Source organism: Streptomyces sporangiiformans (assembly GCF_005768555.2).
Taxonomy (GTDB): Bacteria; Actinomycetota; Actinomycetes; order Streptomycetales; family Streptomycetaceae; genus Streptomyces; species Streptomyces sporangiiformans.
This window is the reverse complement of sequence record NZ_VCHX02000351.1, coordinates 1-57,671: the sequence shown is the minus strand read 5'-3', so window position 1 is coordinate 57,671 and position 57,671 is coordinate 1. Positions and strand designations below refer to the sequence as shown.

The window sequence follows — 57,671 nt, the reverse complement described above, 5'->3', positions numbered from 1 at the left end:
ACGACCGGCTCGGCCCCCGCGTTGCCCGAGGGCATGGGGACGCCCCTGCGGGCGACGTTCTCCTTCAGCGTCACGGGCACGCCGTCGATGAGCCCGAGCGGTTCCCCCGCCGCCCATCGCGCCTCGCTGGCCAAGGCTGCTTTGCGGGACTCCTCCGGATCCCTCACCCAGAACGCGTTGAGCACACTCTCGCGCGCCACGATCACCGACTGGACGGCGTCGTGGACCTGGACCGGCGACAACGTGCGGTCAGCGAATCCGGCCACCATCTCGACGGCCGGCATGGCAGCCAGGCCCTGTTCTGAGAGCACCCGCACCCTCCTTCGTTCGCGACTTCTGGGGCATGCGAACCCTTGACAAGAACAGTTTCAGTCGCCACGGTACCTGACAAGTGAGCTTACTGGTCAGGCCAGTTGCAAGCGAAAGGTGACGTCCATGACGCGGGACACCAAGGTCGTGCGGCTCGCCGTCATTCCGGGCGACGGAATCGGTCCTGAGGTCGTGGCGGCGACCGTGCCCGCGCTTCACGCCGCGCTGGAGGCCGACGGCCACCGGCTCGACGTGACCCAGTTCGACTGGGGAGGCGAGCGGTTCCTCCAGCAGGGCGCGGCGATGCCGGCCGATGCGGCCGACCTCGTCAAGAAGAGGGACGCCGTGTTATTCGGTGCCGTCGGACGTCCCGATGTGCCGGAGCATGAACTGGTCTGGGGTCTGATCATCGGCCTCCGGCAGCAACTCGACCTCGCCGTGAACCTCCGCCCGGTGCGCGCGTTCCCCGGCGTTCCCACCAAGGTGCGCGACACCGATGGCGTGGACCTGGTGATCGTTCGCGAGAACACCGAGGGCGAGTACGTCGGCGCCGGCGGGGTGGCGCACGCCGGCAGCGGACACGATCTCGGCATCGAGGTCGCCGTGCACTCCCGTCGCGTCATCGAGCGGGCGGCACACCAGGCCTTCGCCCTGGCCGGTCGGCGTTCGGGGCACCTGTGCCTGGTGACCAAGTCCAACGCGATGCGATACGGCTATCCGCTGTGGGACCGGGTGGTGCGCGAGGTCGGCGAGCACTACCCGGCGGTCCGGCTGGAAACCGTGCTGGTCGACGCCATGGCCGCCCGCATGATCCAGGCTCCGCGATCACTTGACGTCCTGCTCACCAGCAACCTGTTCGGCGACATCCTGTCCGATCTCGCCGCGGTACTCGCCGGCGGTATGGGCATGGCGCCCAGCGCCAACGTCCTTCCGGGCGCGGATGTGCCGGGGATCTACGAACCTGTCCACGGCTCCGCACCCGACATCGCCGGGAAGGGCGTCGCGAATCCGGTGGCATGCATGCTCTCCGGCGCACTGCTGCTCGACGACCTCGGCCACACCAGCGCGGCTCGCCGTATCCGTGACGCGGTGGCGGGCACCTTGCGAGATGCCAGGCACCACACGGCCGACATCGGTGGCAACGCCACCACGGCGGATGTGGCGTCCGCCGTCCTGCACACGATGGAAAGCCAGAGGTAGAGCATATGAGACATGACAAGCAGCTGACGCGGCACACAGGGGCCGTCGCAGCCACACTCGCATCCCTGCTTCTGGCGGCCTGCTCGGCGGGGTCCACGGCAGACGGGAACAGCACCGGCAGCCCCGACAAGAACAGCGACAGCCTGAAGATCGGCCTCAACGCCGAGCCGGCCAACCTCGACATCACCAAGACCGCCGGTGCCGCCATTCCCCAGGCGCTGCTCTACAACGTCTACGAGAACCTGGTGAAGGTCGACGCGTCCGGGAACATACAGCCCCAACTGGCCAAGTCGTGGAGCCTGTCCAAGGACCGCAAGACCTACACGTTCCAGCTGGTGAAAGACGCCAAGTTCAGCAATGGCGCAGCGTTCACGGCCGAGGACGCCAAGTTCTCCATCGAACGCGTCAAATCCGACTGGACGATAGCCCAGAAGGCCCAGATGAACGTCGTCGACACAGTGCAGGCGGCGTCGCCCACCGAACTCAAGGTCACCCTGACAAGGCCGAGCAACGACTGGCTGTACCGGATGACCACCCGCGTCGGCGTGATGTTCAGCCGGACCGGCGTGAGCAAGCTCGCCACCGAGCCGGTGGGCACCGGCCCGTATGTGGTGAAGAACTGGAAACGCGGCGACTCGATCACCCTGGCCCGTCGTGACGGCTACTGGGGGCGCGAACCGCACTTCAAGTCGGTCACCCTCAAGTACTTCAAGGACCCGACGGCCATGAACAACGCGCTGCTCACGGGCACCATCAACGTGATCGGCACGATGCAGACCCCGGATTCTCTGGACCAGTTCCAGAACAACTCGAAGTACAAGGTCATCGAGGGCACGACCAACGGCGAGGTGGTCCTCTCCCTCAACAACGGCTCGGGCCCGATGCGGAATCTGAAGGCACGTCAGGCCGTCCGCTACGCCATCGACCACAAAGCGCTGCTGGACACCTGCTGGGCAGGCCGCGGCAAACTCATCGGCAGCATGGTCCCGCCGACCGACCCGTGGTACCAGAACCTCACGAACCAGTATCCGTACGACCTCGGCAAGGCCAAGAAGCTCCTCAAGGAGTCCGGCGAAGCAGGCCAGACGCTGCGGCTGCGCATTCCGACGCTGCCTTACGCCACCGCGTGCGGCACCGTGGTCAAGAGCCAGCTCGAACAGGCCGGGTTCAAGGTCAAGCTGGACCAGCTGGAGTTCCCCGCCGCGTGGCTGAGCACCGTGTTCAAGAACGCCGACTACGACATGTCCATCATCGCCCATGTGGAACCCCGCGACATGCAGACGGTGTTCGGGGAGAAGACCTACTACACCCGCTACGAAAACCCTGAATTCAGCGCGTTGCTGGAGAAGGCGGACCAGGGCACCCAGCGGGAGCAGATCACCTACATGCGGGACGCTGCCCGGCTTCTGTCCAAGGACGCCGCGGCCGACTGGCTGTTCCTGCTGCCGAACCTGATGGTGGCGGACAAGGGCATCACCGGCCTGCCGGTGAACTCCGTCTCCGAGTCGCTGGACCTCACCGGTCTGGGCCGGTCATGAAAGGCGGCGTCAACCGATGATCGTCCGTCTGGTGCAGCGGATCGCGATCCTCCTGGCCAGCCTTGTCGTGAGCTCTGTGATCGTGTTCGCGTTCATGGCGGTGCTGCCAGGGGATCCGGCCCGCGTCGCCCTCGGCGTCAGCGCGTCGGACACGGCGGTGGCGCAACTGCGCGAGCAGTTCGGGCTCGACCGGCCGCTCGTGGTCCAGTACCTCAACTGGGTACAGGGACTTGTGACCTTCGACCCCGGGAACTCCTACATCTCGCAGACGCCGATCGGCCCGCAGATCGCCGACCGACTCCAGGTCACCCTGTGGCTCGTCGTCACCGGGATGGTGCTCGCCTGCATCCTGGCGATCCCCATGGGCACGCTCATGGCTGTGCGGCACCGCAGGCCGTCCGGGCTCATTCTCTCGGCCCTGTCCCAAGTCGGCGTGGCCGTCCCGGCGTTCCTCGCGGGCATCCTTCTGATCACCGTGTTCGCGGTGGGGCTCGGGTGGCTGCCGGCGAACGGCTGGACACCCCCGGCGCAGGATCCGGTCCTGTTCCTCAAGCAACTGGTGCTGCCCGCGCTGTCCCTCGGAATGGTGCAGGCGGCCATGCTCACCCGCTATGTCCGCAGCGCCGTGCTCGACGTCCTGCGGGAGGACTATCTGCGCACCGCTCGCGCCAAAGGACTTCGCCCGACGCAGGCGCTGCTGCGGCACGGCCTGCGGAACGCGGCGGTGCCCGTGGTCACCGTCCTGGGGTTGCACCTCGCCACGCTGCTGGTGGGCGCCGTCGTCATCGAACGGGTCTTCGTCATCCCCGGGCTCGGCAGCTTGCTGCTGGACAGCGTGTCCAACCGGGACCTCATCATGGTGCAGGACGTGGTCATGATCATCGCAATGGCGGTGCTGCTCGTGAACTTCCTGGTGGACGTCATCTATCTGGTGATCGACCCGCGGCTCAGGGTGGGTGCGTCATGAGTGCTCTGGATACGGAAGCCGCCGTCGCGTCCGCGGTGCCCGACGGCCGTCGGCGGCGCCGCCCGATGGCAGGCAGCCTCCTGGTGGGCGGTCTCATCGTCTCGGTCGTGCTCGGCATGGCACTGCTGTCCTTCGTGTGGACCCCGCACGACCCGACTCTGGTGAATCCCTCGGCGCGGCTGGAGAAGCCGTCGCTGGAGTACTGGTTCGGCACGGACAAATTCGGCCGCGACGTGTTCAGTCAGCTCCTGATGGGCTCGCGCACCACGCTGTTCGTCGGCTTCGTGGCGGTGGGGGTCGCCGCCCTGGTCGGAGTGCCCCTCGGCATCGTCGCCGGAATGGCGCCCCGCTGGTTCGGCGAGCTGCTGATGCGCGGCAACGATCTGCTTCTCGCCTTCCCGGCGCTCCTGTTGGCCATCATGTTCGCCGCCGTGTACGGCGCCGGCACGCTGGTCGCGATGGTCGCCATCGGCATCGCGTCCATCCCCAACTTCGCCCGGCTGATCCGCGGCGGCACGCTGCAGGTCATGAAGACCGAATACGTCATCGCCGCGCGCGCGGCGGGCCGCGGGCCGTTCGCGATCGGCCTGCGGCATGTCCTTCCCAACGTCAGCAGTCTCGTCATCGTGCAGGCGTCGGTCGGTTTCGCCATCGCCGTACTCGCCGAAGCCGCGCTGTCCTTCCTCGGCTTCGGAACGCCGCCCCCCACACCGTCCTGGGGCCGGATGCTGCAGGAGAGTCAGGAGATGCTGTCGTCCGCTCCCCGGCTCGCCGTGTTTCCGGGCATCGCGATCGCGGTGGCGGTGCTCGGATTCAACCTGCTCGGTGACGGCCTGCGCGACCGTTTCGACCCCAAGCTGGAGGACCGCCGATGACCGCGGCACCTGACACGGCACCGGACTCCGGGGCGGGCTCCTCCGGCTCCCCCGACGACGTGTTGGCCGTTCGGAACCTGGACGTAGCGGTGGGCGGCCGCAAGCTCGTCGAAGATGTCGACTTCACCATCCGGGCCGGTGAACGGGTCGGCCTGATCGGTGAGTCGGGGTCGGGCAAGTCGCTGACCGCGCTGAGCGTCATGGGCCTGCTCCCCGAGGGGCTCCGGGCCACTGGATCGGTGCGGCTCGCCGGAGTCGACCACGACCTGGTGGGTGCCGACGAGGCGCGGATGTCCCGGGTGCGGGGCAAGGAGATCGCCATGGTCTTCCAGGAGCCCATGACCGCTCTCAACCCCACGATGAGGGTCGGGCGGCAGATCGCCGAAGTGCTGCTGGTCCACCGGACGAGGCCCGACCGCGCGTCCGCCCGAGCCGCCGCCGTGGAACTGCTCGCCCAGGTGGGTCTTCCCGATCCCGCGGCCGCCGCGCACGCCTACCCGCACCAGTTCTCCGGAGGCCAGCGGCAGCGGGTGGTGCTGGCCATCGCCCTCGCGAACGACCCCGCGCTCCTGGTCTGCGACGAACCCACCACCGCGCTCGACGTCACGGTGCAGGCGCGGGTGCTCGACCTGATCGTGCGAGGCGTCCAGGACCGCAGGTCGGCCATGCTCTTCATCACCCACGACCTGGCCGTGGTCGCCACCGCCTGCGAGCGGGTCATGGTCATGTACGGCGGGCGGGTGGTCGAGTCCGGCCCGGTCCGGGAGGTGTTCACGCGCCCCCGGCACCGCTACACCCAGGGCCTGATCGGCGCGTCGGACCTGACCGTGGTCGACGAGCGCGGTCGGCTGGTCACGATCGGCGGGTCGGTTCCGCCGGCGGGCCAGTTCCCGGCCGGATGCGTCTTCAGAAACAGGTGCGCTTCTGCGACCGAGGTGTGCGCCACCAGGCCGGAATGGGTCCCGACCGGACCGGACTCCGGCTACGCATGCTTCCACCCGGTATCCGAGCCGGTATCCGAGCCGGTATCCGAGAGCGGCGCACGCGGGACCGGCATGACCACGAACAAGGAGGCCGGCCGTGGCTGAGCAGCCGACCAGCGCCACCCTCGCACCCGGGTCGAAGACCGGCCCCGTGGACGCCATCAGCGTCCGCGACGTCACGCGCGACTACCGACGGCCTCGTACCTCGCTGCTCCGCCCGAGCCCACCGGTGCACGCCCTGCGCGGCGTCAGCTTCACCATCCCCCAGGGGCAACGGTTCGGCATCGTGGGCGAGTCGGGGTGCGGCAAGTCGACCCTGCTGCGGATTCTGGCCGGGCTCGACCGCCCCACCAGCGGCAGCGTCGCGATCGACGGCCGGGACATCACCGGGCTCCGGGAGAGACAGCTCCGGTTCGTCCGCGAGCGACTCCAACTCGTGTTCCAGGACCCGATGAGCTCGCTGGACCCGCGCATGCGCGTCGGTGACATCGTGGCGGAGCCGCTCGTCGCGCAGGGGCACCGAAACCGCCGGGAGCGGGTGGCCGAGTTGCTCGAGGCCGTCGGCCTGCAAGCCGACGCGGCGGACCGGTATCCGCACCAGTTCTCCGGCGGCCAGCGGCAGCGCATCTCGATCGCGCGCGCTCTCGCCCCCCGTCCGAAGATCATCGTGGCCGACGAGCCGGTGAGCGCCCTGGACGTGTCCGTACGGGCCCAAGTGCTCAACCTCATCGCCGACCTCGTCGACGAGCTGTCCCTCACCCTGGTCTTCGTCTCACACGACCTGTCCGTGGTGCGTCATGTGTGCGACCGGGTCGCGGTCATGCACGACGGGCAGATCGTGGAGACCGGGTCCACGGAGCAGGTGTACGAGGAACCACAACATTCCTACACACGCAGGCTCATCGCCGCCGTTCCGACTCTGGGCAAGGCACTGTCCGGGGTGTCGGCGGCCGACCTCAACCGGGAGTACCGACCTTGACCACCCATGTCAAACCCGCCAGCGGCGACAGCCCCGTGGGGAGGGAGTTTCCCGAGGGGCTTCCCATCGGCGACGACTGGGTGGAGGCACCCGCCGCCGAGGACGTCCGCTTTCCCTACGACGGGACGCTCGTCGCGCGAGCGCCGGTCGGGGACACCGGCCTCGCACGCCACGCGGTGGACGCGGCCGTCGCTGTCCGCGATCGGGTCGGCAGACTCCCCTCGCACACACGCAGGGCGGCGCTGCTCGCGACGCACGAGGCGGTCGCCTCCCGACGCGCGGACTTCGAGCGGCTCCTGGTCCTGGAGACCGGCAAGCCGCTGGTCGACTGCCGTGTCGAGGTGGATCGCACCCTGCTGACACTGCTGACGGCGGCCGAGGAAGTGGCCCGGCTGCACGGGGAGACGGTGCCGCTGGACCTGCTGCCGTCGGGTGAGGGGCTGCTCGGCTTCTGGACCCGCAAACCGATCGGCGTGGTGGTGGGCATCTCGGGCTTCAACTACCCGCTGCTGCTCGCCGCGCACAAGATCGCGCCGTCGCTGGCCGCCGGCTGCCCGGTCATCGCCAAACCCGCCCCGCAGACGCCGCTGGCCACCCTGTGGCTGGTGCACCTCCTCCGCGAGGCCCTTCGTGACGGCGGCGCGCCGCAAGCCGCGGTGCAGTTGGTGACCGGGGGCCCCGAGGTGGGCGTCGCGCTGACCACCGACCGCCGGATCGGGGCGGTGTCCTTCACCGGTTCGGCCGCCGTGGGCCACCAGATCGCCCGGGACGCGGCACCCACCAAGGTGCTGCTCGAACTCGGCTCCAACGCCGCCTTGGTGGTGGCCGCCGACGCCGACCTCGACGCCGCCGCCGATGCGGTGGTACGCGGCGGGTACTACGCGTCGGGCCAGGCGTGTATCAGCGTGCAGCGGGTCATCGTGGTGGAAGCCGTGCGGAAGGAGTTCGTGGCCCGCTTGACGGAGCGAGTGGCCCAGGTGGTCGTGGGCGATCCCCGCGATCCGGCGACGACAGTCTCGGCACTCATCGACCAGCGGTCGACCGAGCGGGTGTGCGCGTGGCTGGAGGAGGCGGTGGAAGCGGGGGCGGTGCCGGCCGCCGGAGGCCGGGTCACCGACGGGGTGATCGAGCCCACCGTGCTGCTCGACGTGGACCGCGCCCTCGCCGTCTGGGACGAGGAAGTCTTCGGCCCCGTCGTCGCGGTACGGTCCGTCCCCGATCTGGAGACGGCCTTCGACGTGGTCAACGACTCGCGCTACGGACTGCACGCGAGCATCTACACCAGCGCCCTTGACACCGCGTTCGCCGCTCTCGACCGCCTGGAGGTGGGCGGAGTGGTCATCAACGAGGTTCCCGGGTTCCGTTCCGACGTCATGCCGTACGGCGGCGTGAAGGACTCCGGGGCCGGACGGGAGGGCCCGAGGTTCGCCATCGAAGAGCTCACCGTAACCCGTATGGCAGTGATCCGTCCGACGACAACGAAGCCGTGAGGACCATGCAAGCAAAGGACCGCACCGATGCGGTGGACGCGTACTCCCGCATGTTCAGGCTCGACGGCCGCAGGGCTGTCGTGGTGGGCGCCGGCAGCGGAATCGGCCGCGAGAGCGCCCTGGCCCTCTCCGCGCACGGCGCCACGGTGGTGTGCGCCGACCTTGACCTGACGGCGGCCACGGCGTCGGCGTCGATGGGGCCGGGCCTTTCGGCGTACGCCCTCGACGTGCTCGACGCCGAGGCGGTCATGCGCGCAGCCGAGGAGCTCGGACCCGTCGACGTGCTCGTCTTCACCGCCGCGACGAACGTGCGCAAGTCCCTGCTCGACTACACGACGGAGGAATTCGAGCGGGTCGTGGCACTCAATCTGCGCGCATCCTTCGACCTGGTACGGGCGTTCGGCCGTGGCATGGCCGAACGTGGCAGGGGAAGCATCATAGGCTTCAGCTCGATTCGCGCGGTGGCCGTCGAGCCGGGACAGGGGGTGTACGCGGCCACGAAGGCCGGCCTCGTCCAGTTGCTGCGGACCGCGGCGGCCGAGCTCGGCCCGTCGGGCGTGCGGGTGAACACCATCGCCCCGGGCATCGTGGACACACCGCTGACCGCGCAGATCAGGGCTGTGCCGGATTGGTCGGAGGCCTATGCGACCAAGAGCGCCCTGGGCCGCTGGTCCCGAGCCGACGAGCTGGCCGGCGCCGTCGTCTACCTCGCATCGGACGCCTCATCCTTCGTGACGGGCAGCCAGCTCTTCGTGGACGGAGGCTGGACAGCGATCGACGGACGCTATACGCCGCCCAACTGACGGGACGTCGGGCATCCGGAAGGAAGCGGTTGGTGGCCGCTCACCTCATCCAGCCGCTCGTTGCTGGAGGAGGTGAGCGGGAGCAAGTCAGTCGATTCGCTCGAAGGGTTCCTCGCCTTCTTCGTCCGGCGCGACCGTGAAGACGACCTTCTCGAACTTTCCGGTGAACGCGAATTCGCCGTCATAGCTGGGTGAGGAGGGCGACAGGGTGTCCCGGCCGATGTCGAGGCCCTGCCATCCCAGGAAGTGCGGGAGGACCCGCGGAATGTCCCCGTTGCCGACCGGCTTTCCTGACACGTACAGGTTTCCGACGCCCCGCATGTCACCGGTCTTGACGAATTCGAGGGCCAACTCCGCCGGGCCGACCGGGAGTTCTTCTGCCGAGGTCACCGTGTACCGGGTGCCGAGGAAGTTGTACTCGTAGACCAGCCGGTTGTCCTTGACGTACAGGACGTATCCGCTGCTGATGTTGCCCACGGACACCAGCACACCCTCGTCCGACGCGGCGGCCCGGTCGACGAACGCGGTGATGCGGTGGCCGCGGTTCATCACCGGTGGCACCGCGGCGCCGGGCAGATGGGCCATGCCGGGGTAGTAGGTGAAGGTGGTGCGCCTGCGCGGAGAGCCGGGACGCGGAATCTTCGCCCGGTAGGCGAATCCCTGGTCGTCCAGCGGCAGCACATCGTATTTGCCTGCCTCCACCCAGAAGCGAGCGACCATCTTCTGCAGTTGCTCGGGCTGCGCCTGCGCCAGGTCGTTGCATTCCGAGAAGTCGGTGTCGTGATGGTAGAGCTCCCATTGGTCCGCGTCGAAGGACGTTCCGCGTTGGTGGTAGGTGACGGCCTTCCAGCCGTCGTGCCAGATCGCGCGGTGGCCGAACATCTCGAAGTACTGGGCTTCCTTGCGCGTCGGCGCGGTCGGCGAAGCGAAGGTGTAGCCCATGCTGACACCGTGGATCGGCAGTTGCGGGATGCCGTTGTAGACCGAGGGAGCCTGCAGGGAAAGCAGTTCGAAAAGGGTCGGGACGATGTCGGTGACATGGTGGAACTGCTGCCTGACCTCGCCGGTGCGCGGCAGCCCCCGGGGCCAGTTCACGATGAGCGGGCAGCGGACGCCGCCTTCGTGGGTGTTCTGCTTGTAGCGCTTGAACGGTGTGTTGCCCGCCTGAGCCCAGCCCCAGGGGTAGTTGGCATGAGCGCGTGTGGTGCCGATCTCATCGATCCGCGCGACCATCTCCTCGAAGTCCTCTGGGACGCCGTTCTGGAATGCGGTGGGGTTGAGCGAACCCTTCTGCCCGCCTTCCTGGCTGGCCCCGTTGTCCGAGAGCAGGATGGTGATGGTGTTCTCCATCTGGCCTATCCGCTCCAGGAATTCCATGAGCCGGCCGATGTGGTGGTCGGTGTGGTCGACCATCGCCGCGTAGGCCTCCTGGAGGCGTACGGACAGCTTCTTCTCGTCGTCCGACAGCTCGTCGAAGGGAACGACCCCGGGGTTGCGCGGCGCCAGTTCGGTGTCGGGCGGCAGGATGCCCCGTTCGATCTGGCGGGCGTGCCGGGCGGCGCGCTCGGCGTCCCAGCCATGGTCGAACCGGCCACGGTACTTCTCCAGGTATTCCTGGGGAGCCTGGTGCGGGGCGTGCGCCGCACCGAACGCCAGATACAGGAAGAAGGGCTTTTCCGGGGTGACCGACGTCTGGTCCCTGACGAATTCGGTCGCCCGGTCGACCAGGTCCTCACTGAGGTGATAGCCCTCTTCCGGGCTCTTCGGCGGATCCACGGCATGGTTGTCGTAGAACAGTTCCGGATAGAAGCTGTCCGTCTCGGCTTCCAGGAATCCGTAGTAGCGCTCGAACCCGCGGCCCAGCGGCCACTGGGTGTACGGCCCGGACGCGGTGGTCTGCTCCATCGGCGCCAGGTGCCACTTGCCCACGGCCATGGTGTTGAAGCCGCTGTCACGCAGCACCTCAGGCAGTGTCGCGGCGGCCTTGGTGATCCGTCCGCGACCGCTCGGGAAGCCGGTGTCGAAGTTGGACAGCATGCGCATGCCGACGGAGTGGTGGTTCCGGCCGGTCAGCAGGCAGGCACGGGTCGGCGAACACAGCGTGGTGGTATGGAAGTTCGCGTAGCGAAGGCCGTCGGCGGCGAGGGCGTCCATGGCCGGGGTGTCGATGTCCGAGCCGAAGCAGCCGAGGTCGGAGAAGCCGACGTCGTCGAGCACGATGACCACGACATTGGGCGTGTCCTCGGGAAGCGCCTGCTGATCGGGCCACCACGGAGTCGATTCCTCGTAGGTCGTGCCGATCTTGCCTTGGAAGGTACCGCTCGCGGACGGCGTATGCGGAGAGGCGTTGGTCATCCAGGACGCTCCTTTTGCATGGACATTCGAACGTGCGCTGCGCCGACAGGCAGCGGGGTCCGCATTCATCACGTCTGCTGGGCGGCGCGGCGGTCGGGCGGGCGGAACCCGAATAGTTGACGCGGTCGGCAGACCCCTGGAGGTTCCGAGGAGGGCTCCCAGTTAACTGGTCTTACCAGTAGCCCGAGTTTGAGTTTGACCGGCCGTCACTCGCGTGTCAACCACGGCTGCCCATGCCCGTACGTCCGTCGTCAGGCGGCGGTTTCCCTGCCGACCGGCCCTCGACGCCGCGACGCTCACCGCGGGGCCGTCCCCCGCGATCCGCCACAGCCACGCCCCCTGAGGCGAGGGCGGAGGCGGTCGCCCGAGCGGTCCGTCAGCGGGTCCCGGGCAGGTCCGCCGCGCAGCGGAACCCCATGTGCCCGGTGCTGCTGTCGGGTGTGTTGGACGTGCGCGCGGCGACGCGGTAGCGGTTGCAGTACGACGCATGGCACAGGTAGGAGCCGCCGCGGATCACCTTCGCCTCCCCCGTGGGAGGTCCGGCCGGGTCCTCGCGGGTCTCCGGGCGGTCGGCCGCGTGCCATGTGGTGCTCCACCAGTCGGAGCACCATTCCCACACATTGCCCGATGTGTTGTACAGGCCGAAGTTGTTGGGCCGGTAGGTCTTGACCGGCGCGGTTCCCAGAAACCCGTCCTCACCCGTGTTGTCCTGCGGGAACTTCCCCTGCCAGATGTTGCAGCGGTGCTGCCCCCGGGGCAGGAGCTCGTCCCCCCAGGGGAAGCGGGAGCGTTCCAGACCGCCACGCGCCGCCATCTCCCACTCCGCCTCCGTGGGCAATCGCTTGCCCGCCCATGCCGCGTAGGCGGACGCGTCGCGCCAGGACACGTGGACGACAGGGTGGTTCGACAGATCGGTCCATGACGACCCCGGTCCGTACGGGGCCCGCCAGCACGCCCCGTCAACCGCGAGCCACCAGGGCGCCTGCGCCACGGTGCCCTCGCGCACCAGATGCCGGGCGTCAGGATGGACGAGTGCGTAGAACACGAAGGACCAGCCGTAGCGCTCGGCATCGGTCCGGTAACCGCTGCTGCGCACGAACGTCGCAAACTGCCTGTTGGTGACGGTGGTCGCGTCGATGAGGAACGGCGACAGCCGCACCGCCCGGACCGGGCCTTCGCCGTCATCGGGAAACGCGTCGGCGTCGTCGCCTCCCATCAAGAACGTTCCTCCGGGGATGCGCAGCATGGCGCGCAGCCCCTGCGCGGGGTCCCGCCCCGAGCCTTGGAGCCGCACGGCAGATGGCTCGGGGATCTCCTGGTCGCCCCCTGACGTGGGGGCGCAACATGCGCCTGACATCGCTCCTCCGACCTCGGCGGCTGTTCCTCACCCGACTGACCGCACATTCGTCCGTGGCGTGGGTTCGAGGGTACGGCCCGCCATGCCTGCCCCGACCGGCTGCCGGGGCGCGCGCCCGCCTTGTCTCCACGAGGCGCTGGGGGACGTGGTCGACGCCGAGAGGCCATGAAAAGCCTCGCGGACCTGCCGTGCCACGCGAATCTCGTTGTTCGGGACGACCTGCGCTCCGGCTCCGCTCAGGCACGGGTCTGCGGCGGCGATGACGGCCGCGTACAGGTTGGCGGGGCCGTCAGGGCAGGGCATGGTGGAGGTGCGCATGGCGTCGGCGACGGTCATCGGCTGGTCGTGGCCGTGGTACAGGTCGAGGAAGAAGGCGGTCTCCTCGATGGTGCCGGTGCCCTGCGTGATGCGTCGCCTCACGCACCGCCTTCCGCTCGTCGAGGCGAACCGCAACGAACTCGCTTCTGGGAAGCACCTGAATCTTGTTGTGAGGTAGTCAGCCCTGGTGGAGCCGGAGCCACTGGTCGAGGGTGGTGAAGTCGGTTCCGTTCCTCTGGCAGGCCGGTGAGTCGGGCCAGCCCCACCCCAGGTCCGGTAGACAGCCGGATGGCCGCCGCTTTCAGTGCCGTTGAGACTTCACAGCATGCGTCTGAGGTCCGAGTTCGCGACAGGTGCCGTGGTGTTGGCTGCGGCGGCAAGCCTGGCCGCGGTTCCGGCCGGGGCGACGCCATCGGGGCAGGAACAGGGGTACGGCAAGAGCTCGCTGCAACGCGACGCCGAGGCGATCGCGGCGTTCGGGGTCTCGGGTGTCCAGGCGTGGAAGACCGGCCTTGGAGGCAGGAACGTGGTCGCGTCCAGCGGTGTGTCCGACATCGAGACCAACCGCCCGGTCCCGCCCTCGGCCTACTTCCGGATCGGCAGCAACAACAAGATGTTCGTCGCCACGGTCGTCCTGCAACTGGTCGGGGAGGGCAAACTCAGGCTGGACGACACCGTGGAACGCTGGCTCCCCGGCGTGGTGCAGGGTAACGGCAACCGCGGCGGCAAGATCACCATCCGGCATCTCCGACGAGAGCTACCCGGGGTTTGACTCCCTTGAGGAGTACTACTCGCACCGCTACGACATCCACACCCCCGAGGAGATCGTGGCCCTGGCCATGCAGCACAAGCCGGTGTTCGAGCCGGGCCAGGGACGGAGCTACTCCAACACCGGTTACGCAGTCCTGGGGTTGGTCATCCAGAAGGTCACCGGCCGACCGTGGTGCGAGGAGGTCAACGACCGGATCATGCGCCCGCTCCACCTCAACCACACCGTTTGGCCCGGCACTTCTCCCTCCTTGCCCCACCCGCACCTGCGTGGCTACCAGCCCTTCGAGTCCGACGGCCCCCTGGTGGACGTCACCGAACTGATCGACGCGGACGCGTCGGGCGGTCTCATCTCCACCACCGCCGACCTCGACCGCTTCTTCCGCGCCCTGCTCGGTGGCAAGCTGTTGCGCCCGGAGCTGCTGAAGCAGATGCAGCGCACGGTCCCGGTGAACGAGGAGACCAACGAGATCTTGCCGGGCGCCCGCTACGGACTCGGCCTCTTCTCCCGCCCGCTGTCCTGCGGCGGCATCTATTGGACCCACGGCGGAGACCAACTCGGCTACCGGACACGAAACGGCGTCACGGATGACGGCCGGCACAGCGTGGTGGTCGCCATGTCCACCCAGTTCAACCAGATGGACAGCATGCTCGGTCAGGAGAAACTCGCGCACACGCTGGTGGAAAACGCCCTGTGCCAAGAGCGCGCGTCTGGCTGAGTAGTTGCTGTCTTCCCGATCTTGAGAGACGCGCGTCGAACGGGAATCCCCTTTGGGTGGTCGCGGGGCGCTTGGCGCATACGGGTGGAGCCTCCTGAACCCCTCGTTGGTGTCGCTGATCACGAACAGGGTCTCCCGCACCGGAAACTTCGACGCAGTGGCCTTCAGCCCCGACGGCCGGACGCTCGCCGCCGGCAACACCTACGGCACGGCCTGGCGATGGGACATCGACAACCCCGTCGCCCAGCCCGGCTGCCCGCCCTCACCGCGCCACCCCGGCCACCGTCTACACCACCCTGCCAAGGCCCTCCCCACGCACAGCCGCGATGCCGACACCCACACCCGCGTCCGCCACGACCGCATCAACCAGTCCGGCTTGGTCACCCTCGGATCATCGACCCCACGGGACTACCAGCCCCAGTACCCCAAGAAGCAGGAAACCCGCCACGGCAGCCGGGCACTTCAGCTAGTCGACAAAGGTTTCTCCGTGGAGTCCCCGGTGCACCCTCGCCGCCTGGATGACTGCGTCCGATGGGCCGTGTGCCGCCCCGCGTCCACCGCCGCGTACAGGTCGCTCCACGCAGCGGCCAGCCGTTTCATGCTCTCCGTTTCCAGCTTTCCGGCGATCTCGTCGCCGTTGATGCCCAGGCGCTCCAGTCGGCTCCACACCTCACGGGCCGCGCAGTGGCGACCCATGAGCGTGTCGCCATACAGGGCGAGGCGACGGGCGGCGGCCTCCAGGGTGGGGAGGGTCATCGTGTTGATCGTGCCCCAGGTGACGAGCCGTTCCACGTATCGGGTGGGGGACGACGACGGGTCCGTCACAGTGGTGGCCGTCCACATCAGCCGTTGCGGATGGCCCCCCGCGGCGGCCAGGGCGCGCCAGTGGGCGCCGCCGAACCAGTCGTCGTACATCTGGTAGATGTGGCGGGCACGTGCCACGGCGGCCTCGCCGCGCAGGGCGAGGGCGTCCGGGGTGCCCAGCTCCTCCAGCCGCGCGTCGACGTCGGCGTCCAGCAGGCCCACGGGCAGTGAGACCACCGAGGAGAGCGCGGAGAGCCGTCGGCCTTCGGCCAGGGCGCGCTGGAGGCCTTCCACATAGGCGTCGAGGGCCTGGCGGTAGCGTGACACGGAGAAGACCGCGGTGACGTGGACCGGGATGCCCTCACCGATGCACTCCCTGATCGCGGCGATCCCCTCGGTAGTGGCCGGCAGCTTGACCATCGCGTTCGGCCGGTTCACCGCGCGCAGCGCCCGTTCCGCCTCGGCGACGGCTGACTCGGCGTCGCACGCGAGGCGCGGGTCCAAATCCATCGACACCATGCCGTCCAGTCCACGCGTGGCCCGGTACACCGACCGGAGTTCGTCGCAGGCCCAGCGGACGTCGTGCGCGGACACCGCTCGCACCGCGTCGGCGGCGCAGATGTCGTCGGAGGCCAGGCCGGCGAGCTGTTCACGGTAGTCGTCGTCGGTCTCGACCGCCGCGGCCAGGGCGGCCGGGTCCGACGTGGCGCCCCGGACTCCCGTGTGCGCGACGAGACGGGTGAGGCATCCGGAGGCCAAGTGGCCGCGGCTGAGTCCGTCCAGCCATGGCGAGACACCCTCCGCGACCAGCTCGTCCAGCTCCCGCACGCCCTGTGACCTCAGCCGGTCCGACATGACGGATCGTTACTCCTTAGTGCATCAGCCGCGAGTTCAAGCGTCAGCATCAAGGTTATTCGCATGTACCCGAGATGAACTACGGGCGGTGTGCCACATTGGCGCAAAATGGTTCACACATCGACTTGATGAAGTACCGGCTATTTGACGAAGTGCGTCGATCGCCATTGGGTAATCCTTCACTCTCGACTCAGGATCGGGGGCGAACAGCTGGCCGGAGGTCCGACACGGCCACACCGCCTACCGAGGGTGCACCACGTGCATGACCCACACCGCCGTCTTCGACGGCCCCTCCACCGGAACTGTCCGCAACCCATCCGCCGAGAGACGTCCGGGGGCGCGCCACCTGGGCGAACGACCAGTTTTTCAAACCCCGCCCGGTCAGGGGGTCACCCAAAACGCCGCTCGAACGGCACCTCGACTCCCCGGCGTAATAGCGCCACGAACGGGCCCTTGACAGTCGTCTCGGTTTCTCTGCCAGCGGCCGGCGCTGGATGAACGGGAAAGCGTCTTACCGGAGCCAGTAACGCATCTTGGACGGGCGCCATTGCGCGCTGCCGCCGACGCCGAAACAGTCCACCTCAAAGCGAGCAATTGTCGCCCGCGGCGTTCCCGCGACGTATCCGGCGACCGGGCCTATTACGTGTGCCGAACAATCCGGCAGTCGTCCCGCTCCGGGCGCGCGGATCGGCACCACCCGCACGGAGCCGCGGCGGCGCCTCTCGCGCGACTTTCCCGGTGGCCGACGGCCCCCAGGTTCACGGCAGTATGCCTGACCCCGCCGGCCCACGTCCGAGACCCGCACGGCTGCGCACGTCACGGGGTTCCCGTGCCCCGGCGATGGCGCACCGCAAAGTCATGCCATTCGCCAAAGGAGACACCAGTGGATAACGCTCTGCTCGACACCCAGGACAAACCGGCCAGGCAGCAGCCCGACTGGGCTGATGCATCACGGGTGCGGCAGGTCAGGGACACGTTGTCCCGCTGTCCGGCGCTCGTCGACGCATGGGACGTCGACACCCTGCGTTCGTTGTTGGCCCGGGTCGCCTCGGGAGAGGCCCTGATCCTCCAGTCCGGCGACTGCGCCGAGGACCCCGCCGAGTGCACGCCCGGTTACGTCGCCCGCAAGACCGCCGTGATGGACCTGCTGGTCGGCGCGCTGAAGATGATCACGCACAAGCCGGTTGTCCGAGTGGGCCGTATCGCGGGTCAGTTCGGCAAGCCCCGCTCCAGCCCCACCGAACTGGTGGGAGGTGTGGAACTGCCGTCCTACCGGGGCCACATGGTCAACGGCCCGGAGCCCGACCCCGAGAGCCGACGGCCGGAGCCCCAGCGCATCCTGGCCTGCTACCAGGCGGCCCGCGAGATCATGACCCACCTCGGCTGGCGGGACGCCGTACGGCGGCAGTGGATGGAGCCGCCCGTGTGGACCAGCCACGAGGCCCTGATCCTGGACTACGAACTGCCCATGGTCCGGCGGGACGAGCGGGGGCGGCTCGTCCTCACCTCCACGCACTGGCCCTGGATCGGCGAGCGCACCCGCCAGCTCGACGGCGCCCACGTCGCCCTGCTGTCCCGGGTCGCCAACCCGGTCGCGTGCAAGATCGGGCCGAAGGTGACGGCCGACGAACTTCTCGGGCTGTGCGAACGGCTCGATCCGCAGCGGGAGAAGGGCCGCCTGACCCTCATCGCCCGCATGGGAGCCGCCACCGTCGGCGACCGGCTGCCGAAGCTCGTCGCCGCGGCACGCGAGGCCGGGCACCCGGTGATCTGGCTGACCGACGCCATGCACGGCAACACCGTCACCCTGCCCAACGGCCTCAAGACGCGCTACCTGGAGACGATCGAGCGGGAGATCCAGGAGTTCCAGGAGGCCGTCCGCTCCGAGGGCGGCATCGTCGGCGGGCTGCACCTGGAGACCACCCCGGACGACGTCACCGAGTGCGTCCCCAACGACACCTGCGTCGACCACGTCGCGGACAAGTACACGTCCTACTGCGATCCGCGCCTCAACCCGAGCCAGGCCGTCGCCGTGGCCTCGGCCTGGCTCGGATGACACCTCGACCCACCCACCCCGATCAGCACACGCACGGCCGGCAGGCAGACACGCAGATGAGGAGGTCCTGAAGATGGACGGGAAGGTCGCACTCGTCACCGGAGCGGCGAGCGGCATCGGCGAGGCGGTGGCCCGCGCCCTCGGCGAACGCGGCGCGGTGGTGGCCGCCGTGGACCGGGACGCCGACCGGTTGCGGCGAGTGGTGGACAAGCTGCGCGCGGACGGCCTGGAGGCGCAGGCCCTCCCCGCCGACGTCACCAGCGGCGCGGACGTCGAAGCAGTGGTCGAGGAGGCCGAGAAGCGCCTCGGCCCGCTGGAGTACCTGGTCAACGGCGCCGGTGTGCTGCGGCTGGGCCACGTGCGCAACCTCACCGACGAGGACTGGACGACGACGTTCGCCGTCAACGCAACCGGTGTCTTCCTGATGTCGCGTGCTGTCGTCAACCGCATGCTGCCGCGCCGGCGCGGCGCGATCGTCACCGTCGCGTCCAACGCCGCCGCCGCCCCTCGGGTGCAGATGGCCGCCTACGCTGCGTCCAAGGCGGCGGCGACGATGTTCACCAAGAGCCTGGGCCTGGAGGTCGCCCGGGACGGCATCCGCTGCAACGTCGTGGCACCGGGCTCCACCAGCACCCCGATGCTCACGTCCATGTGGCACGACGAGTCCGGCCCGAAGCACACGGTCGAAGGACGGCTGGACGCCTTCCGGGTGGGCATCCCGCTGGGCAAGCTGGCCCGCCCCTCGGACGTCGCAGGCGCCGTCGTCTTCCTGCTGTCCGACGAGGCCTCCCACATCACCCTGCACGAACTCACCGTCGACGGCGGGGCCGCCCTCGGCGCCTAGGCCCATAAGCCCCCACAGACGTCAGCCGACCAGGAGAAGAAGTCCATGGCAGGCATACCCGAGATCTCCCCCTACCCGATGCCGACGGCGGGCGATCTGCCCGGCAACGTCGCCCATTGGTCGATCGACCCGGGCCGCGCGGTCCTGCTGCTCCACGACATGCAGCGCTACTTCCTGCGGCCTCTCGCCGAGGACTTGCGCGAGCAACTCGTACGCAACACCCGGCTGGTCCGCGAACACTGCGCCAGGCTCGGCATGCCGGTGGCGTACACGGCGCAGCCCGGCGGCATGACCGACGAGCAGCGGGGCCTGCTGAAGGACTTCTGGGGCCCGGGCATGCGCACCGCCCCCGCCGACCGGCAGGTGGTCGACGAACTGGCCCCGGCCCCCGGCGACTGGCAGCTCACCAAGTGGCGCTACAGCGCCTTCTTCCGCTCCGACCTGCTGGAGCGGATGCGCGCCGCCGGCCGCGACCAGCTCGTGCTGGGCGGGGTGTACGCCCACGTGGGCGTACTGATGACCGCCGTCGAGGCGTTCACCCACGACATCCAGCCGTTCCTGGTGGCCGACGCGGTGGCCGACTTCTCCCGGTATCACCACCGGCTGGCCCTGGAGTACGCGGCGCAGCGCTGCGCCGTCCTCGTCACCACCAAGGAGGTCCTGGCATGACCGGCACCCCGAGCGACGACCTGCTCGGCCGAATCCTGGGCGAACGGCCCCCGGCCGCGTACGCCCTGCTGCACCGCCCCGAGACGACGGGCCCGGGAGTCCTGGACGTCGTCGTCGGCGAGGCGACCGAGCTGCGCACCCTCGCCGAACTGCCCCTGCCCGACGCCCCGGACACGGGTGACGGCCCCCGCCACGAGGTCCTGGCGCTCGTGCCCTACCGGCAGATCGCCGAGCGCGGTTTCGCCTCCCCCGACGACGGCACGCCGCTGCTCGCGATGACCGTCACCGGTCAGGCCACCGTGCCCGTCGCCGAGGTGCTGGCCCGGATCCCCGACCTGCCCGTCAAGCTGTCCGGCGGCCGCTTCGACGTCCTGGACGAGGAGTACGCCGACACCGTCCGCCGGGTCGTCACGGACGAGATCGGCACCGGGGAGGGCTCCAACTTCGTCATCAAGCGCAACTACACCGCCGACATCACCGGCTACACGCCACACCACGCCCTGGCCGTCTTCCGGCGCCTGCTGCAACGCGAAAGCGGCGCCCACTGGACGTTCCTGGTGCACACCGGCTCCCGCACCCTCGTCGGCGCCACCCCCGAGCGGCACGTCAGCCTGCGCGAGGGCACGGCGGTGATGAACCCCATCAGCGGCACCTACCGTTATCCGTCCACTGGCCCGACCCTGCCGCAGGTGCTGGACTTCCTCGCCGACCGCAAGGAGGCCGACGAGCTGTACATGGTCGTCGATGAGGAACTGAAGATGATGGCCCGGATCTGCGAGTCGGGCGGCCGGGTGGTCGGGCCGTACCTCAAGGAGATGGCCCGCCTCGCGCACACCGAGTACTTCATCGAGGGACGCAGCACGCGGGACCCCCGCGACATCCTGCGCGAGACGCTCTTCGCCCCGACCGTCACCGGCAGCCCGCTGGAGAACGCCTGCCGTGTCATCAGCCGTTACGAACCCGAGGGCCGCGGCTACTACAGCGGCGCCGTCGCGCTGATCGGCCGTGACGAGCGCGGTGACCGGGCCCTGGATTCCTCCATCCTGATCCGCACCGCCGACATCGACGACGCCGGTCGGCTGCGGATCGGAGTGGGCGCCACGCTCGTGCGGCACTCCGACCCGGCGGGCGAGGTCGCCGAGACCAAGGCGAAGGCGGCGGGGCTGCTCGCGGCCATCGAGTCCGACGGGCCCTCCCGCTTCGCGGACCACTCGCGGGTCCGCGCCGCCCTGGAAGAGCGCAACGCCACCCTCGCCGGCTTCTGGCTGGCCGGGAACGGCCAGGGATCGCAGCCCGATCCGGCGCTGATCGGCCGCCGGGTGCTGGTCGTGGACGCCGAGGACACGTTCACGTCGATGCTCGATCACCAACTTCGGTCGATGGGGCTGCGGGTGACGGTCCGTCGGTTCGACGAGCCGTACTCGCTGGACGGTCACGACCTCGTCGTGCTGGGGCCCGGTCCGGGCGACCCCAGCGACACCGGCCATCCCAAGATCGCCCACCTGCGGACCGCCGTGCACACCCTGCTCGACGAGCGGCGCCCCTTCCTCGCCGTCTGTCTGAGCCACCAGACGCTCTGCACGCTGCTCGGCTTCCCGCTGGTCCGCCGGGTGGTCCCCAACCAGGGTGTACAGAAGGAGATCGACCTGTTCGGCGCCCGGGAGCGGGTCGGCTTCTACAACACGTTCGCCGCCCGCAGCCAGGAGGAGAAGGTCTACTGCGAGGGGGTGGGCGGCGTCGTCGAGGTCAGCCGCGACCCCGACACCGGCGAGGTGCACGCGCTGCGCGGCCCGCACTTCGCGTCGATGCAGTTCCACGCCGAGTCGGTGCTCACCCAGGACGGCGTCCGCATCGTCGGCGACCTGATCAAGGAGGTTCTCGCCGGCGCGATGGGAAAGGAGCACGGCACCGTTGAGCATGTTGCGCTGGCTGACCGCGGGTGAGTCCCACGGTCCCGCACTCGTCGCGACGCTGGAGGGTCTTCCCGCCGGCGTGCCGATCGCCACGGACATGGTGGCGGACCATCTCGCGAGGCGGCGGCTGGGCTATGGGCGTGGTGCCCGGATGAAGTTCGAGCGGGACGAGGTCACCTTCCTCGGTGGCGTCCGGCACGGCCTCACGCTCGGCTCCCCGGTCGCGATCATGGTGGGCAACACCGAGTGGCCGAAGTGGGAGCAGATCATGGCGGCCGACCCGGTCGACGCCGAGATCCTCGACGGGCTCGCCCGCAACGCGCCATTGACCCGCCCCCGCCCCGGCCACGCCGACCTCGCGGGAATGCAGAAGTACGGCTTCGACGAGGCCCGCCCCGTACTGGAGCGGGCCTCCGCCCGGGAGACCGCGGCGCGGGTGGCCCTGGGGGCGGTGGCACGGTCGTACCTGAAGGAGGCGACCGGCATCCAGATCGTGTCGCACGTCGTGGAGCTGGCGGGGGCGAAGGCGCCGTACGGGGTGTATCCGACGCCGACCGAGGTGGAGAAGCTGGACGCCGATCCCGCGCGGTGCCTGGACGCGGACGCGTCGAAGGCGATGGTCGCGGAGATCGACCAGGCCCACAAGGACGGTGACACCCTCGGTGGCGTCGTCGAGGTGCTGGCGTACGGCGTGCCGGTCGGTCTCGGCTCGCACGTGCACTGGGACCGGCGGCTGGACTCCCGCCTCGCCGCCGCGCTCATGGGCATCCAGGCGGTCAAGGGCGTCGAGGTCGGCGACGGCTTCGGCCTGGCGCGGGTGCCGGGCTCCCAGGCCCACGACGAGATCGTGTCCTCGCCGGAGGGCATCAGGCGTGCCTCCGGTCGGTCGGGCGGTACGGAGGGCGGATTGACGACGGGCGAGTTGCTGCGGGTGCGGGCCGCGATGAAGCCCATCGCAACCGTGCCGCGAGCGCTGCGGACCGTGGACGTGACCACGGGCGAGCCCGCCCAGGCGCATCATCAGCGGTCCGACGTGTGCGCGGTTCCGGCGGCCGGCATCGTCGCCGAGGCGATGGTCGCGCTGGTGCTGGCGGACGCGGTGGCGGAGAAGTTCGGCGGCGACTCGGTGACCGAGACCCGCCGCAACGTCCAGTCGTACCTCGATCACCTGGCCATCCGATGAGCACACCGTTGATCGTCCTGGTCGGCCCGATGGGCGTGGGCAAGTCCACCGTCGGCCGACTGCTGGCGGAGCGGCTCGGCGTCGGCTACCGGGACACCGACGACGACATCGTCGCCGAGCAGGGCCGCAGCATCGCGGACATCTTCGTCGACGAGGGCGAACCCGCCTTCCGGGCCATCGAGCAGCGGGCGGTGGCCCGCGCGCTCGCCGAGCACGACGGCGTTCTCGCGCTGGGCGGTGGGGCGGTCCTCGCTCCGCGGACGCGGGCGTTGCTGTCCGGGCTGCCGGTGGTCTTCCTCGACGTAGACGTCGCCGAGGCGATCCGGCGGGTCGGGCGGGACACGGGCCGGCCGCTGCTGGCCGGCGATCCGCACCGGGAGTGGCGCACGCTGACGGAGGCGCGTCGTCCGCTCTACACGGAGGTCGCCCGCGCGGTGGTCGACACCAGCGGGCTCACCCCGGAAGGCGTCGTGAGGGCCGTCGTGGTGGCGCTGGCCCTGCACGAGGCGAGGGCCTGAACGGACGGAAAGCGGAACTCCCCGCCTCGCGCGAACACCGTGCGGGGCGGGGAGTTCTCGTGCGGCGGTCCGGCCGTCACTGCCGGGCGGCGAGGAAGTCACGCAACAGGCGGGTCTCCTCGGCGGTGAGCGGGAGCCCGAAGGTGGTCCGCACGACATCCACGGCCTCGTCGGGGGCGAGGACGCGCAGGCGCTGCTCGCCGCTGCGGTACTCGGTCATGAGCTCGTTGTTCTTGAGCCGGTACCGCTCGTCGTCGGTGGCCCGCTGGACGACGAGCTGTCCGACGAAGGGCGAGCCGGGGCGGGTGGAGCTGACGAAGTGTGCGGCCTCGAAGTCGACGGCGTACTGGGGTTCCGTGCGGAAGGCGTAGATGTCGAACCAGCCCTCGGGCCGCCGGTACTGGAGCATCCAGTGGCCGTCCTCGACGGCCAGCCGCCACGACCAGCCGGCGACGGTGCTCTCCGCTCCGGGCTGGAGAGTCAGGGGTTCGATGAGCGCGGCGTAGCCGTAGCCGGGGTCGGCCAGCCACACGGTGTCGTCCGCCCGGACCAGCAGGGCCGTGTGGGAGCGGAACCGGCGCTTGCTGCTGCCCTCGCGGATGCGGACCAGGAGCCGGGTGACCGGAAAGCCGAAGCAGTCCAGCGCGGCCGCGAACAGCAGGTTGGTCTCGTAGCAGTATCCGCCGCGGCCGGCCTGGACGATCTTGCGCTGGACGGAGTCGATGTCGATGGAGACCTTGCGGCCCAGGGCGATGTCGACGTTCTCGAAGCAGACGGAGTCCCGGTGGGCGCGGTGGAGCCCGCGGAGCGCCTCGAGCGAAGTGTCGCGGGGGCCCCGGTAGCCGATGCGGGCGAGGTAGGCGTCGAGGTCGAGCCGTTTGCTGCCCCATTCCGGGGAGTCGTCGACCACGAGCGGCAGACCTGAGGTGTCCATGAGCGTCCTTCTCGCGGGTGTGAGATGAGGGGGAGGATCCAATGCCGGTGCGGCGCGCGGCACCGGACGGGCCCACGCGCCGCACCTGCGGGAGTGTCACCACTCCACGCGGACGTCGTACTCCTTCACCCACGCGTCGAACTCGACCAGGCGCTCCATGACGGCCCTCATGCCCCACAGGCCGCCCAGCCCGGCGTAGGACTCGACGGGCTTGTCCAGCAGCTTGCGGATGCCCTCGGCCGGCACGAGGTCGAGCACGGGGGAACCGACGAGCAGGGCCTCGACCTTGGCGCGCAAGGCCCGCACATACTCCACGTCCTGGGTGGAGGGGTAGGGGCTCTTCTTGCGCTCCAGCACCGACTCGGGCAGGACGTGGCTCGCGGCGGCGCGCAGCAGGCTCTTCTCACGGCCGTCGAAGGTCTTCATGGCCCAGGGGACGTTGAAGACGTACTCCACGAGCCGGTGGTCGGTGAACGGCACCCGGACCTCCAGGCTCGCGGCCATGCTGATGCGGTCCTTGCGGTCCAGCAGGAAGTTCTCCCAGCGGCTGATGTTGAGATACGACAGCCCCCGCATCCGTGCCTCGTGGGCGGACTCGCCCGCCAGTCGCGGCACTTCGGCCAGCGCCTCGGCGTACCGCTTGGCGACGTACTCGTCGAGGCCGAGCCGGTCCCAGAGGCCGATCTCCTTCATGGTGTCCAGGCCGCCGAGCCGGCGCCAGGCGTCGTACCAGGGGAAGGTGTCGCCCTCCACGGCCTCCTTGTCGAAGAACCAGTTGTAGCCGCCGAAGAGTTCGTCCGCGGTCTCGCCGGACAGGGCGACAGTCACCTGCTCCTTGAGCGCCTTGCACAGGTGGTAGAGGGAGTGCTCCATGTCGCCGGTGGAGATGGGCAGGTCCTGGGCGCGCAGCACCCGCATGCGCACGTCCTCGTCGAGGACGTGGTGGTTCTCCAGCTCGACGATGACGTGCTCGGCCCCGGATTGCCGGGCGACGTCGATCGCGTGCGGCGTGTCGGGGTCCATCCAGATGCCGTTGCCGCGGAAGGTCTCCTCGCTGTTCTTGAAGTCCACGGAGAAGGCCGTGATGCGTTCCTGCTTGCCCTGGTCGCGGAAGACCTTGGCGGCGAGCGCGGTGATGGCGCTGGAGTCGAGGCCGCCGGACAGCAGGGTGCCCACCTTGACGTCGGCGATGAGCTGGCGTTCGACGATGTCCTCGAGGAGTTCGCGGATGCGGGTGATGGTGGTGTCGAGGTCGTCGGTGTGCGGGCGGGCCTCCAGCTGCCAGTAGGTGCGGGTGGTGCGGCCACCGCGGTGGAAGCGGACGACGGTGCCGGGCACGACCTCGTGCATGCCCTTGAAGACGGCGTGGCCGGGCGTGTTGATGATGGCGAAGATCTCCGCCAGGCCCTCGGAGTCGACGACCGCCTCGGCGTCGGGGTGGGCCAGGATGGCCTTGGCCTCGGAGCCGAACAGCACGCCGTCGGGCGTCGGGTAGTAGAAGAGGGGCTTGACGCCCATGCGGTCGCGGACCAGCAGCAGTTCCTCGCTGCGCGGGTCCCACACCGCGAGGGCGTACATGCCGTTGAGGCGTTCGGCGAAGTGCTCGCCCCACTCCAGGTAGGCGTGCAGGACCACCTCGGTGTCGCTGGATGTGCGGAAGGTGTGGCCGAGACCGGCTAGTTCCTCCTTCAGCTCACGGTAGTTGTACACCTCGCCGGTGTAGACGATGACGGGGAGGCCGTCGTCCTCGCCGGTGACATGCATGGGCTGGCGGCCGCCCTCCAGGTCGATGATGGAGAGCCGGCGGTGCCCGAGGATCGCGTGCGGCGAGATCCACACGCCGCGGTCGTCGGGTCCCCGGCACGCCAGCGTCTCCGTCATGACCGACGCCGTCCCGCCGTGCGCCGACAGATCGTGGTCGTAGGCGACCCAGCCTGCGAGTCCGCACATCGAATTCCCAGTCCTTTCGTTCCTGTGGTGATGAATGGCCCAGGGATGGAGTGGTGTTCAGGGCCGCGGCGCCCAGCCGGCACGGTCCCAGTACGACAGGTGGAGTTGAGCCGACACCGTGCCGATCTGCGCCACCCGCTCGCCTCCGAGGACCATCACGGTGGGCCGGTCCGGGGTGAACACCGGCCAGGCGGGCACGTGCTCGCTGCTCGGTGTCCTTCCGCGGGCGAAGGAGGCGACCAGGTCGATCAGCGCGTCCGAGATCCTTCGCTCCAGCTGTCCGTCCCCGCAGGCGGGCGCGTTCACCGGCAGCGCGAACGTGCCGAAGAGGAACTTCGCGACGGCCTCGTGCGGGGTGGTGCCGGCGTACGGCTCCTTGAGCGGGTGGGCGAACTCCATGAGGAACTGCGGGGACGCGGTGGCGTCGCACTCACGGGCGTGCCGCTCGGCGAGCCGGACTATCTCGTACCGGAACAGCCCGTCACCCCACACCTGCGTCCACACCGACACCGGGTCGCGCGGCAAGCCCTCCGCCACGGACGCCCGCCGGTAGTGGGCGATGCAGTCGTCCACCTGCTCGTCGGTGACCTTGACGGCGCCCTTTTCGAGGACCTCGCGGACAGCCGCGCGCAGTCCGGCCTCGTCGGCCGGGTGCGGGCCGGGGTAGGGGTATCCGGGCCCGGTGGTGAAGAACGAACCCTCGGTACGGCAGTAGATGGGCATCATGGGGATGCGGGGCGTGGGCAGCGCGTGGTCGTAGCCGCGCATCCACCGCCCGTCGACGACCGGCCCGCGGTATTCGCGCCCGCCCTGCACGAACCGGCCGGTGGGGCTGCCCGCGTACACCTCGTCCCAGGCGTCGCGCAGTTCGGCGGCCGTTACGGCGCGCAGGCCCGGCACGGTCGTGCCGAAGCGGCGCGCGAGGTGCTCGTAGACCTCACGGGACTCCTCGGGGGTGGAGGAACTGGCCGGTTCCCACACGTGCTTGACGCTGATCGGGACGATCCTCCTGATGATGCCGCGCAGTTCGGGCAGGAGGGCGAGCTGCCAGGTGCTGGAGCCGCCCGCGGAGGTGCCGGCGACGGTGATGTGGTCGGGGTCGCCGCCGAACGCGGCGGCGTTGTCGCGGACCCAGCGCACGAGCGCCGCCTGGTCCTGAAGGCCCCAGTTGGCGAAGTAGCCCGTACGCGGGTCGGAGAATTCCTCGTGCAGCCCCCAGCCGAACGCGCCGAGGCGGTAGTTGAAGTTGACGACGACCATCCGGCCGTGAACGGCGGTGCGGGCGCCGTCGTAGTCGGGTTCGCTGCCCGCGCCGAGCATCCAGCCGCCGCCGTGGATGTAGACGAGGACCGGCAGACGGCCTTCCACGTCCGGGGTCCACACGTTGGCGTACAGGCTGTCCTCGCTGCTGTCGGGCAGGTAATCGCCCTGCAGCGAGGGCGCGGCGAAGGCGGTGGCGTCTCGCACGCCCTGCCACGGCTCGGGGGGCCGGGGCGAGGAGAACCGCAGCGGGCCCACCGGCGGCGCCGCGTAGGGCACGCCCCGGAAGACGGTGAGTCCGTCGGCTCGCTCTCCCGCCACTCGTCCCGCCGTCGTCCGGACGACTACTGTGCGACTGGACATCTGGCAAACCTCACTTCCCGCCTGGGCGTTGTCATGGGCGGCGCGGCGCGCACCGGGGAGTGGAGCACAGTGATCGTCGCTCCTGTGCCGAGGGAGTCGCCAACTGCCGGTCACTACTCCGTCAAGTCATGCCGCGGCCGGTTCCCGCGCCCGTGGCGGCGGACCGCCGAGGCCCGCTCCGGACAGCAACCTGTCGGGGGGAGTGGTCAGTTCGCGGCCGACCAGGGCGCGCAGCGTGCGGTAAGCGGAGGCGTCGCCTGCGAGCACGCCGCCGAGCAGGACCCGCCCGTCCGGGCCGAGGACGACCTTCGCGTACGTGCCTGCCGTGTCGTCGCGCAGGACGTACTCCAGGGCACCCTCGGTCTCGGCGTGGGCGTCGCCGAAGCTGGCCACGTCGACGCCGAGGAGTTTGAGCTTGGCGGAGGTGTCGGGCTCGGCGAAGCGGGTGCCGGGGCGGCCGAGCAGCTGGTCGGCGACCAGTTCGGCCATGCGGTAGCCGGGCGCGACGAGCCCGTAGGTGCGGCCCCGGACGGCCGCGCACTCGCCGACGGCCCAGATGCGCGGGTCCTCGGTGCGGCACCGGTCGCCGACGAGGAAGCCGCCGCGTTCGCCCGTCGCGAGCCCGGCCGGCCCGGCGAGTTCGTCGCGGGGGCGCACCCCGGCGGAGAACACCACCAGTTCGGCGTCGAGGGTGCTGCCGTCGGTGAGGGTGACTCCGCAGGCCCGGCCGTCGGCTCGTGCGCGCACGGCCTGGACGGCGGTTTTGCAGTGCACCCGCAGTCCGAGGTCGCCGACGAGCCGGGCGAGCACCCTTGCTCCGCCTTCGTCGAGTTGCAGCGGCATCAGGCGCGGCGCGAGTTCCACGACGTGGGGCCGCACCCCGAGCAGCCGCAGCGCGTCGGCGGCCTCCAGGCCGAGCAGACCGCCGCCGACCACGACGCCGGGGCGTCCCTCGCGTGCCGCCGCGCGGATGGCGTCGAGGTCGTCGAAGGTGCGGTAGACGAAACAGCCGGGCAGGTCGTGTCCGGGTACGGGCGGCACGAACGGCCGTGACCCGGTGGCGAGCACGAGGGCGTCGTAGTGGGTGACGGTGCCGTCGGCGGTCGTGACGGTGCGCGCCCGCCGGTCGATGCCGGTCGCCGGGGCGGCCGTCCGCAGGTCCACCAGGGGGTCGCTGAGGAACTCGTGGTCGGCGAGGGTGATGTCGGCGGCGCTCTTGCCCTCCAGGTAGGACGACAGGGCAACCCGGTTGTAGGCGGGGCGGGGCTCCTCGGCCAGGACGACGACACGCCAGGTGCCGTGCCGGTCGTGGGCGCGCAGGTGTTCCACCAGGCGGTGGCCGACCATGCCGTGTCCGACGACCACCAGGGTGCGCGGTGTGCGGGTCATGGGTCGCTGTTCCCTCCGGTCGCTGATGCCAGGACGAGCCGCACGTCGTCCGCGCAGCCGCCGCAGCCGGTGGTGGCCCGGGTCGCGACGGCGACGCCCGGCAGGTCACGGGCGCCGGCGCGCCACGCGCGGAGCAGGTCTCCCTTGGTGACGTGGTTGCAGTGGCAGAGCACGGCCTCGTCGGGCAGTTCGACGGAGGCGGGCCGTTCGGTGGCCGCGGTGCCCAGCAGGAGCCCGAGCCGGTCGGACGGCACCGGCAGGCCGCGTTCGTACAGCTGGCCGACCGCGGCGGTGGCGCGCGGCAGGCCGATGAGGACCCCGCCGAGGATCCGCTCGCCGGACAGTGCGAGCCTGGCGTAGCGGCCCCGGGCGGGGTCGGACAGCGTGACGTGCCGGGTGGCGCCCGGCGGGTCGGGCGGGCCGAGGCAGGCCAGGTCGATGCCGGGCGCCTTCAGACGTACGACGGGCCGGTCGGCGCGGTGGTGCGCCTCCTCGCCGCTGAGGATCCTGGCGAGGGTCTCCGCCTGTTCCCAGGTGGTGGTGACGAGTCCGGGCGCTTCGCCGTCGAATTCCGCGCAGTCCCCAATCGCGTGGACGCGCGGGTCGTTGGTGCGCAGGTGCCGGTCGACGACCACGCCCGTTCGGACGGCCAGTCCGGCCCGCCGGGCGAGTGCGGTCTCGGGTTCGACGCCGGTGCACAGCACCAGCGCGTCGGCCCGGAGGATCTCCCTGTCGTCGAGGGCCAGTTTGCCGGGCCGGTACTCCGCGGCGGCGCGCCGCAGCCGCAGATGGGCGCCGCGAGAGCGGAGGTGGTCGGCGAGCAGGGCGCCGGCCATGTCGTCGAGCCGGTCGTCCATGGGGTGCGGTCCGGGGTGTACGAGGGTGACGTCGCGGCCGGCTCGCAGCAGCGCGAGCGTGGTCTCCGTGCCGAGGACGCCGGCGCCGAGCACCACCACGGGCCCGTCCGCGAGCCGTTCGCAGTCGGCGAGGGTGCGCAGGGCGGTGGCGCCCTCGGTGAGCCCGCCGTCCGCGGTGAGCAGGCCGGGCAGGTGCGGGATCCGGGGCCGGGCGCCGGTGGCCAGCACCAGGTGGTCGTAGGGGTGGGTCTCCCCGGTGTCGGTGTGGACCAGGCGGCGGGCGCGGTCCACGGCGGTGGCGGTGACGCCCGTCCTGACGCGTACGCCGTCCGGGGGGTCCGGCAGCTTCAGGTCCTCGGCGGTGAGGGTGCCGCCGAGGAGGGACGTCAGGAGCACGCGGTTGTAGGCCGGCCGTGGCTCCGCGCCCAGCGCGGTGACCGGGCCCCGGTGCCCGTGGTGACGCACGCGTTCGACGAGCCGGTGCGCCGCGGGGCCGTGGCCGACGACGAGGACGTGGTTCGAGGCGGGCATGGCGGGCCTCACGACGCATCGGTGCCGGGTTCGATCCGCACGGCGCAGACCTTGAACTCGGGCATCCTGCTGCGGGGGTCGAGGGCGGTGCTGGTGATCAGGTTGGCCCGGCCGGGGCCGGGATAGTGGAACGGCACGAACACCGTGTCCGTGCGCATGCTGCCGACCAGCCGCACGCGCGCGACGGCGGTGCCGCGGGCCGAGGTGATGCGGGCCGGTTCGCCCTCGCGCAGCCCGGCGCGCTCGGCGGTGTCGGGGTGGATCTCGACGAACGGTTCGGGCGCGGCCTCGTGCAGTTCGGTCACGCGGCGGGTCTGCGCGCCGGACTGGTAGTGCGCGAGCACGCGGCCGGTCGTGGCGTACAGGGGGTGGTCGGCGTCGGTGGTCTCGGCGGGGTCGCGGTGGTCGACCTCGGCGAACCGGGCGCGTCCGTCCGGGTGCGCGAAGCGGTCGAGGAAGAGGCGGGGGGTGCCGGGGTGCGGCTCCCCGCCGGGGGTCTCCGGGCAGGGCCAGTGCAGGGTCTCCCCCGCGTCCAGGCGGTCGTAGCTGATGCCGGAGTAGTCCGCCCTGCCGCTGCGGGAGGCGCGCCGCAGTTCCTCGAAGACCTGGCGCGGCGAGGTCGGGTAGCGGTCTGCCGGTTCGCCGAGCCGGACCGCGAGGCCGTGCAGGACCTCCAGGTCGGTGCGCACGCCGTCCGGCGGGGGGTGCAGCCGGCGGCGGCGCAGCACCCGGCCCTCCAGGTTGGTCATGGTGCCCTCCTCCTCGGCCCACTGGGCGACCGGGAGCACCACGTCGGCCATCCGCGCGGTGTCCGACGGCACGAAGTCGGCCACCACCAGGAGGTCGAGGGAGGCCAGCCGGTCGCAGACGTGGGCGGCGTTCGGCGCGGACACGGCGGGGTTGGAGCCGAACACCAGCAGGGCCCGCGGGCCGCCGTCGGTGCCGAGCGCGTCGAGCAGTTCGTAGGCGCTGCGGCCCGGGCCGGGCAGGGTGTCCGGGTCTGCGCCCCAGACCTGCGCCACGTGGGCCCGTGCCGCCGAGTCGGTGATCATGCGGTAGCCGGGGAGCTGGTCGGCCTTCTGGCCGTGCTCGCGGCCGCCCTGCCCGTTGCCCTGTCCGGTCAGGCAGCCGTAACCGCTTCCGGCGACGCCGGGGAGTCCCAGGGCGAGCGCGAGGTTGATGAAGGCCGCGGCCGTGTCGGCGCCCTTGCTGTGCTGCTCGGCGCCGCGGCCCGTCAGCACGTACGCCCGCCGCGCCTCGCCCAGCATCCGTACGGCGGCGCGCTGTTCGGCGACGGGGACGCCGGTGACGCGTTCGACGCGCTCGGGCCACCAGGTCACGGCGCGCCGCCAGGCCGCGTCGAAGCCGGTGGTGCGCTCCTGGACGTACTCCTTGTCGCACCAGCCGTCGCTCACGGCGATGTGCAGCAGCCCCAGCGCCAGCGCCAGGTCGGTGCCCGGCACCGGTTGCAGGTGCAGGGCGGCGCGCTCGGCGGTCTTGGTGCGGCGGGGGTCGACGACGATGCAGTCGGCCTTCTCCAGGTGCTGCATGAGCGGAGGCATCGTCTCGGCGGGGTTGGCGCCGGCGAGCAGGATCGCCTCCGCCCCGCCCAGGTCGCCGACCGGGAAGGGCAGTCCGCGGTCCAGGCCGAAGGCCACCGCCCCGGCCACGGCGGCCGAGGACATGCAGAACCGGCCGTTGTAGTCGATCTGGCTGGTCTTCAGGGCGAGCCGGGCGAACTTGCCCAGCAGGTACGCCTTCTCGTTGGTGAGGCCGCCCCCGCCGAACACGGCGAGCGCGTCTGGGCCGTGCTCGTCGCGGATCCGCCACAGCTTTTCGGCGACGGTGTCCAGGGCGGTGTCCCAGTCGACCGGGACGAGACGGCCGACCGCGTCGCGCACAAGCGGGTGGCGCAGCCGGTCCCGGACGTCGAGCAGGGCGGGAGCGGTCCAGCCCTTCTGGCACAGCCTGCCGTCGTTGACGGGGAAGTCGGAGGGCTCCACCACCGTCCCCCCTGAGTCGTGGCCGAGGCGGGTCCCGCACTGCAGGGCGCAGTACGGGCAGTGGGTGGCCACGCTCGTGCTCGCCGCGGTGTCAGGCACGGGTGGCCTCCGACGGCTTGGCGGCGCTTTGCCCGGTCCGCCGCGGGTCGTGCGCGACGTCGGGCGAGGCGCCGTGCGGGGCGCGCAGGTAGACCACACGCGTGACGGTCACGCACACCGCGTAGAAGGCGAGGAAGGACCAGAAGGCGGGCTCGCCCGTCCCCGGGCCGCCGTAGGACGCCCGGAAGGCCAGGTTGACGGCGACGCCGCCGAGCGCGCCGACGGCACCGGCGATGCCTATGACCGCGCCGGTCAGGCGCCGGGCGCGGGCGAAGGCCTCGGTCGCGTCGTGGCCGGCGGTGACGGCGGCCTCCGCCTGCCCGGCGAAGACCCCCGGGATCAGCTTGTACGTGGACCCGTTGCCGAGGCCGCTGAGCACGAACAGCACCGTGAACACGGCGACGAACAGCGCGAGGGAGTGGTGTGCCGAAGCCACCAGCAGCAGGCCGGTTCCCGCGCCCATGGCGAGGAAGTTCCAGAACGTGACCCGTGCTCCGCCCCAGCGGTCGGCGAGCCGGCCGCCGAGCGGCCGGGAGAGCGAGCCGAGCAGCGGCCCCAGGAAGGTGTAGCCGGCCGCCTCCAGCGGTGTGGTGCCGAACTGGTTCTGCAGGACGAGGCCGAAGGCGAAGCCGTAGCCGATGAACGAGCCGAACGTGCCCAGGTACAGCAGCGAGATCCACCCGGTGTGCTGGTTGCCCACCGCCTCGCGCAGCACGCCGGGCCCTGCCGGACCGGTGTCGACGTTGTCCATGCCGAGCGCCGCGAGCAGGGCGGCGAGGGCGATCAGCGGCAGGTAGGCGGCGATCACGTAGGCGGGGTGGGTCTCGCCCGCTGTGGCGATCACCAGCAGTCCGATCAGCTGGATCACCGCGACGCCCAGGTTGCCGCCGCCTGCGTTGAGGCCGAGCGCCCAGCCCTGGTGACGCCGGGGGAAGAAGTGGGCGATGTTGGTCGTCGAGGACGCGAAGTTGCCGCCGCCGACGCCCGCCGTCGCGGCGACGACCAGGAACACCCACAGGGGCGTGCCCGGCTGTTGGACGAAGTACAGCGCCAGCAGCGCCGGCACGAGCAGGAGGGTGGAGCTGAAGACGGTCCAGTTGCGCCCGCCGAACCGGGTCACCGCGTGGCTGTACGGCAGCCGCAGCAGCGCGCCCACCAGGGTGGGGGTGACCACCAGCAGGAACTTCTCGCTCGGGGCGAAGCCCAGGCCGATGGCGGGGGACATGAACAGCACCAGGACCGACCACATGCTCCAGATCGAGAACCCGATGTGCTCGGAGAAGATCGACAGGATGAGGTTGCGTCGTGCGACGTGCTCGCCGGTGCGCTCCCAGAACGTTTCGTCCTCCGGATCCCAGTGCTCGATCCGGCGTCGGGAGACGCGCAGTGCCGACATCGGGGCAACTCCTCGGCTGGGGACGGCGGCCCGACGCGTGACGTCGGACGCCCTGCGGGTGGGGGGAAAGGGGCGCGGGCCCACGGGAGTAAATGGGCCCGCGCCCGGGAGGGGGGCGGCGGCGCGGGGCCTGGGCTTACTCGCCCGTCCGCTCCGCCTTCAGCAGCCGGGCCAGCTCCAGCCGCTTGATCTTGGTGGTGGCGGTCTGCGGCAGGTCGTCGAGCTTCCACTGCACGGGCTCCGCCATCGCGGACAGACCGGCCACCGCGGACTTCCAGGCCGCGAGGTCGAGCGGCTTGTCGTCGCGGGTGCACACCACGGGCACGGGCTTGCCGTCGTCGTCCGGGACGATGATGACCTCGACGAGTTCCGGCATCCGCGCGAAGAGGGTGTCCTCGATCTCCAGGGTGCTGTCGATGCCCTGGATCTTGTCGACCTCCCGGTCGAGCAGGTGCAGGCAGCCCCACTTGGTGCGGTAGCCCAGGTCGCCCATGCGCCACCACTCGCCGTCGGCCTGCTTCTCCCAGCGCTCGTGCTCACCGAGGTAGGTGACGATCCGTCCGTCGGAGCGCACCTCGATGTATCCGGGGGACGACTTGGTGGGCCGCTTGCCGTCCCGGCTGACCAAGCGGATGCCCGTCATGCCGGGGAACGGGGAGCCCACGCAACGGCCGTCGGCGTCCGCGCCGCGCTTCTTGGAGTAGGTGCGGCCGGCGATCGGGCCGACCTCGCTCTGCCCGTACATCTGGACGAACTTCGGCGCCTCGCGCCGCGAGGCGGTGAGCATCAGGTGCACGGTGCGCGGGTGAATGGCGTCGAAGGTACTGCTGAAGTACTTCACGTTCGCCAGCGGCCGGCGCGGGTCGTCGACCAGCACCTCCCAGCGCAGGAACGTGTTCGGGTGGGCCTCGATCAGGCCGGGCGGGGCCTGCTGGAACACCTCGGCCACGACCTCCGGGTCGTCGTCCCTGAGGATGATCACCGGGTGCCCCTGAAGGATCGTGATGGGCATGGCGGTGAACATCCGCGAGTGCACGAACGACACGTGGATGGCTACCGGCTCGCTGCGGCGCACCAGGGACGCCACCGTGCCCTGGGGGCGGTAACGCGCCTGGAACGTACGCCCGGTGTGCACCGCCAGCTTCGGTGTTCCGGTGGTCCCGGAGGTGTGGGTGACCAGTGTCGGATGGTCCGGGGGCATGGTCACCGGCGTGACCCGGGTGGAGCCTGCCAGCGAGGCGAGTTTGACGGCCTCCTCGTGGCTGCCGGAGGCCAGGAGCACCTGCCGGGTGAGGCCGAAGACCTCGGCGGGCAGATGGTGATCCAGCTTGTCCTGGTCGGTCACCAGGTGCGGCCGGTCCACGCGGCGCACCAGCTCGCACACGGTGGCGCCGTCCAGCTTCGGGGACAGCAGAACCGGGACGGCGCCGATCCTGGCTATGGAGCAGGCGAGGAGCGTGATGTCGAACCCGTTGGTCTTGTGGACGACCACGCGTTCCCCGGGCCGGACGTTCGCCGCCCACAACCGGGAGGCGAGGTCGTCGACGAGGTCGGCGACGTCCGTCAGCGTCATGTGGCGCCCGCGCTCCGGAGCGACGTCGAGCTCATGGTCGAGGATCACGGGATTCGCCGGGTGCCGGGCCGCGGCCCGGTCGAACAGCGTGCCCAGCCGAATTCCCTTGTTTCCGATGCGCTGGAGAAACATCTGCCCACCCTCTCATCCGCCGCGACTGTTCATCAGCCGTGCGGCAGGCTGTCTGAATTTCAGTCTCCGGTACGGATCCGCATCTTTTCGCGCCGGGGAAAAGGGGCGCGACGGAAATTACTCACCGGAAGTCGATGCGGTCACCGGGAGGGAATGTCACCGCTTTTCGATGACATCCTTGATGCGCTTCAGCGTGGCGTCGAGGTCCTGCTCGAGCTTGGCGGTCCAGTCGGCGACGAACCTCTTGCGGGCATCCTCGTCCAGGTCGGCGACGATCTTGTGGATGCCCGCGGTCGCCCGACCCATGCGGAAGTGGTGGGTGAGCACGCAGCCGTCGTCGGCGGGCGCCATGTCGAAGCCCCAGATGCTCTCCTGGTCCTCGCGGGCGTGGCTGAGCATCATCCACTGGAAGGTGCGGCCGGGCTCTGCGGCGGTGATGCGGCACTCGGTGTGCCAGACACCGCGCACCAGGGGCGCCCAGGCGACCACATCCTCGCTGCGGAGGTTCTCGCCGCGGAAGACGGCCCCGACGGTCGAGGGTTCGCCAGACACCCACTGCCCACCCCGGCATTCGGGGCTCCATTCGGCACTGCGCGGCAGATCACTGACGACGGAGTAAACCTCGAGGGGGGTCGCGGAAATGTGACTGTCGGCCCTGAGATCGAACAACGGCGAGGTGTCGATGATTGACTGATTCATGTGCAGAATCCTGTCAGAGGACACCCGGTGCCCGTCAAAGAGCGGCTTTCTCATTTGTCAGGTCCGAATTCCCTCATTTCACCGGCACCGGTCTGCCGCGACCGTTTCAGCCCTTGGCGTCCCTGCTCAGCACTAGCTTTCCGCGCACCTTGCCCTCCTCCAGCCGGCGGTGCGCCTCGGCGGCGTCGCTCAGGTGGAGCCGTTCGACCGCCCGGGGCCTGAGGCTGCCGTCGGCGACCAGCCGGTTGATCGCGCTGGCAGCCTCGGCGAGTTCACCGGGGGTGGCGTGGGAGATGGCGAAGCCCAGGACGGAACGGTCCCTCAGGTAGAGCGGCCCCACGGGCAGCTCCGGCCTGGAGCGCAGTCCGGCGAGCAGCACGATCCGCCCCCGCCCAGCGAGGAGGTCCACCGCGGTCTCGAGGTCGTTCATGCCGGAGGCATCGAGGTAGAGGTCGGCGCCCGCCGGAGCGGCGGCGCGAATGCGTCCGGGCACGTCAGGATCCCGGTAGTCGATGACGTGATCGGCGCCGATACCGCGACAGTACTCGGCGTCCCGCTCGGAGGCGACGGCGATGACCCGGCCACCCGCGGCGGCGGCCATCACGACCAGGGCGCTTCCCACATTCCCGGCTGCGCCGACCACGACGACGGTCTCGCCGGACCGGAGCCGCCCGTGGGTGAACAGGCCGAGGTAGGCGGTCGCGGCCGGATGCGCCAGCGCCACGGTCTCGTACGGATCGGCGCCCTCCGGCAGGCGGTACAACCGGTCGACGGGCACCACCACCTGCTCGGCGGCCGCCCCCTGACGGCCGTCGTGACCGAGGCTGTTGCACCACACCCGGTCGCCGGGCCGGAACCGGTGCACGCCCGCGCCGACCGCGGCGACGGTGCCGGTCAGGTCCCGACCGATCACGAAGGGGAAGGTCAGCGGGGTGCGCCAGGCCCCCGAGCGCACGAAGGTGTCGACATGGTTGACGGAGACGGCCCGAACGTCCACCAGCACGTCGGTCGGCCCCGGTTCCGGCGTGGGCTGATCGCCGTAACGGATGACGTCCGGAGATCCGAGCCGTTCAATGTAAGCAGCACGTATCATGGTCAAGGATTCTGGCAAAGATGCCCGGCACTCGTCCGCGTGCGGCCCGGACTCCGTCGCGGATCTGTCAGATCGGGACCGCATCTGTCAGATCCGCCCCTGACTCAGGTTAGGTTCAGACGGGCCAGCTCCCGCCGGGAGCCCACGCCCAGCTTGGGATACGCCTTGTACAGATGGTGCTCGACGGTCCTGCGGCTGAGGAACAGCTGCGCCGCGATCTCCCGGCTGCTGTTGCCGCCGGCCGCCAGCCGGACCACCTGCAGCTCCTGCGGGGTCAGCCGGTCGAGGACGTTCTCCGCGGTCGCCTTGGCGACCGTCGTCGCGTCACCCGCCGCCCGCAGCTCCGCCCGCGCCCGCTCCGCCCAGGGCACGGCACGGAGCCGCTCGAAGATCTCCAGGGCCGACCGGAGCGATGCGCGGGCTTCGCTGCGCCGCCGGGCCCTGCGCAGCCACTCCCCATACAGCAGCTCGGTTCGGGCCCGCTCGAAGGGCCGCCGGCCCTGTTCGTGCAGACGGACCGCCCGCACGTAGTCCTCTTCCCGCCCGTCGACCAGGGCCCGGCACCGGTGGACCACCGCCCGCGCCCACGGTTGACTACCGGCCTGCGCCCAGGCCTCGAAGGCGAGCATCGGCCGCTCGGCCCGCTCCTGCTGCCCGAGCCGTATCGCCGCCTCCACCTGATCGGCGACGGCGGCCATAGCCATTGCTGTGTGGCGATGCGGCCCCGGACCGATGGCGGCCTCGAGCCTGCCGAGCGCCGCCTCGTAGTCGCCCTGCGCCAGTTCGAGCAGGCTCAAGGCGCTTTCGCCGGCCACCCTGCCGACGTCGGGAACGTCCTGCGTGAGGCTGCGGCAGCGCTGTTCGTCGCCCTCGATCGCCGCGATCCGCGCCGGGACGCCGTTGAGCCAGGCGGCGCGCTGCCGCAGCCCCGTGTCGCGGGCGATCTCCACGGCCTCGGCCACCGATGCCTCGGCGTCCCTGTGCGCCCCGGCCAGCACCTGGCGTTCCGCCAGCACGTGCAGGGCCTGCGGCAGGGCGCCGATGAGTCCCTGTGCGCGGCAGCTCGCCACCTCCGCGGCGGCCAGTTCCATGGCCGTGGCGTCGTCCCCGACCAGGATCGCGCTGCGCAGGGCGCGCGTCCGCGCCGCGTCTCCCCCGTCCGGGCCGACGACGACGGCGCGCTCCAGCAGAGGCAGTCCGCGGGCGTAGTCATCGTCGACGAGATACGCCATGCCCTCCACCATCGGGTCCGCCTCCCCGAGGGACGCCAGCCGCCGGGCGGCTTCCCGCACCAAGTCCGCGTCACCGGCGAACCAGCTGTACGTGGCGCCGGTGCGGAGCATGCCCCGGCCCCATTCGGGATCGGCCGAGGGCGTCTGCCTCAGCAGCAGACGGGCAGCCTCCCGCTGGTTCCCCAATTCGAACATCACGGCGGCACGCACGGGGGCCAGCCGAGCCAGGTCCTCCGGTTCGTCGGTCGATCGCTCGGCCTGCTCGGCCAGGTCCTCGGCCTGACCGGCGTGCCCGGCGTTCAGCGCGAGGGCCGCGGCGTCCGTGAGCCGGCGGACCTGTGCGCGGCGGTCGGGGGTGAGCCGGGCGACCTGCTGGTGCAGGAGCGAGGCGGCGGCGTAGGCGCTGCGGTCCGCGGCCCGGTCGGCGGCCGCCACCAGTTCGTCCGCGACCGCATTGTCGGGTGACGTCGTGGCCAGCGGCAGGTGCCGGGCCCGGCAGTCGGGGTCGTCCGCGGCGTCGGCCAGAGCCTGGTGGACGGCGATCCGCCGGGCCAGTACGGCTCCCTGGTAAGCGGCGGTCCCGATCAGCGGATGGCGGAACGCGACGGTGCTCTCGGTCACTTGGATCAGGTCCGCCCGCTCGGCGTCCTCCAGGTCCTCCAGACCAACGCCCAGCGTCCGGGCCGCCTTCATCTGCAGGGGCAGGTCGCCCCGCCCCTCGGCCGCCGCGACCAGCAGGGCCAGTCGTGTCTTCTCGGGCAGTCTGGCGATCTGAGCACGGTACGACGACAGCACCCGGTCGGCGACCGTCACAGGCGTGAACTTGCCGGGGTCGTCGCGGCGGGCGGCCCCGAACTCGATGAGCGCCAGCGGGTTCCCCGCGGACTCAGCGATGACCTGGTCCCGCAGGGCAGGGGGCAGACCCATGTCGGCGAGCAGACGCACCGCGTCGCCGGTGTCGAGACGGGAGGGCCGCAGCTCGGTGAGCCCGGGCGCGGCGAACCCCTCCTCCCGGGTCGCGAAAACCATCGCCACCTGCTCGGCGGCCAGCCGGCGCCCGGCGAAGAGCAGCGCCTCCGCGGTGGCCTGATCCAGCCACTGGGCGTCGTCCACCAGGCAGAGCAACGGCTCCTGCTCGGCCAGGTCCGCCAGGAGCGTGAGCACGGCCAGTCCGGTCAGGAATCTGTCCTGCGTCCTGGTGCGGCCCGCGCCGAGCACCGCCCGCAGCGCGTCCGCCTGCGGTTCGGGCAGGGCGTCCAGCCGGTCCTGCACCGGCCACAGCAACTGCACCAGCCCACCGAACGCGAGATCCGACTCCGGCTCTACACCGGTGACCCGCAGAACCCGCGTGCCGGACGCCGACGCAGACTCCGCCGCCCGGTTGAGCAGGGCCGTCTTCCCGATGCCCGCCTCACCCCGCAGGACGAGGGCACCGCTGCGTCCCCCGCGGGCCCGCGCCACCAGATCCTCAAGCGCCGCCAGCTCTGTGGACCTGCCGTACAGCACGTCAGTGCCCTCGCTCTCCGTGATGCGGCCCACCGGTAAGCAAGCCGTGCCGAAGTACGTACCCGGTGTCAGAAACCTTACTGATTCGGCTGGGCCGTCCCCCTTCCTACCGTGTGGAACAAGCCGGTTCCCCGATGGAGGAGATCGTGAGCCACTTCTTCGAACCACTGCCCCTGGGAAAGCTGACGCTGCCCAATCGGCTCGTCATGGCGCCGATGACGCGCAGCCGGGCCAGGGACAGCGTGCAGACCCCGCTGGCCGCCGAGTACTACGCGCAGCGCGCCGGGGCGGGTCTCATCGTCACCGAGGGCACGCAGCCCTGCGTGATCGGGCAGGGATACATCGACACACCGGGCCTGCACATGACGGAGCAGGTGGAGGCGTGGCGTCGGGTGACCGACGCGGTCCATGAGGAGCAGGGCCGGATCTTCGTGCAGCTGATGCACTCCGGCCGGATCGGTCACCCGAGCCTCTACCCGGACGGCGCGCTGCCACTGGCGCCCTCGGCGGCGGCCTCGGGCGGCCAGATGTACACCCCGGAGGGCATGCTGGACCACCCCACGCCCCGGGCGATGGTCCTGGAGGACATCGCCCGGGCGGTCGAGGAGCACATCTCGGCCGCGAAGTACGCGATGGACGCCGGGTTCGACGGTGTGGAACTGCACGGCGCCAACGGCTACCTGATCCACCAGTTCCTCGCCGACAACACCAACCGGCGCACCGACGCCTACGGCGGCAGCATCGACAACCGCACCCGTTTCGCCGTCGAAGTCGCCCAGGCGGTGAGCGACGCGATCGGCCCGGAGCGGGTCGGCATCCGCCTGTCCCCCGCCAACACGGCCAACGGCATCGAGGAGCGCGACCCGGCCGCGCTGTACGAGGCCCTGATCCGGGCCCTGGCGCCCGTCAACCTGGCCTACGTCCACCTGATGGAATTCGGCAGCCGTGACATCACGAAGCTGATCCGGAAGGAATGGCCTGGCGTACTGATCCTCAATCCGCACGCCACGGCTGAAGAGACCTCGGTGACGCCCGAGTCCGCCGAGGCGGTGTTGAAGGAGGGACTGTGCGACGCGGTGAGCATCGGCTCACTGTGGCTCGCCAACCCCGACCTCCCCGCGCGGATCAGGGCAGGCGGCCCCTTCAACGCTCCTGACCCGGACACCTTCTACGGAGGCGACCACCGGGGCTACACCGACTACCCGACGCTGGACGGCTGATCCACCGGGCAGGCGGTAGGGGGCACGCGGTCGGCGCCCGGCCCGCCCCACCCCGCTTCCGTCCCGCCCGGTCATCGACTCCCTGGCCCGGCCGGCACCTTTTCCCGAAGGGCTGCACGGCCGGCCCGGGCCAGGGTGATCCAGCGCCGACCGACCGCTCAGGGAGCACAGATGAGCAACTCACTCGCCGAGCCCGGCGCCCCCGGTCCCGCCGCGCCGGGCAGGAAACCACACGAAACCGATGCCCGCGGCCCGTTCCACGGACCCGCTGCCTTCTGGCTGGCCCTCATGGCCGGCCCGCTGTCCTTCGGTATAGCAGGCCCCGCCCTGATCCTGGACGACGCCGCGAGGGACCTCGATGTCTCAGCCGGGGCGGTGACCTGGACGGTGACCGCGTTCGGCTGGGGCATAGCGGTCGGCACGCCCCTGCTGGCCGGGCTGCTGGACCGCCGGGGGCCGCGCGCCGCGCTGACGGTGTGCGGCCTGCTCGTCCTGCTGGGGGCGGGCCTGGTGGCCGGCATACCCGTCCTGCCGGTCCTCGTCCTCGGTACCGCTCTGCAGGGCCTCGGCACGGCCGGCCTCACGGCGACGGCGATGAGCCTCGCCGACTCGCCCCGCGTCATGGGACTGGTCACCGCCTCGCTCGCCGTGGTGGGTTCGACGGCTCCGCTGGCCGGTTCCCTCGTCAACGACCTGCTGTCCTGGCAGGCCGCCCTCGCCCTGCCGGTGCTGAGCACCGTCGCCGTTCCCTTCGCCGCGGCCCGGTGCGCGAACGGCGCTCCGGCCACCCGTGAGCCGTTCGACCCAGTGGGCACCGCGCTGCTGACCGCGCTGGTCACCGCGTTGGTGTTCGTGCCGCATCAGCCGCTGATCGCCGGTGTGTGCTCCGTCGCCGCCGCGGCGCTGCTGGCGGCCCATGTACGCGCACGGCCGCGGGGATTCGTACCCGCCGTCCTGGTCCGCACCCCGGGCTTCCTGGTCTCGGCGGGGCTCGCGTTCTGTCTGGCGGTGGTCAACTTCGGCATGATGTACGCGATTCCGGAGCGGCTGGAGGACCACACGTCGTGGTCCTCCAGCGAGATCGGCGTCGCCATGGTGTGGCCACTGCTGCTGGGCGGCGCCCTGTCGTGGTTCGTCGTGGCGGTCTCGGCACGGACCGGACGCCGGACCGTGATCACCACGCTCGTCACCCTTGCGGTCCTGGGACCGGTGCTGGCGGCCTTCAGCACCGCTGCTCCGGCCCTGCTGGCCGCTCAGGCCCTGACGTCGATCGCGGCGGCATCGGGTCAGGGAGCGTTCGCCGTCCACGCCACCTCGGCCGTCCACGACGACCAACGGCCCCCGGCGATCGGCCTGTTCAACCTGTCGTATCTCCTCGGTGCGGCATTCGGGCCCGCCATCGTCTCGCTCCTGGCGCTCTGACCGTCGGCGATCCGATCCCTGTGCGCCGTCACACCCGTACGGGTGTGACGGCGCACAACGTGTTTCACGGGCCATCTCACGTTCACCAAATGGCCTAATCGGTAAGGGAGTCTGTGAGGAGTGACAGTGAGACCGCACCTCGTCCGGCGTTCCCGCCACGGGTCGGACGGAGGCCGGAAATCACCGGTGTGTTTCACGCCACCACGGGTAGTGAACCCACACCGGCGGCTGATCAGTCCGGTCCGTAGGCCACCAGGTGACGCATGTGGGGGGGCTGTGGTTTTCTCTGTTCACGGTCCCCAGACGCGGCTCGTGGAACACACGCAGGTGTCCTCCCGTTGCGCCGGTGGAGCGGTGGTCCGTGCGACTCGGCCTTCCTGCTCCGCCACTACTGGCGGTTGGGGAACGAGACACCGGAGGGCCTCGTGTCGCAGAAGAAGGACGAAGCGGTGGCCGCCGTACTGGCACTGCTGGACCTGCTCGCCGGCGAAGGCCCGGCAAGCCGCTTCGAGGCGCCGGTCGAGGAGGCCCGCAGGCAGGGCGTGACCGGTGCCGACCTGCGCATGGTGGAACAGGTCAAACGGCTGGCCCTGGCCATCCAGGCCCGGCTGGAGCGGCGTCAGCAGGGGAGGGCCGCCCTCACCACGCTCGTCGACACAGTTTGCGACCTGGTGACCCCGCACACTGTCGAGGACACCCTCAAGATCATCACGCGCCGAGCGCGGCTGCTGCTCGGCGCCGACGTCTCCTGGGTCATCCTGCCCGCAGCCGACGACGACCGGGTGTTCCGGCTGCACGCCCCCGACGGTCACGTCACGATGCAGAACACCCGGCTGCGATTGCCGAAGGAAGCCGGGCTCGCGGCCGCCGTACTGGCCCATCGTGCGCCGCTGTGGACATCCGACTACCTGACGGACGACAGCTTCCGGCACGCCGACCAGCCCGATCAGTGGATCAAGGCCGAAGGGCTCCACGCCGTCCTCGCCGTGCCGTTGAGCCGGGGCGCCGGCTTCCCGGGATCGCTGCACGTGGCCGAACGCAGTGTGCGCCACTTCTCCGTCGACGAGATAGCGCTGATGAACATGCTCGCCGAAGTCGGCGGTGTGGCCCTGGAGCGGGCCCTGCACCTGGACGAGTCGCGTGAGGACATGTCGGTCCTGCGGGAGCAGGTACTGCGCACCGAGGCCGAACTGGCCGGCGCGCGAAGACTGGCCGCCACGCAGGGGGCGCTGCTCGACCTGGTGCTCGGCGGCTGCGATCCGCACACGCTGGTCGAAGAGTTCCACGCCAGGCTGGGCGCCCCCGTGCTGCTGTGCGGTCCGCACGGCACGGCGATCGCCGCGGCCGGAGACATGCCGGAGCGCACGCAGGAGGAGTTCATTCGCGCCGCGAAGGACGCCGGGATCCCGCGGGATCTGTCACCGACCCTTCTGGACGGCGGCCTCTGGTCCGTGCCGATCCTCGCCCGCAGTCACTACATGGGCGCCTTATACGTCCATGCCGACCCTTCACTTACCGACGACACGGCGGAACTGCTCCGGCACGCCGCCCGAGTGGCCGCAGTACTGCTGTTCCTCCAGGAGGGCAGTACCGCGGTCGCGGAGGGGCAGCTCCGGGACGAGTTGCTCGACGATCTACTGATCAGTGTGCCCCGGCCCCGGGACCAGCTGGAGCGGCGCGCCCGCCGACTGGGCATCGGCCTGGATCAGCCGCACGTCGTCGTGATCGCCCGCCCCGAAGGGGGTACGCAGGCGCAGGCGGTCACCCGGGCGTCCTCCTGCGCGCGTCGCATGAACGGGCTGAAAACGACGCACGAGGGCAACATCGTGCTGCTGCTGCCGGGCACCGACCCGGGCGCCGCCGCCCGGTCGGTGCACGACGAGCTGTCGTCCCTGCCCAGCCATCCGGCCACGGTGAGCGGCGCCGGTCCCGTGTCGGACCCCGGTTCGGTCCTCCACGGGTACCGGGAAGCAGCGCGCTGCCTCGACGCGATGACCGCCCTGGGCGCTGTCGGAACCTCGGCCTCGACCCACGAGATGGGGTTCGTGGGTCTGCTGCTGTCGGACCAGCTGGACGCCGAGAAGTTCATCGAAAGCACCATAGGTGCCGTACTCGATTACGACGAGCAGCGGCTGACGGAGCTGATCCGCACGCTGGACGCCTACTTCGACACCGGTGGGAGCCCCACGTACGCTGCTGAGAAACTCCATGTACACCCCAATACCGTGGCCCGCCGCCTGGAACGGATCGGTGATCTGATCGGCTCCGACTGGCAGAAGCCGAAGCGGGCCCTCGAGATCCAGCTCGCGCTCCGGATGTCCCGGATACGGCGGGTGCTGAAGGAGCGCAAAGGGCTGGCCGGGAACTCGGCCGGGGATCAGGACGCATAGTCGAGTTCGCCGTCGTCGGCGTCGCCCAGGGCCGCCAGGGCGTGCGCGGCGGACGCGAGGGTGACGTGCCGGTGCCAGCCGCGATAGGAGCGTCCGGCGAAGTCGCGGATGCCCACCTGGTTGGCCCTCCTGGCGAAGTCCTGGTCGACCCGGTGGACCATCCCGCGCAGCCGCATCAAGGACGCGGGCGAAACCGACGTCAGGTCGGTCAGCCACACCTCCCGCGGCCAGCGCCGGTCGTTGTTCCCCACCCCGAGCAGGAGAAGGTCACTGCGCCTGGTTCCCTTGCGCCGGCTTCGAGGAGCGGGCAGCGTCACCCGTACGGCGGTGAGGAGCCCGGACTGCGTGACCGTCCTGTCGCTTGCGCTCGGCCACAGCACTGGCCGTCGCAGGGCCCGGCTCGCACTCATGATCTGGCGCACCGACCTGGGGGCGGCGTCGAAGCCTGGCAGCGCGGGGTCCACCACCGACAGCCGCAGGGAGTCGTCCACCCTGAGCATCAGCGGCATTCCCCTGTTGAGGATCCCCGAGACCGTGGAAGCGACGTCCCCTCCCCGGGCGTCCATCACCACGGGGCGGGACGGCAGTCCCCACGTCGCCGTCTCCAGGTAGGCCTCTACCGCGCATTCGCCGAGGGACTCCGCACATGCGTCGTCTGGTATCGACGCGCGCCGCCGACGGTCCTCGGCGAACCAGCTCGGGGAAAGTTGCAGCCGCCAGTTGACCGGTACGCTCATCTCCTCGGCGACCGCCCACACGCCCACTGCCTGCTGGGCGTTGAGCATCTGACCGTGCTCCGGGAAGAAGCGCCGCTCCACTCCCACGGAGTGCCGCCCGGCCTTCGGGATGACCATGGGCCGCACCACCCACGCCTGGGGCGGAACAGCACTCACCGCGTACCGTGCGAGTGCCCGGCGCACCGGCGCCCACTCCCAGCTCGAGTCACTGATGAAGTGATGCAGGTTCTGCTCCGTCGCCTGTCCCTCGACGAGCGCGGCTATGTTGCGTATCGACTTGCGTCCCCGCACCTCCAAGAGACCTCGTATGTACTCCATGCCCTTGCGCCGTTGGTCACTGCGGGGCAGAGAGGCGAAAAGAAGCGAGCACATCTCCGGCAACAACTCGTTGCACGGAGGCACGTACGCCGGCTCGCACGTGGTCGGACTCTGCGCTTGGCCGGGGCTCAGCGCGACCACACTCATGAACGGACCCTCCATCGAAAGTAGACGGGAGACGATCCGAAGGGCTGCCCCTCCAATGTGCGGTACGTCGAACGTCGGTCCCAGGTCCACAGAGCACAGGACTTGCGACGGGGGGTGGTGGCCGGAACAGCATGGCGGCTCTCCCACCCCTGCTGCCCCATCCGGAGCAAGATCTTCGGAGTGTGTCCGCACCACCTCCTCGGTCTGCGGGCACCCCTTCTGGGGTCGGCTCAAAGGGACTTGACAGAGTGGCACCGGCACCAGGCGCCGGGTCCCGCAGGCGCGTCACCATGGAATTCCGCGCCGCGGCACACACGACAGGGACCCTGCGGTGGTCCCCGTACCGAGGAGGATCGCTATGAGCGCTGCCCCGGAGCCACGACCCGTCACCGTCTGGTCGGACCTGGGGTGCCCCTGGGCCACCCTCGCCTTGCACACGCTACGCACCACCGCCCGCGAACGCGGGCAGGACCTCCTGATCGACCACCGGGCGTTCCCCTTGGAATTGTTCAACAACCAGCCCACGCCCAAGTACATCGTGGAGCCCGAAATCGTGGTGATCTCGGCACACCGTCCCGAACTCGGCTGGCGCCTGTGGGCGGGGCGGGAGTACGACTATCCCTCGACCATGCTGCCGGCGATGGAAGCGGTCCAAGCCGCGAAGGATCCGTCCATCGGTGGCCTGCGCGGCAGCGACGAACTGGACGCCTGCCTGCGTCACGCCTTCTACGTCGAGAGCCGGTGCATCAGCATCCCCGCGGAGATCCTCGACGTCGCCGCCAAGTGCGAGAACGTGGACGAACAGACCCTGGGCCGCGCCCTGGAGCGTGGCGCCGGCCGCGCCGATATCTACGAACAGTGGCGCATCGCCCAGGGCCCTGACGTCCAGGGCAGCCCCCACCTGTTCGCACCCGGCGGGTACGTGGCCCACAACCCCGGCGCGCACGTCGAATGGACCGAAGACCCCAACCAGGGTGGCGTGCCCCGTCTCGACCGCTACGACCCGTCGTGGGCCGAGGAACTGCTCGACCGGCTGGCGGAGGGGAGGCTGTCCACCCGTGGCTGAGACAGACCTCAGGATCTCCACGGCCGCGTACGACCGCTTTGCGGCGGTGGCCGCGGCCGAGGGGGTGTCCGTGCGCGAGTACGTGGAGCGGATTGCCGATGGGTTGCCCGAGCATCGTGAAGAACGGGCTGCGGTCAGGGCGGAAACCGACCTGCGACTGGTACTGCTGGGGATCGACGGCGAGCCGGCGTAGGGGGCGAGGTGCGCGGCGGTGGGGAAGCTGGTGCCGTCGTCGGCGACCTCTCACGTCTGCGGCATACGTTCCACGGCCGAAGCAGTGCCGCAGGCCCCGTGATACGCCTCTCCACGCACCTCACCAGCTGCGGGCACCACGCACTCTGCCGCTCCAAGTCGGCGGCCCACAATGAGCCGCCTTGACCGCTTGGTCCCCCACTGGTCCCCAGACATGATCAAGAGGCCGTATCGGCATATACCGATACGGCCTCTGACAGGGCGAGGCCGCGTTCGAGCCACGTTCCGGTGCGTGATCAAAGAAGCGTGTCCACCATCACGGGGGAATGCCCCTCGTTCCATCGCCGCTCTACGAGGACACCGCCTGCAGGGCGATCTCGGCTTCGTCGGGGGTGACGTCGTCGGTAGGCGTCCATCAGTAGCTCTTCACTGTGCCCGCCGCCGCTGGCGGCACACGGTGCTGACGACACCCTCGGTGCCGCTTCAAGGCGTTGGCTTCGTCGCGTCGTTGAAGGGCGGCGTGCGCGAAAACCCTGCTGGTGCGGTGGAACCTCACGGCCGTCAACAACAACCGGCTCTACCTCGGGCACCCGAAAACCAGGGCGAGCCGGAACTGGGTGAGCCTGTCCCCGCGCGTCGCCACCGCGCTGGAGCGCCAGGCCACCCTCGCCCGGGCCGGCCAGCCCGCAGGCACGCCCCCGGAGGGCTTGGTGTTCTGCCAGCCGGACGGCTCCCCGCTGCGCCCGCAAGGCATCCTGACCGAACTGCGACGGCGCGGTGAGGAACTCGGCCTGCCCCGGATCGGCGTCCACGACCTGCGGCACACCGCCGCCACCATCATGATCAGCTCACGGGTTCCGCTGGCCGTGGTCTCCAAGACGCTGCGCCACTCGACGCTGTCCACCACCGTCAACCTCTACGGCCACCTGCTGCCCCACGCCGCGCGCGACGCCGTCACCGCCATCGACGAGGCGCTGACCCGCGCCGACCGCAAACACCACCAGCAGACCGACCAGGCATCAGAAGATCGGGCGGCTTGAGACCGGCCGCCCGGGCGGCCAGGGGTTGCCATCACGCCGCCATCACGTGTCACACGAACGCATCCAGCGGGCCTGCCGTTTCCGGCAAACCCGCTGGTCAATACCGTCGGGACGACAGGATTTGAACCTGCGACCCCTTGACCCCCAGTCAAGTGCGCTACCAAGCTGCGCCACGTCCCGTTGCCCGTTGTGACCTGGGGTTTCCCTGGCCGAACGTGCACGGAAACAATACCGCACTCGGGCCGGTGGTCGCGCACTCCTTTTGCCCGTCTGGCGTGCACACGTCGCCGACTTCCTTGTCGGGTCCCTGCAGGAGCGCATCGGAGGGGTTCTGGAGTGCCTCAGTCGGCGGCCGGAAGGCCCAACTCCGGGTAGGACTCCAGAAGTCGGGGCGGAGCGGCCTGGCGCCAGGAGTCCGCGAGGATGTCGCGCAGCTCCCCGGTGTCCTCCAGTGCCGCGAGCCGCACCCGGACCCACGCGAAGCTCGCCTCATGGTCGGCGATCCAGAACTTCCCGGGCTCCGCCAGGGCCAGTTCGTCGCGCTCCTCCTTCGGGCAGCGCACGGCGATGGAGGTCTCGTCCTCGGGCAGCGTGGCGAACATCTTCCCCGCGACCCGGAACGTGGGCATGCTCCACGCGATCTTCTCCGTCGTGTCCGGCAGAGAGAGGGCGATCCGGCGTACGTCTTCGGCATCCAGCATGGAACGCACCGTAGCCAATCCCACTGACAATCAGCTGCTGAGAACGGGTTCGGTGGCATCAGCGGCCTCGGCGGCGCCGATGTACTTGTAGAAGATCGTCGTCGGACGCAGCACCCCCGAGGGCGTCCTCGCGTAGTCGGGGATGGCGCCGGCCCGGATCCAGCCCGCCGACCTATAGAGGGACTCGGCCGGGCTGCCCGTCTCGGTGTCCAGATGGAGCAGGGTCACGCCCGCCGCCGCGGCCGCGCGCTGGGCGGTGGCGAGCAGCGTCCGCCCGGTCCCCTGGCCGCGCCCGTCCCGGTGCACCATCAGCTTGAGCAGCTCGGCGCGGTGACGGCTGTTGGGTTTGTCCGGGAAGGCCAGGCTGACCGTGCCGACGATCCGGCCGGCGGCGTACGCGGCCCACACGGCGAGGAGGCCGTCCTCCATGGCGGCCGCCCGGCTTCGCCACCAGTCGGCCGCGGCACCGCGATCGAGCGGGGCGAGGAATCCGACCGACGCTCCCCCGTTCACGGTGTCGGTCAGCAGGTCGGTCAACCCGTCCAGGGAAGTCAGGAGTTGGCGGGGCGTCAGTCGTATGACGGTCATGGCAGCACCACCGCCAGGACGTAGCGCACCTCGTCCGGCCCCGGGCACCGGAACCGCGTGGGCCCCCACACCCGCAGGCGCAGACAGTCCCCCGCGTCGAGCCGGTGCTCGGCATCCTGGGCCATGACCTCGAGCCGCCCGTCGAGCACCCAGATGTGCTGCTCCAGGCCGGGTACGGGAGGACGGTCGTACGCGATGTCGGCGCCGGCCCTCAGCCGCCCCTCGACGAGCTCGCCCCGCAGGCCGGCGTGCGGCGGCGACACCGAGCGTCGTACGAACCCGGAGGCCTGGTCCTCCCACACGGTCTGGTCGGCGGCCCGTACCAGCTGGGCGGGCTCGGCCTCGACCTCGCTGAGCAGCTGCGACATGGTACGTCCGTAGACGCCGCACAGACGGTTCAGGAGCGAGGCCGTGGGGCTGATCTCCGCCCGCTCGGCCCGCGACAGCGTCGACCGGCTCACTCCGGTGTGCTCCGCCAGCTCCCCCAGGGACCAGCCGCGTTCCGCCCGCAACTCGGCCAGACGCCCAGCGAGCCGGACATCCACCGCGGCCGGGGCAGCCCCGCCCGTGTCAGCATCTCTCTCGCTTCCCATATCTGGGATGTTATCCCATAAACGAAACAAGCAGTCAGTGCGTCTGTCCCCTCATCTGTCCCCTCTCGAAGTACGCGACCCACTCCGGATCGAGCGGCGGCACCTCAGCGGGTCGTGTTCGGCAACCACCGTCACGCGAGAGCCTCCGCCGGGCCGGTGGGCGGTGCGCGCGAGCGAGCCGCGCAGGCCGTGGCCGAAGGCGCCGAGACGCAGGTCGGTCATGGGATGCCTTCCCGTTCGGTGTCGAGGAGGACGGGTTTGCGCATCCGAATACGACTCAATTGATCTATCTGTGGCGTACAGCCGTATCCCTCCTCGGAGACCTGAAAAAGCACCCAGAGACCGAGGAGTCAATCTCTGTCATGCCCACACCGCATGTGGCCCTGCCGCCCAGCGACCGTGTCCTTTCGCCGCTCACCGGCTGGACGCGGGCGCACTGGGAGGCGCTCGCCGACCGGCAGTTGGAAGCGCTGATTCCCTATGCGACGCCGGGACTCGCGCAATACCGGCTGCCCGGCAGGACCTCCTGGTCGGGTGTGGTGTCGGACGGCCTGGAAGGATTCGCACGGTCATTCCTGCTGGCCTCCTTCCGGATCGCCGGAGCACAGGGCGAGGTGGACCCCCGTCTCGTGGAACGGTACGCGCGGGGTCTGACAACGGGCACGGACCGCGACAGCGGCGAGGCCTGGCCCGAAGTCACCGACTGCTCCCAGCAGATGGCGGAGGCGGCCCTGATCGCCGTCGGACTGCACGAGAGCCGCCCCTGGATCTGGGACCGCCTGGACACCGACGTACGCGAGCGGATCGTGGACTGGCTGTGGGGTTTCGTGGGCCGCCGCACCTGGGACAACCACTGGCGCCTGTACCAGGTGGTCGCCGAGCAGTTCCTGGCCTCGGTCGGAGCGCCGTACCGGCAGGACGACATCGACGCCGGGCTCGACCGCATCGAGGACTGGTACGTCGGCGACGGCTGGTACAGCGACGGCCAGGGACGCGGCTTCGACTACTACAACGGCTGGGCCATGCACCTGTACCCGCTGCTGTGGTCCCGGATGACCGGGGGCGAGGGCGGCGGCCGCGGCCGGGTCTACCGGGACCGGCTCGCCCAGTTCCTCACGGTCTACCCGCGGTTCTTCGGCGCCGACGGCGCTCCGGTGCACCAGGGACGCTCCCTGACGTACCGTTTCGCCACCACGGCCCCGGTGTGGCTGGGCGCCCTCACGGGCTGCACCCCGCTGGCTCCGGGGCTCACGCGCAGGCTGGCCTCCGGCGCGGTGAGCCACTTCGTGGAGCGCGGGGTGCCTGATGAGCGGGGGCTGTTGCCGCTCGGCTGGTACGGCACGTTCCTGCCGATGACGCAGCCGTACTCGGGGCCCGCGTCACCGTACTGGGCGAGCAAGGGGTTCCTGGGGCTGCTGCTGCCCGCGGGCCATCCGGTGTGGGCGGAGCGTGAACTGCCGCTCCCCGTCGAGGAGTCGGACCAGTACACCGCGCTTCCCGCGCCGGGCTGGCTGCTGCACGGCACGAAGCACGACGGCATCGTCCGCCTGGTCAACCACGGCAGTGACCACAACGCCCCGGACCGGCCCACCGAGGATGATCCGCACTACGCGAAGTTCGGGTACTCCACGGCGACAGCGCCTGAGGCGGGCGCGCACGCCTGGGAGCGGACGGTGGACGGGCACATCGCGCTCCTCGCACCGGACGGCACCGCCTCACGCCGACGCCTGATCGTTCCACTGCACTGCTCCGGGCGTACGGCGGCATCCCGCTACGACGCTCAACTGCCGGGCAGCAACGAGAAGTTCCCCATCGAGACGACCAGTGTGCTGCGCGGCCCGTGGGAGATCCGTGTGCACCGGGTCCGGGCGCCGGCCGGTGTGGCGGTGCGGGAGGGCGGATACGCGGTCGCGGCCGAGGCCCGGCCCACGGCGGAGCGGGGCTCGGGCTGGTCGCTGGCCCGGACCGAGGACGGGCTGACCAGCGTGGTCGTCGCGCTGCACGGCTGGGACGAGGACGCGGGCATCGCGCGCGAGATCGAGGCCAACGCCTTCGGCCCGCACTCGGCGACACCGTATCTGCGGTGCGCGGCCGGCCAGCCGGGCGGCAGGGGCGTGTACGTCACTCTGCTCGCGCTGACCCGAGACGCCGTGCACCCCCAGGTGTTACGGGAGTCGGTGTCCTGCGTGCTGGAGGGCACCGCCGTGTGGATCACTTTCCCGGACGGGGACAGCGTTTCCGTTTGAGTTCAGAAACCACCGCCCTCTCGCAGCGCGATCTGCTCGACGAGCTCCGCCGCCAGTGCCTTGATGGTGTCCAGGCCCGCCCTCCCCCACCGCCGCGGTGTGACGTCTTCGACGCACACCGTGCCGAGGGCGATGCCCGTGCGGTCGATGAGCGGGGCGCCCAGATAGGAGCGGATGCGCATCTCGTCGACAACCGGGTTCCCGGCGAACCGCGGATAGTCGCGTACATCCTCCAGGACCAGCGCCTTGTGCCGGACCACGACATGGGGGCAGAAGCCGTGGTCGCGAGCCATATGGCGGCCCAATACCCGCACCGTGCCGTCCGCGGCTACGACCGTGGTCGGCCGGTTGCGCCGGCCGGCGCCGTCCGGGGTGTGCAGGCCCGCGAAGAACTGCCCTTTCTCGTCGATGAAGTTGACCATCGCGTACGGCGTCGCGGCGATCTCCGCGAGCCGGTCCGCGAAAGCGTCGAAGGCGGGCTCCGGCCGCTCCCCCAGACCGAGCCGACGCAGCCGCCGCGTTCTGGCGGGAGCTTCCTTGTCCTCGGGCGTGAGCAGCAGCCGACCGGCCGGGCGCGGCGGGTCGTACGTCATGTGTGGGCTCCGTGGCTGGGGGCGTGCGAGGGCGCGTGGGCGAGCAGATGACGGACCAGGGTCAGCAGGGTCTGCACCCCTGAGCTGGAGATCCGCGCGTCGCAGCACACGACGGGGATCTCCGGGTCGAGGTCGATGGCCGCCCGTACCTCCTCCGGGTCGTAGCGGTACGCGCCGTCGAACTCGTTGACGGCGACGATGAATCCCATGCCGCGCTGTTCGAAGAAGTCGACGGCGGCGAAGCACTCCTCCAGGCGGCGGGTGTCGGCGAGGATGATCGCGCCGAGCGCGCCTTCGGAGAGCTCGTCCCACATGAACCAGAAGCGCTCCTGCCCGGGGGTGCCGAACAGGTACAGCACGTGTCCGGGGTCGAGGGTGATGCGTCCGAAGTCCATGGCGACGGTCGTCTCGACCTTGTTCTCGATGCCGTCGAGGTTGTCGGTCGCGGCGCTGACCGTGGTGAGCAATTCCTCCGTGCTCAGCGGCGCGATCTCGCTCACGGCGCCGACGAGGGTGGTCTTGCCTACCCCGAAACCTCCCGCCACCAGGATCTTGAGTGCGGTGGGGAAAGGGTCAGAGCTGTCGTCGTAGTCCATCGAGCACTGCCTCCAGAAGAGACCGGTCAGTGGGGTTGTGGTGGAAGGCCGGGGGCTTGGTGGACAGCGCCCCGCAGTCGACCAGGTCGGACAGCAGCACCTTGGTGACCGCCGCCGGCAGCTTCAGGTGTGCGGCGACCTCGGCGACCGAGACGGGGGCCCGGCACAGGTCCAGTGCCTGGGTGTGCTCGGGGCCGAGATAGCCGGTAGTGGTGGCTCCGGTGGCCATCACCTGCGACAGGAGGTCGAGCGCGGTGCTCGGCCTGGTCCGGCCGTTGCTGACCGTGTAGGGGCGCACCAGGCGTCCGGCCGCGTCGTCGAGCCACGGCCCGTCCTCGAGCCAGGGTCCGTCGCCGGGCGCGGACACGTTCAAGGCCTCATCGCCGAGGTTTCGGCGGCGGGCTCCCTGGGTGCGGTCATCAGGTACGGGCGGACGCTCTTGACCAGCATCGCCATCTCGTATCCGAGCACGGCCGCGTCGGCCTCGCGGCCGGCGAGAACGGCGAGGCACGTACCGGAGCCGGCGGTGGACACGAACAGCAAGGTCGAGTCGAGTTCGACGACGACCTGACGTACGTCGCCGCCGTCCCCGAAGCGGACCCCCGCGCTGCGTCCCAGGGAGTAGAGCCCGGCGGCGAGGGCGGCCATGTGGTCGGCGCTGTCGGGGTCGAGGCCATGGACCGACTTCACCAGTCCGTCGCAGGAGAGCAGCACCGCGCTTCTGGTGTGCGGTACGCGCTGTACCAGGCCGCTCATCAGCCAGTCGAGATCGGAGACATGCGCGCTCGGCACATCGCTCGCCATGGGGGATCGACTCCTTGAATTACGTACGTCCGTGGGAGCGGAGGTGGGGGTGATTGTGGGGGTGGGGGTGGGTGTGGAGGCTGGGGTGACGTTGATCATCCGGCTGGTGGGCTCCCGTCGTGCCGGGCGGTGCGGTCGTGAGAGGGCGCGGAGGGTGTCTCCGTTTCACCGATGGGCGTCGCGTCCCTGCGGGCGGCGTCCCTCTGCTGGGCCTCGGCGAGTCCGATGCCACGTTGGAACGCCGCCATCAGGTTGGGGTCGTGCCCGACGAGGATCTCGGACTCCGGGCGGGGCACGGGCCCTTCGCGCAGCTCGGGCACGATGTGTTCCTGGGCGCGCCGTTTGGGCAGTTGGGGCTTGCCGATGGTGCCGCGCACCGCGCTGTTGCGCGGCGTCGGCGACGCCCCCATGTTCTCCGTCACGACCCACCGGTGCTCGGGGCGGATACCGGGCAGGGCCTCCGCCGGATTGGGCCGCGCCTCGGCGCCGCGTACGGGCAGCGGCGCCGAACCACTGGCGCCCGACCTGCGGTCCGGCACATCGTCCCGCTGCTGCTGGCGCGGCACGGCGGGCCTCGTGCCATGGTGGGCGTTCGCCGTCGTCACCGGCCCAAGGGCCGAGGCGCCATGAGGAACGGGTGTGCCCTTCGCCCGGGGCGTGACGGCCGGAGCACCGTGGGCGGGGGTGCCCTGAGCGGGAGTGCTCTGAGCAGGAGTGGCTTGTGCAGGAGTGGCTTGTGCAGGAGTGGCTTGTGCAGGAGTGGCTTGTGCAGGAGTGGCTTGTGCAGGGATGCCCTGGGCCGAAGTGCCGTACGCCGGAACGCCATCGGCCGGGGTTCCGGTCTGCGCCACCCCCTTCTGCTGCCGCCCCGCGACCGACTGCCGCTGCTGGTCCTGCTCCGGCTCCTGCTCCCGTTCCTGCGCGGCGCCGAGGAGATCCTGCGGCACGACGAGCACGGCCTGGACGCCGCCGTAGATGTTGGTCTGCAGCCGGACCGCGATGCCGTGCCGACGGGCGAGCTGCGAGACCACGAACAGCCCGATGCGGCCGTCCTGCAGCAGGCTCGCGACGTTCACCTGGTCCGGGTCGGCGAGCAGTGCGTTCATCTTGTCCTGCTCGTCCAGGGGCATGCCGAGCCCGCGGTCCTCGACCTCGACGGCGAGTCCCGAGGTGACGACATTGACCCGGAGCAGGACTTGGGTGTGCGGGGACGAGAACACCGTGGCGTTCTCGACGAGTTCGGCCAGCAGGTGGATCACGTCGGCGACGGCGTGGCCGCGTACGGTGCCGTCGATCGGTGGCACCAGCTTGACCCGCTGGTACTGCTCGACCTCGGCGGTGGCGGAGCGCAGCACCTCCGTCATGGAGACCGGGTTGCTCCACTGGCGGCGCGAGACGGCGCCGCCGAGCACGGCGAGGTTCTCGGCGTGGCGGCGGATGCGCGTGGCGAGGTGGTCGACGTGGAAGAGGCCCTTGAGCACGTCCGGGTCCTCGATCTCGTTCTCCAGCTCGTCCAGGATCGCGATCTCGCGTTGCACGAGGGACTGCAATCGCCGGGCCAGATTGACGAAGACCTCGACCTTCTGCTCGCTGCCCGCGTGACTGGACAGTCGGGAGGCCTGGACGACCGCGCCGACAGCGCCCTCGTGGGCCCGTGCGAGATCCTCGGCGAGCAGGTCGAACTCGTCGGCGTCCGGGGCGGGTTGGCTCGGCGGTCGGCGGGCGGGCGGAGCGTCGCCGCGCCGTAGTGCCTCGACGAGGGCCGGCAGGTCGGCCTGGCGAGCGGCGCTGGCCCGGCGGAGTGCGTCGACCCGGTCGCGTACGGACCTGGCGGCGCGGTTGGCGGCCACGGCGGCGATCACGATGGCGGCGAGGGCCACCGCGAGGGCTCCGCCGAGCACGGCCCACAGGGTGAGGCCGGGCCTGGCCGCGGTGGAGCGGACGGTGAACAGCACGGCGGCGCTGGCACTGAGGGCCACCGCGATGGGGGGCAGGACCGCGAGCCGGAGCAGCTGGGGCCGTATGTGCGTCTCGGGCAGCGAGGTGGCGGCACGGGCGAGCGGTTTCCCGTGTCGCCCGCCCTCGCGGCGGTCTGCGCGTGCGGCCGGTGCGCGAAGGTGAGACATCGACGTCCTCGTACTGGTGTGTCGGGGCCGTGGTGGATCCCGCGGATCCGCGACGTGGGCATGCGCCATCGCGGTGCCGGTCGAGCAGGCCGAAATTCCGGCCCTGCGTCGCCCGGCGGCCACTCACAGTAGTTGCCACCGCATCACATGCGGGAGGCAGTTGACAAAGTCCGACGGTCAACGTCCCGCTCTGGTATGAGCGTTCGTACGACAGGCCGATAACACGTCAGGCGCATGTCCCCGCAACGGGAAACACTTCGATCAGAGCTGGTCAGAAGCGGTCACGAACGCAGGGCGAGGGCCGAGGGGCAGTTCACCCCTCGGCCCTCGCCGACCGCCCGCTCCGGGTCCGTCAGCACCCTGCCGGGACGG

Annotated in this window: 46 protein-coding genes, 1 tRNA gene and 1 pseudogene (1 of these 48 running past the window's edge); 22 read left to right on the top strand and 26 right to left on the bottom strand. The window is 70.5% G+C overall.

Annotation, left to right across the window (positions count from 1 at the left end; translation table 11 throughout):
- A protein-coding gene (locus FGD71_RS46360) for an amidase (protein ID WP_205571207.1) crosses the window boundary here: on the bottom strand, positions 1-311 show its start. Its footprint begins 1,150 nt before the window's first position; 311 of the gene's 1,461 nt are visible here — the first part of the coding sequence; the start codon lies at positions 309-311; its stop codon lies off the left edge, out of view.
- A gap of 124 nt (positions 312-435) precedes the next feature.
- Between FGD71_RS46360 and FGD71_RS46355 the strand changes: the two genes are divergently transcribed.
- From FGD71_RS46355 to FGD71_RS46320, 8 genes are read left to right on the top strand one after another with little or no spacing between them, the layout of a single operon-like run.
- On the top strand, positions 436-1,509 hold the full coding sequence (locus FGD71_RS46355; RefSeq protein WP_119106656.1) for an isocitrate/isopropylmalate dehydrogenase family protein: 1,074 nt from the start codon (positions 436-438) through the stop codon (positions 1,507-1,509).
- A gap of 5 nt (positions 1,510-1,514) precedes the next feature.
- Positions 1,515-3,047, top strand: coding sequence for an ABC transporter substrate-binding protein (locus tag FGD71_RS46350; RefSeq protein WP_119106655.1), 1,533 nt, complete (start codon positions 1,515-1,517; stop codon positions 3,045-3,047).
- Between the two features lie 16 nt (positions 3,048-3,063).
- Positions 3,064-4,014, top strand: coding sequence for an ABC transporter permease (locus FGD71_RS46345; protein WP_119106654.1), 951 nt, complete (start codon positions 3,064-3,066; stop codon positions 4,012-4,014).
- Complete coding sequence (locus tag FGD71_RS46340) at positions 4,011-4,889, top strand: ABC transporter permease (protein ID WP_171059743.1); 879 nt, start codon at positions 4,011-4,013, stop codon at positions 4,887-4,889. Before FGD71_RS46345 ends, FGD71_RS46340 begins: the two co-directional genes overlap by 4 nt.
- Complete coding sequence (locus tag FGD71_RS46335; protein ID WP_119106653.1) at positions 4,886-5,977, top strand: ABC transporter ATP-binding protein; 1,092 nt, start codon at positions 4,886-4,888, stop codon at positions 5,975-5,977. Before FGD71_RS46340 ends, FGD71_RS46335 begins: the two co-directional genes overlap by 4 nt.
- Positions 5,970-6,851: an ATP-binding cassette domain-containing protein gene (locus tag FGD71_RS46330; RefSeq protein ID WP_119106652.1), complete on the top strand. Its 882-nt coding sequence runs from the start codon at positions 5,970-5,972 to the stop codon at positions 6,849-6,851. The genes FGD71_RS46335 and FGD71_RS46330 overlap by 8 nt, the downstream gene beginning before the upstream one ends.
- Complete coding sequence (locus FGD71_RS46325) at positions 6,848-8,341, top strand: aldehyde dehydrogenase family protein (RefSeq protein ID WP_205571206.1); 1,494 nt, start codon at positions 6,848-6,850, stop codon at positions 8,339-8,341. The genes FGD71_RS46330 and FGD71_RS46325 overlap by 4 nt, the downstream gene beginning before the upstream one ends.
- Positions 8,342-8,346: 5 nt before the next feature.
- A complete protein-coding gene (locus tag FGD71_RS46320) occupies positions 8,347-9,144 on the top strand; it encodes an SDR family NAD(P)-dependent oxidoreductase (protein WP_119106651.1) in 798 nt (265 codons plus the stop codon).
- A gap of 87 nt (positions 9,145-9,231) precedes the next feature.
- Here the strand turns inward: FGD71_RS46320 and FGD71_RS46315 are convergent, their stop codons facing one another.
- From FGD71_RS46315 to FGD71_RS46305, 3 genes are all read right to left on the bottom strand, one after another.
- Positions 9,232-11,499: an arylsulfatase gene (locus FGD71_RS46315; RefSeq protein ID WP_119106650.1), complete on the bottom strand. Its 2,268-nt coding sequence runs from the start codon at positions 11,497-11,499 to the stop codon at positions 9,232-9,234.
- Between the two features lie 376 nt (positions 11,500-11,875).
- A complete protein-coding gene (locus FGD71_RS46310; protein WP_119106649.1) occupies positions 11,876-12,856 on the bottom strand; it encodes a formylglycine-generating enzyme family protein in 981 nt (326 codons plus the stop codon).
- Positions 12,857-12,883: 27 nt separating this feature from the next.
- Positions 12,884-13,276 carry an asparaginase domain-containing protein gene (locus FGD71_RS46305; protein ID WP_162931416.1) on the bottom strand — a complete coding sequence of 131 codons (393 nt, stop codon included), beginning with the start codon at positions 13,274-13,276 and terminating at the stop codon, positions 12,884-12,886.
- A gap of 223 nt (positions 13,277-13,499) precedes the next feature.
- Between FGD71_RS46305 and FGD71_RS50365 the strand changes: the two are divergent.
- Positions 13,500-14,661, top strand: a pseudogene (locus FGD71_RS50365) (serine hydrolase domain-containing protein).
- A gap of 462 nt (positions 14,662-15,123) precedes the next feature.
- Here the strand turns inward: FGD71_RS50365 and tal are convergent.
- Entirely contained in the window at positions 15,124-16,320 is a 1,197-nt protein-coding gene (tal, locus tag FGD71_RS46295) for a transaldolase (RefSeq protein WP_119106647.1), read from the bottom strand.
- 883 nt (positions 16,321-17,203) lie between these two features.
- Between tal and FGD71_RS46290 the strand changes: the two genes are divergently transcribed.
- The 6 genes from FGD71_RS46290 (at position 17,204) to FGD71_RS46265 (ending at position 23,503) form a co-directional block, all read left to right on the top strand.
- A complete protein-coding gene (locus FGD71_RS46290) occupies positions 17,204-18,376 on the top strand; it encodes a 3-deoxy-7-phosphoheptulonate synthase (RefSeq protein WP_119106646.1) in 1,173 nt (390 codons plus the stop codon).
- Positions 18,377-18,449: 73 nt separating this feature from the next.
- Positions 18,450-19,220: a 2,3-dihydro-2,3-dihydroxybenzoate dehydrogenase gene (locus FGD71_RS46285; RefSeq protein WP_119106645.1), complete on the top strand. Its 771-nt coding sequence runs from the start codon at positions 18,450-18,452 to the stop codon at positions 19,218-19,220.
- Between the two features lie 45 nt (positions 19,221-19,265).
- Complete coding sequence (locus tag FGD71_RS46280; RefSeq protein ID WP_119106644.1) at positions 19,266-19,889, top strand: isochorismatase family protein; 624 nt, start codon at positions 19,266-19,268, stop codon at positions 19,887-19,889.
- Positions 19,886-21,832 carry an anthranilate synthase family protein gene (locus FGD71_RS46275; RefSeq protein ID WP_119106643.1) on the top strand — a complete coding sequence of 649 codons (1,947 nt, stop codon included), beginning with the start codon at positions 19,886-19,888 and terminating at the stop codon, positions 21,830-21,832. The genes FGD71_RS46280 and FGD71_RS46275 overlap by 4 nt, the downstream gene beginning before the upstream one ends.
- Positions 21,801-22,985 carry a chorismate synthase gene (gene aroC, locus FGD71_RS46270; RefSeq protein ID WP_119106642.1) on the top strand — a complete coding sequence of 395 codons (1,185 nt, stop codon included), beginning with the start codon at positions 21,801-21,803 and terminating at the stop codon, positions 22,983-22,985. The genes FGD71_RS46275 and aroC overlap by 32 nt, the downstream gene beginning before the upstream one ends.
- A complete protein-coding gene (locus FGD71_RS46265) occupies positions 22,982-23,503 on the top strand; it encodes a shikimate kinase (protein ID WP_119106641.1) in 522 nt (173 codons plus the stop codon). The genes aroC and FGD71_RS46265 overlap by 4 nt, the downstream gene beginning before the upstream one ends.
- 76 nt (positions 23,504-23,579) lie before the next feature.
- On the opposite strand, the gene FGD71_RS46260 is transcribed toward FGD71_RS46265, so the two are convergent.
- The 11 genes from FGD71_RS46260 to FGD71_RS46210 form a co-directional block, all read right to left on the bottom strand.
- Positions 23,580-24,437: an arylamine N-acetyltransferase family protein gene (locus FGD71_RS46260; RefSeq protein ID WP_119106640.1), complete on the bottom strand. Its 858-nt coding sequence runs from the start codon at positions 24,435-24,437 to the stop codon at positions 23,580-23,582.
- A gap of 96 nt (positions 24,438-24,533) precedes the next feature.
- Positions 24,534-26,387, bottom strand: a complete 1,854-nt coding sequence (gene asnB, locus FGD71_RS46255; protein WP_119106639.1) for an asparagine synthase (glutamine-hydrolyzing) — start codon at positions 26,385-26,387, stop codon at positions 24,534-24,536.
- Between the two features lie 57 nt (positions 26,388-26,444).
- Positions 26,445-28,010 (bottom strand): carboxylesterase/lipase family protein, encoded by a 1,566-nt coding sequence (locus FGD71_RS46250; RefSeq protein WP_119106638.1) that lies wholly within the window; start codon positions 28,008-28,010, stop codon positions 26,445-26,447.
- A 126-nt stretch (positions 28,011-28,136) separates the two neighbouring features.
- Positions 28,137-29,399, bottom strand: a complete 1,263-nt coding sequence (locus tag FGD71_RS46245; protein ID WP_119106637.1) for an FAD-dependent oxidoreductase — start codon at positions 29,397-29,399, stop codon at positions 28,137-28,139.
- Entirely contained in the window at positions 29,396-30,787 is a 1,392-nt protein-coding gene (locus FGD71_RS46240) for an FAD-dependent oxidoreductase (RefSeq protein WP_119106636.1), read from the bottom strand. Before FGD71_RS46240 ends, FGD71_RS46245 begins: the two co-directional genes overlap by 4 nt.
- An 8-nt stretch (positions 30,788-30,795) precedes the next feature.
- A complete protein-coding gene (locus FGD71_RS46235; protein WP_240437097.1) occupies positions 30,796-32,889 on the bottom strand; it encodes a molybdopterin oxidoreductase family protein in 2,094 nt (697 codons plus the stop codon).
- The gene (locus FGD71_RS46230; RefSeq protein ID WP_119106635.1) at positions 32,882-34,285 is read right to left on the bottom strand and encodes a nitrate/nitrite transporter; all 1,404 of its coding nucleotides are present in this window, start codon (positions 34,283-34,285) and stop codon (positions 32,882-32,884) included. Before FGD71_RS46230 ends, FGD71_RS46235 begins: the two co-directional genes overlap by 8 nt.
- Positions 34,286-34,421: 136 nt before the next feature.
- Positions 34,422-35,990 (bottom strand): class I adenylate-forming enzyme family protein, encoded by a 1,569-nt coding sequence (locus tag FGD71_RS46225; protein ID WP_119106634.1) that lies wholly within the window; start codon positions 35,988-35,990, stop codon positions 34,422-34,424.
- A gap of 156 nt (positions 35,991-36,146) precedes the next feature.
- Complete coding sequence (locus tag FGD71_RS46220) at positions 36,147-36,689, bottom strand: SRPBCC family protein (RefSeq protein WP_119106633.1); 543 nt, start codon at positions 36,687-36,689, stop codon at positions 36,147-36,149.
- A 106-nt stretch (positions 36,690-36,795) separates the two neighbouring features.
- Positions 36,796-37,779 carry an NADPH:quinone reductase gene (locus FGD71_RS46215; RefSeq protein WP_119106679.1) on the bottom strand — a complete coding sequence of 328 codons (984 nt, stop codon included), beginning with the start codon at positions 37,777-37,779 and terminating at the stop codon, positions 36,796-36,798.
- Between the two features lie 107 nt (positions 37,780-37,886).
- Positions 37,887-40,520: an ATP-binding protein gene (locus FGD71_RS46210; RefSeq protein ID WP_119106678.1), complete on the bottom strand. Its 2,634-nt coding sequence runs from the start codon at positions 40,518-40,520 to the stop codon at positions 37,887-37,889.
- Positions 40,521-40,666: 146 nt separating this feature from the next.
- On the opposite strand from FGD71_RS46210, the gene FGD71_RS46205 reads away from it, so the two are divergent.
- The 3 genes from FGD71_RS46205 (at position 40,667) to FGD71_RS46195 (ending at position 45,552) form a co-directional block, all read left to right on the top strand.
- A complete protein-coding gene (locus FGD71_RS46205; RefSeq protein WP_478131760.1) occupies positions 40,667-41,740 on the top strand; it encodes an alkene reductase in 1,074 nt (357 codons plus the stop codon).
- A gap of 171 nt (positions 41,741-41,911) precedes the next feature.
- Positions 41,912-43,162, top strand: coding sequence for an MFS transporter (locus FGD71_RS46200; protein ID WP_119106631.1), 1,251 nt, complete (start codon positions 41,912-41,914; stop codon positions 43,160-43,162).
- Positions 43,163-43,587: 425 nt separating this feature from the next.
- Complete coding sequence (locus tag FGD71_RS46195) at positions 43,588-45,552, top strand: helix-turn-helix domain-containing protein (protein ID WP_219925814.1); 1,965 nt, start codon at positions 43,588-43,590, stop codon at positions 45,550-45,552.
- Here FGD71_RS46195 and FGD71_RS46190 read toward each other — a convergent pair.
- Positions 45,540-46,754, bottom strand: a complete 1,215-nt coding sequence (locus FGD71_RS46190; protein ID WP_420878414.1) for an IS701 family transposase — start codon at positions 46,752-46,754, stop codon at positions 45,540-45,542. The genes FGD71_RS46195 and FGD71_RS46190 overlap by 13 nt on opposite strands.
- Positions 46,755-47,112: 358 nt before the next feature.
- Here FGD71_RS46190 and FGD71_RS46185 point away from each other — a divergent pair, with 358 nt between their 5' ends.
- The 3 genes from FGD71_RS46185 (at position 47,113) to FGD71_RS46175 (ending at position 49,052) form a co-directional block, all read left to right on the top strand.
- Positions 47,113-47,820, top strand: a complete 708-nt coding sequence (locus tag FGD71_RS46185; protein ID WP_119106629.1) for a DsbA family oxidoreductase — start codon at positions 47,113-47,115, stop codon at positions 47,818-47,820.
- On the top strand, positions 47,813-48,013 hold the full coding sequence (locus tag FGD71_RS46180) for a hypothetical protein (RefSeq protein WP_119106628.1): 201 nt from the start codon (positions 47,813-47,815) through the stop codon (positions 48,011-48,013). Before FGD71_RS46185 ends, FGD71_RS46180 begins: the two co-directional genes overlap by 8 nt.
- 538 nt (positions 48,014-48,551) lie before the next feature.
- Positions 48,552-49,052, top strand: a complete 501-nt coding sequence (locus tag FGD71_RS46175) for a tyrosine-type recombinase/integrase (protein ID WP_240437095.1) — start codon at positions 48,552-48,554, stop codon at positions 49,050-49,052.
- 106 nt (positions 49,053-49,158) lie between these two features.
- Here FGD71_RS46175 and FGD71_RS46170 read toward each other — a convergent pair.
- The 4 genes from FGD71_RS46170 to FGD71_RS46155 form a co-directional block, all read right to left on the bottom strand.
- Positions 49,159-49,232: transfer RNA gene (locus tag FGD71_RS46170), tRNA-Pro, on the bottom strand.
- Between the two features lie 161 nt (positions 49,233-49,393).
- Positions 49,394-49,753 carry an MmcQ/YjbR family DNA-binding protein gene (locus FGD71_RS46165; RefSeq protein WP_119106626.1) on the bottom strand — a complete coding sequence of 120 codons (360 nt, stop codon included), beginning with the start codon at positions 49,751-49,753 and terminating at the stop codon, positions 49,394-49,396.
- 30 nt (positions 49,754-49,783) lie between these two features.
- Positions 49,784-50,341 carry a GNAT family N-acetyltransferase gene (locus FGD71_RS46160; protein ID WP_119106625.1) on the bottom strand — a complete coding sequence of 186 codons (558 nt, stop codon included), beginning with the start codon at positions 50,339-50,341 and terminating at the stop codon, positions 49,784-49,786.
- Positions 50,338-50,934, bottom strand: a complete 597-nt coding sequence (locus FGD71_RS46155) for a helix-turn-helix domain-containing protein (protein WP_119106624.1) — start codon at positions 50,932-50,934, stop codon at positions 50,338-50,340. Before FGD71_RS46155 ends, FGD71_RS46160 begins: the two co-directional genes overlap by 4 nt.
- Positions 50,935-51,296: 362 nt before the next feature.
- On the opposite strand from FGD71_RS46155, the gene FGD71_RS46150 reads away from it, so the two are divergent.
- A complete protein-coding gene (locus tag FGD71_RS46150; protein ID WP_119106623.1) occupies positions 51,297-53,180 on the top strand; it encodes a DUF2264 domain-containing protein in 1,884 nt (627 codons plus the stop codon).
- Between the two features lie 2 nt (positions 53,181-53,182).
- Here FGD71_RS46150 and FGD71_RS46145 read toward each other — a convergent pair whose 3' ends face one another.
- The 5 genes from FGD71_RS46145 to FGD71_RS46125 all read right to left on the bottom strand — a co-directional run bounded on the left by FGD71_RS46145 (position 53,183) and on the right by FGD71_RS46125 (position 57,299).
- On the bottom strand, positions 53,183-53,773 hold the full coding sequence (locus FGD71_RS46145; protein WP_119106622.1) for a GAF domain-containing protein: 591 nt from the start codon (positions 53,771-53,773) through the stop codon (positions 53,183-53,185).
- Positions 53,770-54,369: a GTP-binding protein gene (locus FGD71_RS46140; RefSeq protein WP_119106621.1), complete on the bottom strand. Its 600-nt coding sequence runs from the start codon at positions 54,367-54,369 to the stop codon at positions 53,770-53,772. The genes FGD71_RS46145 and FGD71_RS46140 overlap by 4 nt, the downstream gene beginning before the upstream one ends.
- Complete coding sequence (locus tag FGD71_RS46135; protein ID WP_119106620.1) at positions 54,347-54,736, bottom strand: DUF742 domain-containing protein; 390 nt, start codon at positions 54,734-54,736, stop codon at positions 54,347-54,349. The genes FGD71_RS46140 and FGD71_RS46135 overlap by 23 nt, the downstream gene beginning before the upstream one ends.
- Before the next feature lie 2 nt (positions 54,737-54,738).
- Complete coding sequence (locus FGD71_RS46130; protein ID WP_119106619.1) at positions 54,739-55,173, bottom strand: roadblock/LC7 domain-containing protein; 435 nt, start codon at positions 55,171-55,173, stop codon at positions 54,739-54,741.
- 95 nt (positions 55,174-55,268) lie between these two features.
- Positions 55,269-57,299 carry a sensor histidine kinase gene (locus FGD71_RS46125; RefSeq protein WP_119106618.1) on the bottom strand — a complete coding sequence of 677 codons (2,031 nt, stop codon included), beginning with the start codon at positions 57,297-57,299 and terminating at the stop codon, positions 55,269-55,271.
- Positions 57,300-57,671: the final 372 nt, after the last annotated feature.

Excerpts from the sequence above, each read along its gene's own strand:
- FGD71_RS46355 (WP_119106656.1), top strand. The coding sequence starts at position 436 with ATGACGCGGGACACCAAGGTCGTGCGGCTCGCCGTCATTCCGGGCGAC.
- FGD71_RS46350 (WP_119106655.1), top strand. The coding sequence starts at position 1,515 with ATGAGACATGACAAGCAGCTGACGCGGCACACAGGGGCCGTCGCAGCC.
- FGD71_RS46345 (WP_119106654.1), top strand. The coding sequence starts at position 3,064 with ATGATCGTCCGTCTGGTGCAGCGGATCGCGATCCTCCTGGCCAGCCTT.
- FGD71_RS46340 (WP_171059743.1), top strand. The coding sequence starts at position 4,011 with ATGAGTGCTCTGGATACGGAAGCCGCCGTCGCGTCCGCGGTGCCCGAC.
- FGD71_RS46335 (WP_119106653.1), top strand. The coding sequence starts at position 4,886 with ATGACCGCGGCACCTGACACGGCACCGGACTCCGGGGCGGGCTCCTCC.
- FGD71_RS46320 (WP_119106651.1), top strand. The coding sequence starts at position 8,347 with ATGCAAGCAAAGGACCGCACCGATGCGGTGGACGCGTACTCCCGCATG.
- FGD71_RS46315 (WP_119106650.1), bottom strand. The coding sequence starts at position 11,499 with ATGACCAACGCCTCTCCGCATACGCCGTCCGCGAGCGGTACCTTCCAA.
- FGD71_RS46310 (WP_119106649.1), bottom strand. The coding sequence starts at position 12,856 with ATGTCAGGCGCATGTTGCGCCCCCACGTCAGGGGGCGACCAGGAGATC.
- tal (WP_119106647.1), bottom strand. The coding sequence starts at position 16,320 with ATGTCGGACCGGCTGAGGTCACAGGGCGTGCGGGAGCTGGACGAGCTG.
- FGD71_RS46285 (WP_119106645.1), top strand. The coding sequence starts at position 18,450 with ATGGACGGGAAGGTCGCACTCGTCACCGGAGCGGCGAGCGGCATCGGC.
- FGD71_RS46280 (WP_119106644.1), top strand. The coding sequence starts at position 19,266 with ATGGCAGGCATACCCGAGATCTCCCCCTACCCGATGCCGACGGCGGGC.
- FGD71_RS46275 (WP_119106643.1), top strand. The coding sequence starts at position 19,886 with ATGACCGGCACCCCGAGCGACGACCTGCTCGGCCGAATCCTGGGCGAA.
- FGD71_RS46265 (WP_119106641.1), top strand. The coding sequence starts at position 22,982 with ATGAGCACACCGTTGATCGTCCTGGTCGGCCCGATGGGCGTGGGCAAG.
- FGD71_RS46260 (WP_119106640.1), bottom strand. The coding sequence starts at position 24,437 with ATGGACACCTCAGGTCTGCCGCTCGTGGTCGACGACTCCCCGGAATGG.
- asnB (WP_119106639.1), bottom strand. The coding sequence starts at position 26,387 with ATGTGCGGACTCGCAGGCTGGGTCGCCTACGACCACGATCTGTCGGCG.
- FGD71_RS46250 (WP_119106638.1), bottom strand. The coding sequence starts at position 28,010 with ATGTCCAGTCGCACAGTAGTCGTCCGGACGACGGCGGGACGAGTGGCG.
- FGD71_RS46245 (WP_119106637.1), bottom strand. The coding sequence starts at position 29,399 with ATGACCCGCACACCGCGCACCCTGGTGGTCGTCGGACACGGCATGGTC.
- FGD71_RS46240 (WP_119106636.1), bottom strand. The coding sequence starts at position 30,787 with ATGCCCGCCTCGAACCACGTCCTCGTCGTCGGCCACGGCCCCGCGGCG.
- FGD71_RS46230 (WP_119106635.1), bottom strand. The coding sequence starts at position 34,285 with ATGTCGGCACTGCGCGTCTCCCGACGCCGGATCGAGCACTGGGATCCG.
- FGD71_RS46225 (WP_119106634.1), bottom strand. The coding sequence starts at position 35,990 with ATGTTTCTCCAGCGCATCGGAAACAAGGGAATTCGGCTGGGCACGCTG.
- FGD71_RS46220 (WP_119106633.1), bottom strand. The coding sequence starts at position 36,689 with ATGAATCAGTCAATCATCGACACCTCGCCGTTGTTCGATCTCAGGGCC.
- FGD71_RS46200 (WP_119106631.1), top strand. The coding sequence starts at position 41,912 with ATGAGCAACTCACTCGCCGAGCCCGGCGCCCCCGGTCCCGCCGCGCCG.
- FGD71_RS46190 (WP_420878414.1), bottom strand. The coding sequence starts at position 46,754 with ATGAGTGTGGTCGCGCTGAGCCCCGGCCAAGCGCAGAGTCCGACCACG.
- FGD71_RS46185 (WP_119106629.1), top strand. The coding sequence starts at position 47,113 with ATGAGCGCTGCCCCGGAGCCACGACCCGTCACCGTCTGGTCGGACCTG.
- FGD71_RS46165 (WP_119106626.1), bottom strand. The coding sequence starts at position 49,753 with ATGCTGGATGCCGAAGACGTACGCCGGATCGCCCTCTCTCTGCCGGAC.
- FGD71_RS46160 (WP_119106625.1), bottom strand. The coding sequence starts at position 50,341 with ATGACCGTCATACGACTGACGCCCCGCCAACTCCTGACTTCCCTGGAC.
- FGD71_RS46155 (WP_119106624.1), bottom strand. The coding sequence starts at position 50,934 with ATGGGAAGCGAGAGAGATGCTGACACGGGCGGGGCTGCCCCGGCCGCG.
- FGD71_RS46150 (WP_119106623.1), top strand. The coding sequence starts at position 51,297 with ATGCCCACACCGCATGTGGCCCTGCCGCCCAGCGACCGTGTCCTTTCG.
- FGD71_RS46145 (WP_119106622.1), bottom strand. The coding sequence starts at position 53,773 with ATGACGTACGACCCGCCGCGCCCGGCCGGTCGGCTGCTGCTCACGCCC.
- FGD71_RS46140 (WP_119106621.1), bottom strand. The coding sequence starts at position 54,369 with ATGGACTACGACGACAGCTCTGACCCTTTCCCCACCGCACTCAAGATC.
- FGD71_RS46130 (WP_119106619.1), bottom strand. The coding sequence starts at position 55,173 with ATGGCGAGCGATGTGCCGAGCGCGCATGTCTCCGATCTCGACTGGCTG.
- FGD71_RS46125 (WP_119106618.1), bottom strand. The coding sequence starts at position 57,299 with ATGTCTCACCTTCGCGCACCGGCCGCACGCGCAGACCGCCGCGAGGGC.